Source organism: Sphingobium sp. 15-1 (genome assembly GCF_013375535.1).
Taxonomy (GTDB): domain Bacteria; phylum Pseudomonadota; class Alphaproteobacteria; order Sphingomonadales; family Sphingomonadaceae; genus Sphingobium; species Sphingobium aromaticivastans.
In genome coordinates, this window is sequence record NZ_JABXJG010000001.1 from 1,090,568 (window position 1) to 1,147,764 (window position 57,197).

At 64.0% G+C, this 57,197-nt stretch carries 51 protein-coding genes, 2 tRNA genes and 1 pseudogene (2 of these 54 running past the window's edge); 43 read left to right on the forward strand and 11 right to left on the reverse strand.

Annotation, left to right across the window (positions count from 1 at the left end; translation table 11 throughout):
* From HUK72_RS04995 to HUK72_RS05030, 8 genes are all read left to right on the forward strand, one after another.
* Window positions 1-179, forward strand: partial view of a 50S ribosomal protein L25/general stress protein Ctc gene (locus HUK72_RS04995; protein WP_176595800.1) — the final stretch only. It extends 436 nt beyond the left edge of the window; only the last 179 of its 615 coding nucleotides appear in the window; the start codon falls outside the window, past its left edge; it ends in the stop codon at window positions 177-179.
* A 90-nt stretch (window positions 180-269) separates the two neighbouring features.
* A complete protein-coding gene (gene pth / locus HUK72_RS05000) occupies window positions 270-839 on the forward strand; it encodes an aminoacyl-tRNA hydrolase (RefSeq protein ID WP_176595801.1) in 570 nt (189 codons plus the stop codon).
* Window positions 840-1,149: 310 nt separating this feature from the next.
* Entirely contained in the window at window positions 1,150-2,778 is a 1,629-nt protein-coding gene (locus HUK72_RS05005; protein WP_176595802.1) for an alpha-D-glucose phosphate-specific phosphoglucomutase, read from the forward strand.
* 279 nt (window positions 2,779-3,057) lie between these two features.
* Window positions 3,058-3,747: a DUF2490 domain-containing protein gene (locus tag HUK72_RS05010; RefSeq protein WP_176595803.1), complete on the forward strand. Its 690-nt coding sequence runs from the start codon at window positions 3,058-3,060 to the stop codon at window positions 3,745-3,747.
* A gap of 65 nt (window positions 3,748-3,812) precedes the next feature.
* Entirely contained in the window at window positions 3,813-4,913 is a 1,101-nt protein-coding gene (ychF, locus tag HUK72_RS05015; protein ID WP_176595804.1) for a redox-regulated ATPase YchF, read from the forward strand.
* A 6-nt stretch (window positions 4,914-4,919) separates the two neighbouring features.
* Entirely contained in the window at window positions 4,920-5,441 is a 522-nt protein-coding gene (locus HUK72_RS05020; protein ID WP_176595805.1) for a DNA-deoxyinosine glycosylase, read from the forward strand.
* Between the two features lie 41 nt (window positions 5,442-5,482).
* Window positions 5,483-6,757, forward strand: coding sequence for an ectonucleotide pyrophosphatase/phosphodiesterase (locus HUK72_RS05025; protein ID WP_176595806.1), 1,275 nt, complete (start codon window positions 5,483-5,485; stop codon window positions 6,755-6,757).
* A gap of 51 nt (window positions 6,758-6,808) precedes the next feature.
* Window positions 6,809-7,273, forward strand: coding sequence for a MaoC family dehydratase (locus tag HUK72_RS05030; RefSeq protein ID WP_176595807.1), 465 nt, complete (start codon window positions 6,809-6,811; stop codon window positions 7,271-7,273).
* 1 nt (window position 7,274) lies between these two features.
* On the opposite strand, the gene HUK72_RS05035 is transcribed toward HUK72_RS05030, so the two are convergent.
* Window positions 7,275-7,787 (reverse strand): hypothetical protein, encoded by a 513-nt coding sequence (locus tag HUK72_RS05035; RefSeq protein ID WP_176595808.1) that lies wholly within the window; start codon window positions 7,785-7,787, stop codon window positions 7,275-7,277.
* Window positions 7,788-8,184: 397 nt separating this feature from the next.
* Entirely contained in the window at window positions 8,185-9,957 is a 1,773-nt protein-coding gene (gene mutL / locus HUK72_RS05040; protein ID WP_176595809.1) for a DNA mismatch repair endonuclease MutL, read from the reverse strand.
* A gap of 159 nt (window positions 9,958-10,116) precedes the next feature.
* Here mutL and HUK72_RS05045 point away from each other — a divergent pair, with 159 nt between their 5' ends.
* The 7 genes and pseudogenes from HUK72_RS05045 to HUK72_RS05075 all read left to right on the forward strand — a co-directional run bounded on the left by HUK72_RS05045 (window position 10,117) and on the right by HUK72_RS05075 (window position 16,132).
* On the forward strand, window positions 10,117-11,163 hold the full coding sequence (locus tag HUK72_RS05045; protein ID WP_007685698.1) for a rod shape-determining protein: 1,047 nt from the start codon (window positions 10,117-10,119) through the stop codon (window positions 11,161-11,163).
* Between the two features lie 12 nt (window positions 11,164-11,175).
* The gene (mreC, locus tag HUK72_RS05050; protein ID WP_176595810.1) at window positions 11,176-12,105 is read left to right on the forward strand and encodes a rod shape-determining protein MreC; all 930 of its coding nucleotides are present in this window, start codon (window positions 11,176-11,178) and stop codon (window positions 12,103-12,105) included.
* Window positions 12,102-12,629, forward strand: coding sequence for a rod shape-determining protein MreD (locus tag HUK72_RS05055; protein ID WP_176595811.1), 528 nt, complete (start codon window positions 12,102-12,104; stop codon window positions 12,627-12,629). The genes mreC and HUK72_RS05055 overlap by 4 nt, the downstream gene beginning before the upstream one ends.
* Window positions 12,626-14,709 (forward strand): annotated as a pseudogene (gene mrdA, locus HUK72_RS05060) (penicillin-binding protein 2). Before HUK72_RS05055 ends, mrdA begins: the two are co-directional and overlap by 4 nt.
* Window positions 14,706-15,818, forward strand: a complete 1,113-nt coding sequence (rodA, locus tag HUK72_RS05065; RefSeq protein ID WP_176595812.1) for a rod shape-determining protein RodA — start codon at window positions 14,706-14,708, stop codon at window positions 15,816-15,818. The pseudogene mrdA and the gene rodA overlap by 4 nt, the downstream one beginning before the upstream one ends.
* Before the next feature lie 124 nt (window positions 15,819-15,942).
* Window positions 15,943-16,018, forward strand: a tRNA-Lys gene (locus HUK72_RS05070).
* A gap of 38 nt (window positions 16,019-16,056) precedes the next feature.
* Window positions 16,057-16,132 (forward strand) — tRNA-Lys (locus tag HUK72_RS05075).
* Window positions 16,133-16,209: 77 nt separating this feature from the next.
* On the opposite strand, the gene HUK72_RS05080 is transcribed toward HUK72_RS05075, so the two are convergent.
* Window positions 16,210-16,782, reverse strand: coding sequence for a restriction endonuclease (locus tag HUK72_RS05080; RefSeq protein WP_176595813.1), 573 nt, complete (start codon window positions 16,780-16,782; stop codon window positions 16,210-16,212).
* Window positions 16,779-16,889, reverse strand: a complete 111-nt coding sequence (locus tag HUK72_RS27170) for a hypothetical protein (protein WP_336950361.1) — start codon at window positions 16,887-16,889, stop codon at window positions 16,779-16,781. The genes HUK72_RS05080 and HUK72_RS27170 overlap by 4 nt, the downstream gene beginning before the upstream one ends.
* A 187-nt stretch (window positions 16,890-17,076) precedes the next feature.
* On the opposite strand from HUK72_RS27170, the gene HUK72_RS27175 reads away from it, so the two are divergent.
* Both HUK72_RS27175 and HUK72_RS05090 read left to right on the forward strand, forming a co-directional pair.
* Window positions 17,077-17,433, forward strand: a complete 357-nt coding sequence (locus HUK72_RS27175) for a DNA methyltransferase (protein WP_336950360.1) — start codon at window positions 17,077-17,079, stop codon at window positions 17,431-17,433.
* Entirely contained in the window at window positions 17,408-18,064 is a 657-nt protein-coding gene (locus HUK72_RS05090) for a site-specific DNA-methyltransferase (RefSeq protein ID WP_255325623.1), read from the forward strand. The genes HUK72_RS27175 and HUK72_RS05090 overlap by 26 nt, the downstream gene beginning before the upstream one ends.
* An 18-nt stretch (window positions 18,065-18,082) precedes the next feature.
* Here HUK72_RS05090 and HUK72_RS05095 read toward each other — a convergent pair whose 3' ends face one another.
* Window positions 18,083-18,580: an Lrp/AsnC family transcriptional regulator gene (locus HUK72_RS05095; protein ID WP_176595814.1), complete on the reverse strand. Its 498-nt coding sequence runs from the start codon at window positions 18,578-18,580 to the stop codon at window positions 18,083-18,085.
* A 123-nt stretch (window positions 18,581-18,703) separates the two neighbouring features.
* On the opposite strand from HUK72_RS05095, the gene HUK72_RS05100 reads away from it, so the two are divergent.
* The 17 genes from HUK72_RS05100 (at window position 18,704) to HUK72_RS05180 (ending at window position 36,576) form a co-directional block, all read left to right on the forward strand.
* Window positions 18,704-18,937, forward strand: coding sequence for a hypothetical protein (locus HUK72_RS05100; protein ID WP_176595815.1), 234 nt, complete (start codon window positions 18,704-18,706; stop codon window positions 18,935-18,937).
* A 282-nt stretch (window positions 18,938-19,219) separates the two neighbouring features.
* On the forward strand, window positions 19,220-20,611 hold the full coding sequence (locus HUK72_RS27590; RefSeq protein ID WP_304413927.1) for a sugar transferase: 1,392 nt from the start codon (window positions 19,220-19,222) through the stop codon (window positions 20,609-20,611).
* Between the two features lie 310 nt (window positions 20,612-20,921).
* Complete coding sequence (locus HUK72_RS05110; RefSeq protein WP_218036145.1) at window positions 20,922-21,140, forward strand: hypothetical protein; 219 nt, start codon at window positions 20,922-20,924, stop codon at window positions 21,138-21,140.
* Window positions 21,141-21,413: 273 nt separating this feature from the next.
* The gene (locus tag HUK72_RS05115; RefSeq protein WP_218035909.1) at window positions 21,414-22,616 is read left to right on the forward strand and encodes an outer membrane beta-barrel protein; all 1,203 of its coding nucleotides are present in this window, start codon (window positions 21,414-21,416) and stop codon (window positions 22,614-22,616) included.
* Between the two features lie 27 nt (window positions 22,617-22,643).
* Entirely contained in the window at window positions 22,644-23,468 is an 825-nt protein-coding gene (locus HUK72_RS05120) for a polysaccharide biosynthesis/export family protein (RefSeq protein WP_176595816.1), read from the forward strand.
* Window positions 23,465-24,892: an ATP-binding protein gene (locus HUK72_RS05125; RefSeq protein WP_176595817.1), complete on the forward strand. Its 1,428-nt coding sequence runs from the start codon at window positions 23,465-23,467 to the stop codon at window positions 24,890-24,892. The genes HUK72_RS05120 and HUK72_RS05125 overlap by 4 nt, the downstream gene beginning before the upstream one ends.
* A complete protein-coding gene (locus tag HUK72_RS05130) occupies window positions 24,889-26,247 on the forward strand; it encodes a GNVR domain-containing protein (RefSeq protein ID WP_176595818.1) in 1,359 nt (452 codons plus the stop codon). The genes HUK72_RS05125 and HUK72_RS05130 overlap by 4 nt, the downstream gene beginning before the upstream one ends.
* On the forward strand, window positions 26,244-27,149 hold the full coding sequence (locus HUK72_RS05135) for a capsular biosynthesis protein (RefSeq protein ID WP_176595819.1): 906 nt from the start codon (window positions 26,244-26,246) through the stop codon (window positions 27,147-27,149). The genes HUK72_RS05130 and HUK72_RS05135 overlap by 4 nt, the downstream gene beginning before the upstream one ends.
* The gene (locus tag HUK72_RS05140; RefSeq protein ID WP_176595820.1) at window positions 27,146-27,958 is read left to right on the forward strand and encodes a WecB/TagA/CpsF family glycosyltransferase; all 813 of its coding nucleotides are present in this window, start codon (window positions 27,146-27,148) and stop codon (window positions 27,956-27,958) included. The genes HUK72_RS05135 and HUK72_RS05140 overlap by 4 nt, the downstream gene beginning before the upstream one ends.
* A complete protein-coding gene (locus tag HUK72_RS05145; RefSeq protein ID WP_176595821.1) occupies window positions 27,951-29,243 on the forward strand; it encodes a polysaccharide biosynthesis protein in 1,293 nt (430 codons plus the stop codon). The genes HUK72_RS05140 and HUK72_RS05145 overlap by 8 nt, the downstream gene beginning before the upstream one ends.
* Window positions 29,213-30,613, forward strand: a complete 1,401-nt coding sequence (locus HUK72_RS05150) for an O-antigen ligase (RefSeq protein WP_176595822.1) — start codon at window positions 29,213-29,215, stop codon at window positions 30,611-30,613. The genes HUK72_RS05145 and HUK72_RS05150 overlap by 31 nt, the downstream gene beginning before the upstream one ends.
* The gene (locus HUK72_RS05155; RefSeq protein WP_176595823.1) at window positions 30,606-31,535 is read left to right on the forward strand and encodes a glycosyltransferase; all 930 of its coding nucleotides are present in this window, start codon (window positions 30,606-30,608) and stop codon (window positions 31,533-31,535) included. Before HUK72_RS05150 ends, HUK72_RS05155 begins: the two co-directional genes overlap by 8 nt.
* A complete protein-coding gene (locus tag HUK72_RS05160) occupies window positions 31,532-32,482 on the forward strand; it encodes a glycosyltransferase family 2 protein (RefSeq protein ID WP_176595824.1) in 951 nt (316 codons plus the stop codon). Before HUK72_RS05155 ends, HUK72_RS05160 begins: the two co-directional genes overlap by 4 nt.
* A complete protein-coding gene (locus HUK72_RS05165) occupies window positions 32,482-33,450 on the forward strand; it encodes a glycosyltransferase family 2 protein (RefSeq protein WP_176597752.1) in 969 nt (322 codons plus the stop codon). Before HUK72_RS05160 ends, HUK72_RS05165 begins: the two co-directional genes overlap by 1 nt.
* The gene (locus tag HUK72_RS05170) at window positions 33,447-34,574 is read left to right on the forward strand and encodes an endo-1,4-beta-xylanase (protein WP_176595825.1); all 1,128 of its coding nucleotides are present in this window, start codon (window positions 33,447-33,449) and stop codon (window positions 34,572-34,574) included. Before HUK72_RS05165 ends, HUK72_RS05170 begins: the two co-directional genes overlap by 4 nt.
* Window positions 34,571-35,656, forward strand: coding sequence for an acyltransferase (locus tag HUK72_RS05175; protein WP_176595826.1), 1,086 nt, complete (start codon window positions 34,571-34,573; stop codon window positions 35,654-35,656). The genes HUK72_RS05170 and HUK72_RS05175 overlap by 4 nt, the downstream gene beginning before the upstream one ends.
* Window positions 35,656-36,576 carry a glycosyltransferase family 2 protein gene (locus HUK72_RS05180; protein ID WP_176595827.1) on the forward strand — a complete coding sequence of 307 codons (921 nt, stop codon included), beginning with the start codon at window positions 35,656-35,658 and terminating at the stop codon, window positions 36,574-36,576. Before HUK72_RS05175 ends, HUK72_RS05180 begins: the two co-directional genes overlap by 1 nt.
* Here HUK72_RS05180 and HUK72_RS05185 read toward each other — a convergent pair.
* The 3 genes from HUK72_RS05185 to HUK72_RS05195 form a co-directional block, all read right to left on the reverse strand.
* On the reverse strand, window positions 36,561-37,706 hold the full coding sequence (locus tag HUK72_RS05185) for a family 16 glycosylhydrolase (RefSeq protein ID WP_255325772.1): 1,146 nt from the start codon (window positions 37,704-37,706) through the stop codon (window positions 36,561-36,563). The genes HUK72_RS05180 and HUK72_RS05185 overlap by 16 nt on opposite strands.
* Before the next feature lie 553 nt (window positions 37,707-38,259).
* Window positions 38,260-39,603 (reverse strand): UDP-glucose/GDP-mannose dehydrogenase family protein, encoded by a 1,344-nt coding sequence (locus tag HUK72_RS05190; RefSeq protein ID WP_176595829.1) that lies wholly within the window; start codon window positions 39,601-39,603, stop codon window positions 38,260-38,262.
* A 320-nt stretch (window positions 39,604-39,923) separates the two neighbouring features.
* Window positions 39,924-42,977, reverse strand: a complete 3,054-nt coding sequence (locus HUK72_RS05195) for a TonB-dependent receptor domain-containing protein (protein ID WP_176595830.1) — start codon at window positions 42,975-42,977, stop codon at window positions 39,924-39,926.
* A gap of 523 nt (window positions 42,978-43,500) precedes the next feature.
* Here HUK72_RS05195 and HUK72_RS05200 point away from each other — a divergent pair.
* Window positions 43,501-44,769, forward strand: coding sequence for an MFS transporter (locus HUK72_RS05200; RefSeq protein ID WP_176595831.1), 1,269 nt, complete (start codon window positions 43,501-43,503; stop codon window positions 44,767-44,769).
* A gap of 10 nt (window positions 44,770-44,779) precedes the next feature.
* Window positions 44,780-46,255, forward strand: a complete 1,476-nt coding sequence (locus HUK72_RS05205; RefSeq protein WP_176595832.1) for an aldehyde dehydrogenase — start codon at window positions 44,780-44,782, stop codon at window positions 46,253-46,255.
* A 193-nt stretch (window positions 46,256-46,448) separates the two neighbouring features.
* On the opposite strand, the gene HUK72_RS05210 is transcribed toward HUK72_RS05205, so the two are convergent.
* Genes HUK72_RS05210 through HUK72_RS05220 form a run of 3 tightly spaced genes read right to left on the reverse strand, consistent with a single transcriptional unit; the run spans window position 46,449 to window position 49,293 of the window.
* The gene (locus HUK72_RS05210; RefSeq protein ID WP_176597753.1) at window positions 46,449-47,840 is read right to left on the reverse strand and encodes a M20/M25/M40 family metallo-hydrolase; all 1,392 of its coding nucleotides are present in this window, start codon (window positions 47,838-47,840) and stop codon (window positions 46,449-46,451) included.
* A 17-nt stretch (window positions 47,841-47,857) separates the two neighbouring features.
* Window positions 47,858-48,049, reverse strand: a complete 192-nt coding sequence (locus HUK72_RS05215; protein WP_176595833.1) for a ferredoxin — start codon at window positions 48,047-48,049, stop codon at window positions 47,858-47,860.
* A 17-nt stretch (window positions 48,050-48,066) separates the two neighbouring features.
* On the reverse strand, window positions 48,067-49,293 hold the full coding sequence (locus HUK72_RS05220; protein ID WP_176595834.1) for a cytochrome P450: 1,227 nt from the start codon (window positions 49,291-49,293) through the stop codon (window positions 48,067-48,069).
* Between the two features lie 267 nt (window positions 49,294-49,560).
* Here HUK72_RS05220 and HUK72_RS05225 point away from each other — a divergent pair, with 267 nt between their 5' ends.
* The 7 genes in view from HUK72_RS05225 to HUK72_RS05255 are tightly spaced (at most 32 nt apart) and all read left to right on the forward strand, a layout consistent with a single transcriptional unit that may run on beyond the window.
* The gene (locus HUK72_RS05225) at window positions 49,561-50,742 is read left to right on the forward strand and encodes an acyl-CoA dehydrogenase family protein (protein ID WP_176595835.1); all 1,182 of its coding nucleotides are present in this window, start codon (window positions 49,561-49,563) and stop codon (window positions 50,740-50,742) included.
* Window positions 50,743-50,774: 32 nt separating this feature from the next.
* Entirely contained in the window at window positions 50,775-51,920 is a 1,146-nt protein-coding gene (locus HUK72_RS05230) for an acyl-CoA dehydrogenase family protein (protein ID WP_176595836.1), read from the forward strand.
* Between the two features lie 10 nt (window positions 51,921-51,930).
* Window positions 51,931-52,947 carry an NADP-dependent oxidoreductase gene (locus tag HUK72_RS05235; RefSeq protein WP_218036032.1) on the forward strand — a complete coding sequence of 339 codons (1,017 nt, stop codon included), beginning with the start codon at window positions 51,931-51,933 and terminating at the stop codon, window positions 52,945-52,947.
* Window positions 52,948-52,953: 6 nt separating this feature from the next.
* A complete protein-coding gene (locus tag HUK72_RS05240; RefSeq protein ID WP_176595838.1) occupies window positions 52,954-54,162 on the forward strand; it encodes a CoA transferase in 1,209 nt (402 codons plus the stop codon).
* Window positions 54,159-54,983: a MaoC family dehydratase N-terminal domain-containing protein gene (locus HUK72_RS05245; protein ID WP_176595839.1), complete on the forward strand. Its 825-nt coding sequence runs from the start codon at window positions 54,159-54,161 to the stop codon at window positions 54,981-54,983. The genes HUK72_RS05240 and HUK72_RS05245 overlap by 4 nt, the downstream gene beginning before the upstream one ends.
* Before the next feature lie 25 nt (window positions 54,984-55,008).
* Window positions 55,009-56,163 (forward strand): acyl-CoA dehydrogenase family protein, encoded by a 1,155-nt coding sequence (locus tag HUK72_RS05250; RefSeq protein WP_176595840.1) that lies wholly within the window; start codon window positions 55,009-55,011, stop codon window positions 56,161-56,163.
* Window positions 56,164-56,187: 24 nt separating this feature from the next.
* On the forward strand, window positions 56,188-57,197 hold the 5' portion of the coding sequence (locus HUK72_RS05255; protein ID WP_176595841.1) for an acetyl-CoA C-acetyltransferase. 187 nt of this gene lie beyond the right edge of the window; only the first 1,010 of its 1,197 coding nucleotides appear in the window; it begins with the start codon at window positions 56,188-56,190; its stop codon lies off the right edge, out of view.

Below are 57,197 nucleotides of genomic sequence, written 5' to 3' on the forward strand. Positions count from 1 at the left end.
TCGTGGTCGATCTGACCGGCCTGGACGTGGGCGAATCGATCCACATCAATGCCGTGAAGCTGCCCAGGGGCGCCAAGGCCGCGCATGACGAGACCGACTTCACCGTCGCGACCATCGTTGCGCCCTCGGCCCTGAAGAGCGCTGAAGGCGACAACGAAACCCCGGCCGAAGGCGAATAAGCCTTTTCCGGTCAGCCCTTTCCGGGCTGGAAATTCCGATCCCGCTCGCCTACCCGGCGGGCGGGATTTTTCTTTGCAAGGTGAGGCGCGATGCAGATCTGGGTGGGCCTTGGCAATCCGGGCACCCAATATGCGATGAACCGGCATAATGTCGGCTTCATGGCCGTGGACGTCATCGCGGACATGCACCGCTTCTCTCCGCCCAAGAAGCAGTTCCAGGGCTGGGTGCAGGAAGGCCGCATCGGGCCGGAGAAGATCATCCTGATCAAGCCCGCGACCTTCATGAACGAGAGCGGACGATCGGTCGGTGAAGCCATGCGCTTCTACAAGCTGGCGCCCGAGGATGTGACCGTCTTTCATGACGAGCTCGACCTTGCGCCGATGAAGGTGAAGGTGAAGCGCGGGGGCGGCAATGCGGGGCATAACGGCCTGCGCTCGACCGACGCGCATATCGGGGCGGATTTTCGCCGGATCAGGATCGGCATCGGGCATCCGGGGCATAAGGACCGGGTGCATGGCTATGTGCTTGGCAATTATCACAAGAGCGAGACCGACGCGCTGGCCGACATGCTGGGCGCGATTGGAGCCGAAGCGGAATGGCTGGCCAAGGGGGACGATGCGCGGTTCATGAATGAGGTGGCGCTGCGGCTGGCGGATTAGAGATATTGGGTTTTTGGCCAATAGCTGCCATTAGGCGCGCCGTGTTCCTGCGAAGGCAGGAACCCAGTTCAGACGATGCGATGATACACGGAAGGCGGAACTGGGCTCCTGCCTTCGCAGGAGCACGGTGTACTTCAAGGAAAGCTGGTGATCCGCCTCCCACATAAGACGCCGGCACCTCTGCACGACAGGCGAGAATGCGCGTTCGTCCGCCCTGCCCTCGCGGCGAAGCGGGTAAGGCGCATTGCGGACTGCCGCATTGCCGGGCCATAGAGTAGGTCTGACTTTCCATTTTCCCAAGGGGACACGGGTGATACAGACCGTCTCGACGAAGCCTTTCGATGACCAGAAGCCGGGCACGTCCGGCCTGCGCAAGAAGGTCCGCATCTTCCAGCAGCCCCATTATGCGGAAAATTTCGTCCAATCGGTGTTCGACAGCCTGGAGGGCTATGAAGGCCAGACCCTGGTGGTCGGCGGCGACGGACGTTATCTGAACCGCGAGGTCATCCAGATCGTGCTGAAGATGGCCGCGGCGAACGGCTTTGGCCGGGTGCTGGTGGGACAGGGCGGCATTCTTTCCACCCCGGCGGCTTCCCATCTGATCCGCTCTTCCGGGGCCTTTGGCGGGCTGGTGCTGTCGGCCAGCCATAATCCGGGCGGGCCGGATGAGGATTTCGGGATCAAGTACAACGTATCCAATGGCGGCCCCGCGCCGGAGAAGGTGACGGACGCCATATATGCGCGGACGCTGGCGATCGACAGCTACCGCATATTGGAAGCGGGGGATGTTGACATTGACACGCTCGGCGCCAGCGATCTGAGCGGCATGACCGTGGAGGTGGTCGATCCCGTCGCGGGCTATGCCGATCTGATGGAGAGCCTGTTCGATTTCGCCGCCATCCGGGCGATGATCGGGGACGGCTTCACCCTTTCCTTCGACAGCATGAGCGCCGTGACGGGCCCTTATGCGGTCGAGATTTTCGAAAAGCAGCTGGGTGCGCCCGCCGGCACGGTGCGCAACGCGACCCCCCTGCCCGATTTCGGCCATCATCATCCCGATCCCAATCTGGTTCACGCCAAGGAACTTTACGACCGGTTGATGGCGGCGGATGCCCCCGATTTCGGGGCGGCTTCGGATGGCGATGGCGACCGGAACCTGATCATCGGGCAGCATTGCTATGTGACGCCGTCGGATTCGCTGGCGGTGCTGGCCGCCAACGCGCATCTGGCGCCGGGCTATGCGCGCGGCCTCAAGGGCATTGCGCGGTCGATGCCGACGAGCGGCGCGGCAGACCGGGTGGCGGAGAAGCTGGGCATTCCGCTTTATGAGACGCCGACGGGGTGGAAATTCTTCGGCAATCTGCTGGATGCCGGAATGGCGACCATCTGCGGCGAGGAAAGCGCGGGTACCGGCTCCGACCATGTGCGGGAGAAGGACGGCATCTGGGCGGTGCTGCTGTGGCTTAACATCCTTGCCGTCCGGCGGCAGAGCGTGGCGCAGATCATGGCCGAACATTGGGCGACCTATGGCCGGAACTATTATGCGCGGCATGATTATGAAGGCATCGCCAAGGACAAGGCCGATGCGCTGATGGCGGCGCTGCGCGGGAAGCTGGAGGCGTTGCCGGGGACGGCGAACAGAGGCGGCACGGTGAAGAGCGCGGACGATTTCGCCTATAGCGATCCGACCGACCATTCCGTCAGCCGCAATCAGGGCGTGCGCGTGCTGTTCGAGGATGGGTCGCGGGTGGTGTTCCGGCTTTCGGGGACGGGCACCGAAGGCGCGACCTTGCGGGTCTATATCGAACGCTATGTCGGTACGGATCGCGATCTCGGGCTGGAAACCGGCGAGGCTTTGGCGCCGCTGGTGCAAGCGGCGCAGGAAGTGGCCGATATTTCGGGCTTTACTGGCATGGAGAAGCCGAGCGTCATTACCTGACGCCAGTCGCCAACGCTTACCTTTGGGAAATCGGAGGGAAATGATGGCGCGCTAAAGCAGTGCCTGATTGACGTTCCGGTGGAGTGCGGAGATCCCGTCTTCGTCACCCCGGACTTGATCCGGGGTCCCACTGATCTTCGCGCTTCTAGCATCAGGAAGCGGGACCCCGGGTCAAGCCCGGGGTGACGGGATCACAAATGTCCTTCCCTGCCCGATGGCAGTCAATCTTCCCACGCTCTGGAAGAAGGGCGGAATTTCGCTCTTTCCTTGAGGACCCTGATGCGCCGCCTGTTCCGTGCCCTCCTTCCCTTTGTCACCCTGATGGGCTTTGCCGGAAATGCCATGGCGCGCACCACCGAAGAAGAGCAGCTTTGGGTCAACCTGACCGCCATGGGCGCGGTATCGGGAAAGCTCGTCTATTTCGCGGAGGTACAGCCTCGGATGGGCGACGGCGTGTCCCGGCTCGATCAGTTGCTGCTGCGGGGCGCCGTCGGGTGGAAGTTGTCACCCAGCTTCACTGTCTATCAGGGCTATGCCCATGTCGTGCTGCCGGTCGACGGCGGCCGGGACGTGAATGAGGAGCGCAGTTTCCAGCAGCTCAATTGGGTCATGGGAAAGCCCTGGGGCGGCGAATTGTCTTCGCGGACCCGGCTGGAACAACGCTGGCGGTCGGACGGGAAGGATATGGGCTGGCGGCTGCGCGAGATGCTGCGGTACGAGAAGCCGCTGAAGCCCGGCAGCCATGCGGTGAACGCGCTGATCTATGGCGAGGGGTTCGTGGCGCTCAACGACACCGATTGGGGCGCGAAGGGCGGGTTCGATCAGTTGCGCAGCTTTGTCGGGGCGGAACTGGGGCTGGGCGGCGCTTCGACGGCGGAGATCGGTTATCTCAACCAGTGGATCAACCAGCGCGGCGGCAATGCCCGCGTCAACCATGTGGCTTCGGTGACGCTATTCTTCCGGCACTGAGGCTGGCCTTTGCGCGCGGAAAAGGCTATCGGCGCGGCCAATCATCTTGACGTGAAGGCGGGTACATGGGTTTTCGTTGCGGTATCGTCGGGCTTCCCAATGTGGGCAAGTCCACCTTGTTCAATGCGCTGACCGAGACGCAGGCGGCGCAGGCGGCGAACTATCCCTTCTGCACCATCGAGCCGAATGAGGGCCGCGTCGCCGTGCCTGACGACCGGCTGCAGACCATCGCGAAGATCGGCGGATCGGCCAAGATCATCGAGACGCAGCTCAGCTTCGTGGATATTGCCGGGTTGGTGCGCGGCGCTTCGAAGGGTGAAGGTCTGGGCAACCAGTTCCTGGCTAATATCCGCGAGACGGACGCCATCGTCCATGTGCTGCGCTGCTTCGAGGATGGCGACATCACCCATGTCGAGGGCAAGGTCGATCCCATCGCGGACGCAGAGACGGTCGAGACCGAGCTGATGCTGGCGGACCTGGAGAGCCTGGAGAAGCGCGTCCCCAATCTCGCCAAGAAGGCGGCGCAGGGGGACAAGGAGGCCAAGGCCGCAGCTTCGGTGCTGGGACAGGCGCTGGAGTTGCTCCGCGACGGCAAGCCTGCGCGGCTCACCGTGCCCAAGGATGTCGAGGAAGAACGGCTTTTCGGCCAGGCGCAGTTGCTGACGGCCAAGCCGGTGCTTTATGTCTGCAATGTCGAGGAAGAGAGCGCCGCCACCGGCAACGCCCACTCGGCGCGGGTGTTCGAGAAGGCCGCGGCGGAAAATGCCAAGGCGGTGATCGTCTCCGCCGCGATCGAGGCGGAACTCGTCACCATGCCGGTCGAGGAGCGCGCCGAATATCTGGAAGCGCTGGGGCTGACTGAGGCGGGGCTCGCTCGCATCATCCGGGCGGGTTATGAGCTGTTGGGGCTGATCACCTTCTTCACCGTGGGACCGAAGGAAGCCCGCGCCTGGACCGTGACCAAGGGGTCGAAGGCGCCCCAGGCGGCAGGCGCGATCCATACGGATTTCGAGAAGGGCTTCATCCGGGCCGAAACCATGGCCTATGCCGACTATGTCCAGTATAACGGCGAGACCGGGGCCAAGGAAGCGGGCAAGTGGCGCTCCGAAGGCAAGGATTATGTGACGCAGGATGGCGACATCATGCTGTTCCGGTTCAACGTTTAAATCCCGATGCTGCGGCCGGGACAGGTGCCCGCCCGGCGCAAGGCGGCCTTTCCGCCCAGCGTCGATGAAGGGACGCGGCTGCTGATCCTGGGCAGCCTGCCCGGCGACGTTTCGATCAAGCAGGGCGAATATTATGCGCATCGCGGCAATGCCTTCTGGGCGTTGATGGGCGATGTTCTGGGGGAGGACTTGCGCGGTCAGCCCTATGCGCTGCGTCTGAAGCGGCTGAAGGCCCGGCGCGTGGGGCTGTGGGACGTGATCGAGAGCGCGGACCGGGAGGGAAGCCTCGACAGCGCGATCCGGGGCGCGGAACTGCGCGATCTTGGGGCTTTCGTTGATCGGCTTCCGGCGCTGGAGGCGGTGGCGTTCAACGGCAAGACGGCAGCGCTGCATGGGCGAAGGCAGATCGGGGAACGACCAGGACTGGCGCTGATCGACCTGCCCTCCTCCAGCGGCGCCTTTGCCAGCATGTCGCGGGAGGCCAAGCGGGAGGCCTGGATGGTCATCGCGCCTTATATCGGGGCATAGCGTCACTTTACCGTCATGGGCGGGCTGCTAAGAAATGCGCCATGCTTCTCCGTCGCTTTCCCTTCGTCTGCCTGTTCCTGCTCGCCACGCTCGGTGCTTGCGCGCCGGTCGGGCAGCGGCCGGTTTCCACTGCTGCTTCTGTCGAAGAGAGGCAGCCCGTCACGATCCTGGTGTCCATAGACGGCTTTCGGCCGGACTATCTGAAACGCGGGGTGACGCCGCATCTCTCTGCGCTGGCGGCTGATGGAGTGGAGGCGCCGATGCGGCCCTCCTTTCCGACCAAGACCTTTCCCAATCACTGGGCGATCGTGACCGGCGAGCGCCCGGACCATAGCGGCATCGTCGCCAACAAGATGGAAGATGCGTCGCGGCCGGACGAAACATTCACCATGGCCAGCGACGATCCCTATTGGTGGAAGGAAGCCGAGCCGATCTGGGTGACGGCGGAAAAGGCGGGCGTGCGGACGGGGACTTTGTTCTGGCCCGGCTCCAATGTCGCCTGGGGGGCAAGCAAGGCTTCGTCCTGGCCCTATCAGCGGACCGGCGGCACGCGGCCCAGCGACTGGGCACAGTTCAACCAGGAGATTTCCGGGGTTCAGCGGGTGAATAGCGTGCTGGATCTGCTGCGCCGGCCCGCTGCGATACGGCCGCGCTTCCTGACGCTTTATTTCGATGCGGTGGACACGGCCGGGCACGCCAACGGGCCGGACGCGGCGGAAACAGCCAGCGCCGTGCAGGAGGTCGACGGGCAGGTCGGCATGCTGGTCGATGGGCTGAAGGCGCTGGGGCAGCCGGCCAACCTCATCATCCTGTCCGACCATGGCATGGCGCAGAAATCCAGCGAGCGGGTGGTGGCGATGGACAAGGTCGCGAACCCGGCGGACTATCGGATCGTGGAGAGCGGCCCTTATGCCAGCCTGGCGGCCCAGCCGGGGCATGAGGCGGCGCTGGAGGCGGCCCTGCTGAAGCCGCAGCCGCATATGCAATGCTGGCGCAAGAGCGATATTCCAGCGCGCTTCCATTATGGGACGCACCGGCGCATCCCGCCCTATTTCTGCCTGGGGGAGACTGGCTGGGTCATTCAGCCGACCGCGCCCGCCAAGCCCTTTACCGGCGGCGATCATGGCTGGGACGACCGGGCGCCGGAGATGCAGGCGCTGTTCATCGCAAATGGGCCGTCGTTCAACGTGCGGTTTCAGCCCTCGGCGGACTTTGCCAATGTCGATGTCTACCCGTTGCTGGCGCGGCTGCTGGGGATCGCGCCCTTGCCGGGGGACGGCGATCCGGCGGTTCTGGCGGGCATTCTCAGACGTTGACGTTTTCGTTAACGGAAACTACTTCTCCGCTCGTTGCAGAAGGAAACGGGTATGAGCGAGATCGTCTATTTCGAAGATGTGATGGTGGGCGACAGGAACGAGTTCGGTCCGCTGACCATCAGCCGGGAGGAGATCGTCGCCTTCGCCCAACAATTCGATCCGCAGCCCTTCCACCTGTCGGACGAGGCGGCGGCTGAGACTCATTTCGGCAGCCTTGCCTCCAGCGGCTGGCATACGACGGCGCTGTCGATGAAGATGATGGTGGCGCAATGGCAACGCAATCCGGGCATGCAGGCAGCGAGCCTGGGGGCTTTGGGCGTCGACGAGCTCCGCTGGCTGCAGCCGGTGCGGCCAGGGGACACGCTACGCGGGACGTCGGAAGTGATCGAGACGAAGGCCTCCCGAAGCCGTCCGGAAATGGGGATCGTCAAAACGCATATCACGCTGTTCAACCAGCGCGACGAGCCGGTGCTGTCTATGAAGCCGATCGCGATGTTCCGGACGCGGCCGGCCTGATTCAGCGCGGCTGCGGCTGGTTGGCGCGGGCGTCGGCGGCCATGATCCGGATGGTGGGTTTCGGCGCGCTGGCGATCTGGATCGTATGAAGGCCGGGCGGCAGGTCGAACCAGACGATCTTGCGGATGCCGGAACAGTCCGGGCCGTGGCCATGATCCACCGATGGGAGCGCGGTCGCGCCGGTGGCGGCGTCGATCCAGGCGGCATCGGACAGGGCTATGCCGACGCGGGCTTGGTCCTTGACGGCGAGCGTGAAAAGGCCGGCATAGCTTTTGGGGAGGGTCTTTCCGGGCGGGACCGCGAACTGGACCTGCGGGCCGGGACGGAGCGTCGCCGTCAGCGGCTTGCCGAGGATAAGGCGGGGCGCAGTGGAGGCCGTGGCTCCGGCGGTAGCGGCGCCGCTTTGGGGCCAGCTCGTCCAGGGTTCGGCCAGCGGCGGCGGACTGGCGCAGGGGTCGGGCGCAGCCTGGGCGCTCAGTGGGGCGAGCGCGAAGAGGAAGAAAAGCCGCTTCATTCGTGGGTGCCTTTGAATGGGTCTGGGGTTAGGTTTGCGCATATGGCGGGTGGAGGCAAGCCATGTCATTTCAGTCGAGGATTGGACATCATTCCCGGCTGAACGGCTTTCGATGCCGCCATGGTGCAACTGGGCCGAGGCCTGCGTACAACACGGCATCACCGCCAAGTCCGATTTGAGTGGAAGACGGACCGTCTGCTTGCGCTGCTTTCCTTTAAGTACACCGTGCTCCTGCGTAGGCAGGAGCCCAGTCCTGCCCTCAATATGTCATCCTAACGCCTGAACTGGGCTCCTGCCTGCGCAGGAGCACGGTATGCGTAATGGCGGCGCTGGCCGAACTCAGTCACTCTTAGCCACGATCCTCCGCCTTCCGAACAATATCCGGCAAGAACCCATCCTATTTCCTGCCAAAAAGCTTCTCAATATCGCCATGACCAAGCTTCACCCAGGTCGGGCGGCCGTGATTGCATTGGCCACTGCGGGGGGTGATCTCCATCTCGCGGAGCAGCGCGTTCATTTCCGCGACGCTCAATATCCGGCCTGCGCGGACGGAACCGTGGCAGGCCATGGTGGCGGCGACCAGATCCAGGCGCTCCTTCAGGGACAGGGCGCTGTCATAGGCGGCCAGGTCGTCGGCCAGGTCGGACACCAGCCCCTGTACGTCGCCCTGCCCCAGCATGGCCGGGGTCGCGCGGACGAGCATGGCGGCAGGACCGAAGCGCTCCAGTTCCAGGCCGAAATCCTTGAGTTCCGCAATGCGCGCTTCAAGGCGGTCGCAGGCGGGCTCGTCCAGTTCGACCACTTCGGGCAGGAGCAGCGTCTGGGCGGCGACGCCCTGCCCCTCCATGGCCCGGCGCATGCGTTCCAGCGTCAGGCGCTCATGGGCAGCGTGCTGGTCGACGATGACGAGACCGTCCTCCGCTTCCGCGACGATATAGGTGCGGGCGACCTGGCCCCTAGCGACGCCCAGGGGGAAGCTGGTTCCTTCCAGCGCTGGCGCGGCGGCGGGTTCGGCGCGGGCCTGCGGCGGGGGCGTGAGGAAAGTCGGGCGGCGTTCGGCCACCGAGTAGCTCGGAACGGGTGCGCCCGCGGCTTCGAAGATCGGCATCGCGCCGATCGGCGTGGGGGAAATGGGTTCGGCCTTCCATGCAGAGAGCCCGGCGGGATCGGCATGCTGGACGGCGCGGAAACCCTCTGCATCGAGGGCACGGCGCAGGCCGGAGACGATCATGCCCCGGATCAGCGCCGGATCGCGGAAGCGGACTTCGGTCTTGGCGGGGTGGACGTTGACGTCGACCTCCAGCGGCGGAACGTCGAGGAACAGCGCCACGACCGGATGCCGGTCCCGCGCCAGCATGTCGGCATAGGCGCCGCGCACTGCGCCGACGAGCAGCCGGTCGCGCACCGGGCGGCCGTTCACGAACAGGAACTGATGATCGCCCACGCCGCGATTATAGGTGGGGAGCGAGGCCACGCCCGACAGGCGTACCCCTTCCCGCTCCAGCGCGACGATCACATGATTGTCCGCCAGCGCCCGGTCGGTGAGCGCGGCGACGCGATCCTCCCGCGCTTCATCGGCCTGCACCCCCATCACCCGGCGACCGTCATGCTCCATGCTGAAGGCGATGGCGGGATGCGCCATGGCCAGGCGGCGGATGACGTCAAGGCAGGCGGCATATTCCGCCTTGGCCGAGCGCAGGAATTTGCGGCGGGCGGGAACCCTGCCAAACAATTGCTCGACCGTGACCCGCGTGCCGGGCGGGAGGGCGGCAGGGCCTTCACTCACCACCACCCCATTGTCGACCGTGCGATTCCACCCGTCCTGCCCCTGTGGCCGGCTGTCGATGGAGAGGCGCGCGACGCTGGCGATGGAGGGCAAGGCTTCCCCCCGGAAACCCAGGGTGGCGACATTTTCGATGGCGTCGTCGGGCAGTTTCGAAGTGGCGTGGCGTTCCAGCGCCAGCGCGATCTCCCCTGAGTCCATGCCGCAGCCGTCGTCGCTCACTTCGATCCGGTCGAGCCCGCCGTTCGAAATGCGGATGGCAATCCGGCGCGATCCCGCATCCACTGCATTTTCAACGATTTCCTTGAGCGCGCTGGCGGGTCTTTCGACCACTTCGCCCGCGGCGATGCGATTGACCAGATGTTCGGGCAGACGGCGTATTGACATTGATTAGTGACTAGCCCAAGCGAGCGCTTTCCGCGAGACGCATGCCCATAAAAAATTGGTGACCGTTATCTGGTTATCTGGGGGGCAGGTGAATTGCGGGGCGAACTTTCCGACTGTCCCGGTTCGCTTCGCCGGGGGGTGGGCTGAACAGGAACAGGCATGTCGATCTTCTCGCGTCTCTTCAAACTCTCCTCTCAGGACATGGCCATCGACCTCGGCACGGCGAACACCGTGGTCTATGTGCGCGGGCGCGGCATCGTGCTCAACGAACCGTCGGTGGTGGCGGTCGAGACGCTGAACGGCGTGAAGCGGGTGAAGGCGGTCGGTGACGACGCCAAGCTGATGATGGGCAAGACCCCCGATTCGATCGAAGCCATCCGGCCGCTGCGAGACGGCGTGATCGCGGACATCGATGTCGCGGAGCAGATGATCAAGCATTTCATCACCAAGGTGCATGGCGGCAAGTCGCGCCCCTGGCGCTTCCCGGAGATCGTGATCTGCGTGCCGTCGGGTTCCACCAGCGTGGAGCGCCGCGCGATTCGCGACGCCGCGAGCAATGCCGGTGCGAGCCAGGTCTTCCTGATCGAAGAACCCATGGCCGCCGCGATCGGCGCCGACATGCCGGTGACCGAGCCGATCGGCTCCATGGTGGTCGACATTGGCGGCGGCACGACCGAAGTCGCGGTACTCTCGCTGCGGGGCCTGGCCTATACCACCTCCGTGCGCGTCGGCGGCGACAAGATGGACGAGGCCATCGTCTCCTTCGTGCGCCGCCATCACAATCTGCTCATCGGTGAAGCGACCGCCGAGCGGATCAAGAAGCAGTTCGGCGTCGCCCAGCCGCCGGAGGATGGCGTGGGCGAGACGATCCACATCAAGGGCCGCGACCTGGTAAACGGAGTTCCCAAGGAAATCTCCATCAATCAGGGCCAGATTGCCGACGCGCTGGCCGAACCGATCAGCACCATCGTCGAGGGCGTGCGCATCGCGCTGGAGAACACCGCGCCGGAACTGGCGGCGGACATCGTCGATCAGGGCATCGTGCTCACGGGCGGCGGCGCGCTGCTCAAGGGATTGGACGACGAGCTGCGCGACGAGACCGGCCTGCCCGTCACCATCGCTGAAGATCCGCTGACCTGCGTCGCGATCGGCACTGGCCGCGCGATGGAAGATCCGATCTTCCGGGGCGTCCTCCAAACCGCTTAAGGGAGCGAGTGGATGGCGCGGCCACCCAGCCGACGCCCCGGGCACAACCGGAAGGCGCAATATAGCCTCTTCGCCTCTTATGTCGTGGCGATGACCGGCGCCGCCGTCGGCCTGCTTCTGGTCGTCGTCGCCATTTTCGATCCGACCGGCTTCGCCGCAATCCGCATTGCGACGGCGGAGGTGACGCGTCCGGGGTCCGTCACACTCAAGAATATGGTGAGCGGCGTCGCCTCCATCGATGAGGTGCTGGCCAGCTATTGGCAGGCGGGATCGCAAAATGTCGCGCTGCGCCGGCAGGTGGAGGCCGACCGCAACCGGATCATCGAGGCGAAGGCCGTGGCGCAGGAGAATCTGCGTCTCAAGAAGCTGCTGAAGCTGGTCGAGGATGACGGCAGCGAAGTGCTGACGGCGCGGCTGATCGCTTCTTCTTCCTCCAGCACCCGACGGTTCGCGCGGCTGAACGCCGGGCGCTGGCAGGGTGTGCGGCCGGGCATGCCGGTGCGTGCGCCTGAGGGACTGATCGGGCGCATCCATATCACCACGCCCAACACCGCCGAGGTGCTGCTGCTCACCGACACCAGCAATATCGTGCCGGTGCGGCGGGCGAATGACAGCGTGCCCGCTATATCCACCGGGCTTGGCGACGGGACGCTGGAGATCAGGGCGCTGGCGGCGGGGCGCAATCCCTTCAGGCCCGGCGACCTGCTGGTGACGTCGGGCATTGGCGGGGTCTATCAGCCCAATATCCCGGTCGCCGTGATCGTGCGGATCGAGGGCGAGATCGCCTATGGCGTGCCGCTCGCCAACCCATCGAAGGTCGACGCGGTGGTGGTGGAGCGCTCCTTCGAGGAGGCCGTCACGCGTCCAGAGGGCAATGGGCAGGTCGCGCCAGTGGAGCCGGAAGCTGCGGCCAACGCAACCATGGCCCCGGGTCCGCCATGATCGATCCGCATCTGCAGCATGTTCCGCGTCTTGGCCGGCATCCGTCCCATTTCCGGCTGGCCGGGACGCCGGTGATCACGGTGATGCTGGGATCGCTGGTGACAGCGCTGCCGGTGATCGCGCAGTCGCCCGTCATGCCGCCCTTCGGCCTGCTGCTGCTGCTGTCCTGGCGGTTGCTGCGGCCGGATTTGTGGCGCACCTGGATCGGCGTGCCGCTCGGCCTGTTCGATGACATTGCGAGCGGCCAGCCCATCGGGTCGGCCATGTGCCTGTGGACGATCACCCTGATCGGCATCGACGCGATCGAACATCGCATGGTCTGGCGCAGCTATCGGCAGGACTGGTTAATCGCGGCGGCCGCGATTATCTTCTGCATCGCCGGCGGCGTCTTCTTCGCGCGGATCACCGGCGGAGGAAGTATCAAACTCTTGCTGGTCGCGCCGCAAATGCTCTGGACGGTCCTGCTCTTTCCCTTTGTCGTCCGGCAATGCGCCCGGATCGACCGCTGGCGCGTGATGGCATGAAGCTGCCCCTGCTCAAGAAAAAGACCGTCACCGAAGCATCCCTGTCCTTCACCTTCACGCGCCGGGCGATGGTCGTGGGGGATTGCAGGGCACGATCGGCGCGATGCTGGTCGCCCGTATGGGTTGGATCAGCGTGGCGGAGAATGAGAAATATAATCTGCTGTCGGAAAGCAACCGGGTCAACCTGACGCTGATCCCGCCGCGGCGAGGGTGGATCATTGACCGCAACGGGCGGCCGCTGGCGAACAACCGGACCGATTTCCGCGTCGACCTGATCCCGGAGCGCGCGACCGATGCGGAAAATACCATCCGCAGCCTGGCCCATCTGCTGGCGCTGAGCGATGACGAGGTGGAGCGGATCAAGGAGGAGCTGGACAAGTCGGCAGGTTTCCGGCCGGTGCAGGTGGCGGAGAAGCTGACCTACGACCAGTTCGCCGCCGTCAGCGTGCGCCTGCCCGATCTGCCGGGGGTGTCGCCCAGCCAGGGCTTTTCGCGCAACTATCCGGCGGGCGCCACCGTCGGGCATCTGCTGGGCTATGTCGGCGCGGCGTCGGCCAAGGAATTTGAGGAGCGCAAGAACCCGCTGCTGATCACGCCGGGCTTCAAGGTCGGCAAGGACGGGCTGGAGCGATCCTTCGACAAGGAACTCACCGGCAAGCCCGGCGCCAAGCGGGTGGAGGTGACGGCGCGGGGCAAGATCGTGCGGGAACTGACCACGCGGCCCGATACGCCCGGCAATCCGATCAAGCTCACCATCGATGCAGGCCTGCAGGAATATGCCGGACGGCGGCTGGCGACGCAGAGCGGGTCGGTGGTGGTGATCGACTGCCATAATGGCGACGTGCTGGCCATGGCGTCGATGCCCAGTTTCGATCCCAACAGCTTTTCCGACGGCATCAGCCATCTGGAATGGGACATGCTGTCGAAGGACGACCATGTCCCGCTGCGCAACAAGACGTTGCAGGGCCTCTACCCGCCGGGATCGACGGTGAAGCCGATGGTGGCGCTGGCGCTGCTGGAAGCGGGGATTTCGCCCATGGACACGGTGAATTGCGCCGGCGCGATCCGGGTCGGCAACACGCTGTTCCACTGCCACAAGCGGCGCGGTCATGGTTCGCTCAACATGCGCGGCGCGATCGCGCAGAGCTGCGACATTTATTTCTACACCATGGCGCAGCGGATCGGCATGGACCGGATCGCCAGCATGGCCCGGCGCGTGGGCATGGGGCAGAAATTCGCCCTGCCCTTCCCCAGCCAGAGCTTCGGCACGGTACCGGACCCGGCGTGGAAGCTGAAGAAATACAACCAGAAATGGCAGGTCTACGACACGGTCAACGCGACTATCGGTCAGGGCTATATGCTGATCAACCCGCTGCAGATGGCGGTGATGGCGTCGCGGCTGGCGACGGGCAGGCAATTGATGCCGAACTTCATCTTCGGCGCGCAGCGGCCCGCTCCCGCGCCGGTCGGGGTGAATGAGGAGCATTTGGTGACCATCCGCGACGCGATGAGCGCGGTGGTGAATGGCGGCGGCACCGGCGGCGCGGCGCGCATTCCCCTGCCCGGCGTGATGATGGCGGGCAAGACCGGGACGGCGCAGGTCCGACGGATCACCATGGCGGAGCGCGGTGGCGGCGTGCGCAGCAACGCCTCCCTGCCCTTCAAGCTGCGCGACCATGCGCTGTTCCAGGGCTTCGCGCCGTTCGACAATCCGCGCTACGCCATTGCCTGCATCATCGAGCATGGCGGGCACGTCAACCGGATCGAGGACGCGCCGATGATCGCGGCCGACACCATGACCTATTTGTTCGATCAGGCGAAGGCGATGGAGAAGCTGGAGACGATCGAAAAGGATTGGGGCGGCCCCCCCGCCGAGCGAATGGCGCGGCAGATGGCAGCCTACCGGCTGGCCAAGGCGATCGAAAAGGGGGAGGTTCCGCCGCCCGCCGCGGCCAATGCGATGAATGCGGCGGAAGGAAGCAACGCTGCGGCGGCTGGGGCCACGCCGCAATCCCCCGCTCCTGCGACAGCCCCCGCTGATGCCGACGATGCGCCCCCGCCTGCGGACACGGCGCGATGAGCATCGTTCCAGAACCCTTGACCGAATTTCCCTGGCGTGTGCTGGGCATATTGCTCGCCATTGCAGGGTTCGGAACGCTGGTGTTGTACAGCGCCGCAGGGGGCAGCATCACCCCCTGGGCGATCAACCAGGGGGTGCGCTTCGTCGTCTTTGCCGGCATGGCGCTGGTGCTGAGCCGCATTCCGCTGCAGACCTTCGCCCGCTTCGCCTTTCCCGCTTATGGCATCGTGCTGGGTTCCCTGTTTCTGGTCGAGCTGATCGGCGGCGTCGCCGGGGGAAGCCAGCGATGGATCAACCTGGGCTTCATGCAATTGCAGCCTTCCGAATTCATGAAACCCGTCATCGTGCTGGCGGTCGCGCGTTTCTATGCCCTGCTGCCGGTGGGAGAGATAAGGCGCTGGAACGCCATTTGGCCAGCGCTGGTGCTGATCGGCGTGCCCTTCATGCTGGTGCTGGTGCAGCCCGACCTCGGCACCGCGACGATGATCGCGGCGGGCGGGGTGACGGTGATGTTCCTGGCGGGATTGCCGCTGCGGCTGTTCGTCGGATCGGGGCTGGCCTTCGCCGCCATCGTCCCCATCGCCTTCAGCTTCCTGCATGATTATCAGAAGAACCGCGTGCTGATCTTCATGGACCCCGAAAGCGATCCGCTGGGCGCGGGCTATCATATCAGCCAGTCGAAGATCGCCATCGGATCGGGAGGGATATTCGGCAAAGGCTTCCTGCAGGGCACGCAGAGCCATCTCGATTATCTGCCGGAGGGGCATACCGACTTCGTCTTCGCCACCATGGCGGAGGAATGGGGGCTGATGGGCGGCGTGCTGCTGATCGGCGCCTTCATGCTGCTGTTCCGCTGGGGGATCGGCGTGTCGATGCGAACGCAGGACAAATATGCGCGGCTGGTGGCGGCGGGGCTGACGACGACGATCTTCTTCTATGTCGCCATCAATCTGATGATGGTCATGGGCCTGGCGCCGGTGGTGGGCATTCCCCTGCCCTTCATGTCCTATGGCGGATCGTCGATGCTGACGGTCATGCTCTGCGTCGGCATCATCATGGCGATCGAACGGTCGGGGCGGCGGCGCCGGCGGCCGGGAAGTTGGGGCTGAAACGGGCCTGTTCGCAAAAATTTGCGCAGGGGAGCGATTTCCTGTTTGCAAAGTCCGACACGACTGCTACCAGCCCGCCCACGCCAAGGCGACGGCCCATCCGGGACTAGCCGAAAGCGGGTGTGGACGCATAGCTCAGTTGGTAGAGCAGCTGACTCTTAATCAGCGGGTCCTAGGTTCGAGCCCTAGTGCGTCCACCACATTTCCGCAGACCAAGGCATAGGCCGAAAGCGGGCGTGGACGCATAGCTCAGTTGGTAGAGCAGCTGACTCTTAATCAGCGGGTCCTAGGTTCGAGCCCTAGTGCGTCCACCATATATTCCGATAAAGCGAGAACTTGCCCTGCATGACGGGTTGGTCGGTTACGCCGCGTCATCTTGAGCCCCGTTTGCCTAACCCACTGCCTTTTCGTCGTCGGCCTTGAACGGGTCGAGTTGGGGCCGTACCGGGACCATGCCGCTGGGACGAAATTTCACCTCCGGATCGCAGCCCGCAAGCAGTTCGCCATGCTCCAGCACATAGCCCACCGGAATCTTGGGATTGTTGATGTCCTTGCCGCCGTCCGCGTGCCTCTTCGCCTCCTGCTTGGCGAACCAAGGCTCAAGCTGCCAGGGCTTCAGGAGGTGGACGCAGACCAGTTCGATGCCGCGATACATTGCGAATACCCAGTCGACCTGACGATATTTGGCAAGGATGACGGGGTTGAGATGATGATGCGTCGAAAAATTCCTGGTCAGGTCGAGATCCACTGACTTCAGTTCATATTCCAGACCCTGTTCGTCCACCGCATCATTGCCCTCCCGGCCAGGCAGAACGGTCAATCCCAAAGTGAGGATGACCTGCAACAGCTTTCCGCCATTGTCCTGGAATATGTCATTGATGCCATGCTGATTCGCCAGCGCCTGATATTCCCGGATCGCGGGCATCAACGCATCCATCCGGGCCTTGTCGGGATGTTCCTTCATTCCTCGCCCCCGGCGAGCAAAAGCGCGGCCGGAACCGCGAGGGCGGTAGCCAGCTTCCCGATATTGTCGAGCGAAATATTGCGTTCGCACCGCTCGACCGCACCCACGAACGTCCTGTGGAGACCCGCCCTATCCGCCAGCGCTTCCTGGCTAAGGCCTTGTCCTTTCGCAGCCTCCGTAGATTGTCTGCTAGGGTAGCGCGTAGAAGCGAATCGTCACTGTCCATGCTTGCGATGGACGGGAAATGATGCATTTACGTCTACAGCATATACGTAGCATATTGAAGGATCACCTGTGCCGCCATCGCTTGCCTATCGGACTGTTCACGGAGAAGCATGGTGCGGCGATTCACTCGATCTGCTGGAACGACTGGACGACGACAGCGTCAATCTGGTGATGACGAGCCCGCCCTTCGCCCTGCTCAGGAAGAAGGAATATGGGAATGCGGATCAGCATGACTATATCGATTGGCTCGTGCAGTTCGCGGCGCTGGTGCATCGCAAGCTGACACCCGACGGGAGCTTCGTCCTCGATCTCGGCGGCGCCTATCAGAAGGGCGTCCCGACCCGCAGCCTATACAATTTTCGCATCCCGATCCGCTTCTGCGACGATCTGGGCTTCTATCTTGCCCGAGGATTTCTACTGGTATAATCCCGCAAAGCTGCCCAGCCCGATCGAGTGGGTGAACAAGCGCAAGATCAGGGTCAAGGATGCCGTCAACACGGTCTGGTGGTTCAGCAAGACCGAATGGCCCAAAGCGGATGTCACCAAGGTTCTGGCGCCCTATAGCAACCGCATGAAGAAATTGCTGGCGGACCCGGAAGCCTTCTACAAGGCGAAGGATCGTCCGAGCGGGCATGACATCAGCATGGGCTTTGGCAAGGATAATGGCGGGGCCATCCCTTCCAATCTGTTGCAGATACCGAACACCGACAGCAACGGCGGATACCTTCGGGGTTGCAAGACTGTAGGTGCCAAAGGCCATCCCGCCCGCTTCCCTGCCAAGCTTCCGGAATTCTTCATCAAGATGCTGACCGAGCCGGGCGATCTGGTGGTCGATATTTTCGCCGGCTCCAATACCACCGGGCAGGTGGCCGAGTCACTCGGGCGTCGCTGGCAGGCTCATGAAGTCAGCCGGGAGTATCTCGCCGCATCGGCGTTTCGCTTTCTCGATTCTGCGGCGAGCAATGAAGAATTGAAGTCGATCCATACCGCCATCTGTGGCGGCGAGGAGGTTGACCTGCGCGGTCAGTTCGGGATTCTCGCGGCGGCGGCGGAGTAGAGCCGGGCGCGGACATGCCTATACCGGCAGGGCGGTGGTGAATTTCGTCATGGATAGCGCGAAGTGGGAGGCGGCGCCCGCGACCGATGGGTGTCCGAGCAGGGTCATCATCAGGAAGCGGTTATAATCCGCGACATCAGCCACCACGACGCGCAGCAGATAGTCCCATTCCCCCGACATCGAAAAGCATTCGACGATTTCCGGCCGGCCATCGACAAATTGTTCGAAGGCGCGGCGCGATTCCTGGGCGTGGCTGCGCATGCGGATGTTGCAAAGGACGTTGACGCCGCGCCCGACCTTCTCCGGATCGACCAGCCGAACCGTGCCGGCAAGGATGCCCGCGGTCTCCAGCGCCTTGATCCGGCGCCAGCAGGAGGCGCTGGACGCCCCCACCCGTTCGGCCAGATCGGCATGGCTGAGGGTGGCGTCTTCCTGCAAGGCCGCGACGATCTTCCGGTCTATGGCGTCCATCTGTCGATCCTGTTTCATGATCGGCAGGATAGTCGCCGTCTCCATTTCATCCAAGCGTCGATTCGAATGATCCAGCGTGGATGCTTTTATACCCCAAATCCGCTTTTCCTTTCCGGCCAGTCGAGCTATTCTGTCGGCAGGTCGCATCTTGAGGATTGGGCTGCCTATATGATCGACCTTTCTCCTCAACCGCAAGACAAGGGCAACGGCGCGAAGGCGGCGTCCGCCACGCCGCAACACGACCCGGTGCTTCACGATGCGGCGGAAAAGGAAAGCGGTCGGTCCTGGCGGCGGTTTCCGCAGGAGGACATGGAGGCTGCGATCCAGCTTCTGTCGCGTTGGGCAGGGCCTTTTGCGTTGATCGCCACACTAGTTTTGCTGGGCTGGTGGATAATTCACTGATCCTGCTCATGATTCGGAGCGGAAGGCGCCCGACAGGCTGACAGAGCCATCAAATGGAATGGCGGCGCATTTCAAGTCGTCGCGATTATGGGGCAGAGCGTCCTTTGAGACGAACGGATCATCGGAAAAGCGGGTCCGCGCACCCCAAGCGCGATTGTAAGCTCCCGCCATTTATGCCCTGCTGCTGCGCAACATAAATCAAAAAGCTGCGGATGTCTGATGGTTAACGCATTGCCGCCTGGCGGTGCTCAGTTTGACGTCAAGACATAAAAAGGGTTGCAGATGTCGAAAATTGATCTGGCGATCGAAGGTGTCCCCAGTCGCCAGCCCGCTACTGCCGCTGGGCAGCGGAATGCACGGCTATGGCTATGTCTGCTGCTGCTGGTCGCAGACATGGTGGCGCTCGCCACGGGCTTTGCTTTAGGGTTGCGCGCCGCCGGCCTGCCATGGCTGACGGATGGACAATGGCAGCCGCTGGCGGGCGGCATGATCGTTTATGCGGTCCTGGCTTTTCATAATCAGGCCTATAATCCCCATTGCCTGACGCGCATGACCCAGTCTTGCCGCAGCGCGACCATGGCCTTTGCAGGGACATTGCTGATCTTCCTGCTTGTCGTATTCTCGCTGAAGGCGACGGGACAATTGTCACGCCTGGGGATTTCGGCCGGAATCCTGTGCAGCGGGACTTTGCTCGTGCTGCAACGGCTGATGATCGTGCAGACGGTTCGCCGGAACTTTGCCGATGGACTGTTCGCGCAATTGCTGATCATCGACGACGGCATCATTCCTGACGACGTCAGCGGCATGGTGATCGTGGATGCGGGCGCGATCGGGCTTCGGGCCGACCTCGACGATCCCTACATGCTGCACCGGCTGGGGACGCTGCTGCGCGATTACGATCGCGCCGTGATCTCCTGCCCCGCCGATCGCAAGGCCGACTGGGCGCAGATGCTGAAGGGCGGCAATATATTGGGCGAGATCATCGTGCCGGAACTGGACCCGATGGCGCCGCTGGCCGTGCAGGCCTACCGCGGGACGCCGACCCTGGTGGTGTCGCGTGGGCCGCTCAACCTTGCCAATCGGGCGAAGAAGCGGTTGCTGGACATTGTTTTGACCGTGCCGGTGCTGATCGCGCTCGCGCCGCTGATGGCGGTCGTGGCGATCCTGATCAAGCTGGACTCGCCGGGGCCGATCTTCTTCAGGCAGGAACGGATCGGACGCGGCAACATGCTGTTCCATATCCTGAAATTCCGCAGCATGAAGGTGGAGCAGTGCGACAGCGCCGGCGCCACCTCGACGCAGCGGGACGATAACCGGATCACCCGGGTCGGCGCCTTCATCCGCAAGACCAGCATCGATGAACTGCCGCAGCTCATCAACGTGCTGCTGGGCGAGATGAGCCTGGTGGGGCCGCGTCCCCATGCGCTGGGCTCGACGGCGGAGGAGCAGCTCTTCTGGCAGGTGGACCGCCAATATTGGCATCGCCATGCGCTGAAGCCGGGGATTACCGGCCTGGCGCAGATCCGCGGGTTCCGCGGCGCGACAGAGACGCGGCGCGACATATTGAACCGCGTCGAGGCGGATCTGGAATATCTGCACGGCTGGAGCCTGATGCGCGATATTGCGATCCTGTTCGGGACGCTGAATGTGCTGGTGCATAAGAACGCTTATTGAGGCGTCGGGCGGGAGGTCGCGCATTTCCCCTCCACCGCCTGCGGCGGCCCCCCTCCCCACGCTTCGCGCAGGGAGGATTTCGAAGGAAGCGACTCGGGGAAGCGGCCAAGACGCGCGAGGGAGAAAAAGGTTCCGCGGGAAAATTGAAAATTGCGGCGAATTGTTGCCTCGAACATTTCGTCGCAGAAAATCTTATCCTGGATTAAGAGTCCGGCGCTAAGTGCCTGTCATATGCGACGAATCGATGTCAGCGCCCCCACCTTCCCAACTATTTGTTAACCGCAAAATCGGATATGACCGTCATCACCAAATGGGCGGCGGGAATATCGACGTGACGGAAGATTTTGCAGCGGTTGCAGTGGCACCTTCTCTGATCGAAACGGCAGAGGTTCGCCGGGATATTCCGGTGCGCGTCGATAGCGCCATTTTTGCCGATCGGGCGGAACAGGGCGTGCGGCTCTTGTCGCGCTGGGCCGGGATCATCGCCTTTGCCGGCACGGTGGCGGCGATCGTCTGGCTGGTCGTCTGAGCGGAATCGCTCAAGCCTCAAGCTTTCTCCCAGATTAACAGCTTCAGGGCGCGGCGGGATGGTCCCGACGCGCCCTCTTTTGCGATGAACTGAGCCGTTGTTTTGCCACGATAAGCTGCTTCTCAGGCGGTGGCGTTACGGTGAAATCCCTCTAGCATGCCCGGATTGCTGCAATGCAATAAGGGTCGAATATTGATAATATGCAATAAACCGCATTTGCGGCGCGTCTTTTCTGCGCCTTGCAAAAATGAATCCCAATGGACGCGCGCCTGGATGGTCGCTGCGTTAAGTGGTGCGTCAATTGTCGCGTCCGTTCCTACCGTTCTTCTCGCACAGGATGACGATGGAACGACTGTACAGAAACGCGTCCAGAATCCCGAAGAGGAAAAGCGGCTCAGGCAATATGGCCTGCACCTGACCGCCGGGCTCGATCTGCTGTATGACGACAATATCTATCGCGTGGACGACCGGGTAGAGAAGCCGACCGACGATCTGATCGTGACGCCCTCCCTGGAGGCGACCTATGGCCGGCCGATTGGGCGGCACGACATATTGCTGCGCGGCAAGATCGGCTATGACCGCTTCATTTCCGAAGGCCAGCGCAGCAAGCTGCGGCTGGATACGGAGGCGAAGGCAAATATCCGCTTCGGCGCCACCTGCCTGATCACGCCGCGCGCGGCCTATCGCCAGCAGCGGGCGGATTATGGCGACATCAACTCAGCGACGGAAAATCTCCAGAAATTCTCGACCATCGGCGCGGATTTCACCTGCGAGCGGCCCGGACTGTTCCCGGTGGCGAGCTATGAGCACGACACCACGCGCAACGCCGATCAGTTCGACTATGCCGACCAGACCAGCGACACGTTCATGGGTGGCGTCGGCTATGCCATGCCCAGCCTGGGCACGCTGACCGCTTATTATGAGCGGGTGAACAGCAAGCGCGACACGCTGGGGATAGAGAACCGGATCAACAGCTATGGCGTGCGATTCCAGCGCGCCGTGACGCCGATCACCCAGATCGACGCGGATGTCCGCTGGCTGGACGTCAACAGCGACAGCGCGGCGGTGGGCGGCTATAACGGGCTGGGCTGGAAAGTCAGCCTTTCCACCCAGGCCATTCCGCGCCTGAAGCTGACCGCCACGACCGAGCGGGCGATCATCAACGACAGCCTGATCGCCAGCGGCTTCGCCATCGACACCAGCTATCGCCTGCAAGGCGAATTCTCGATCTCCGAACTGACGTCGGCGGGGCTTTATGCCGAGTGGGACCGGCGCAAGTTCCGGCAGGATGCGGCGCTTCGTCCCTATTCGATCACGGCCGATCGCAATCGTCGATTCGGCGCCATGTTGACGAGGAAACTTTCGGACCGTTTCGATCTTACGCTCGATGCCCAACATTATATCCGCAGAACCGACACCAGCATATCCAATTATAGCGGCACGCAAGTGACGTTGGGTGCAGCTCTGCATTTCTAGATCCTCAACATATTGGGAGCTTGCGCTGTGAAAGCCGATACTCTCCTGAAATCCATGTCCGCCCTGATGATGATTGCAGGACCCCTCTCCGCGACTGCGCAAACCGTGGCCGGAACCGCCGCGACGACTGCGGTCGCCTCCCCCGCCCCGCAGGCGGGGAGCGCCGGCTATCAACTCGGCCCGAACGATGAGCTGAAGATCTCCGTCTTCGGTCAGCCCGACCTGTCGACCACCACCCGCATCAAGGAGGACGGCACCGTCGTGCTGGCGCTGGTCGGGCCGCTGACGGCAAGGGGCAAGACGACGTCGCAGCTCGCTCAGGACATAGCGTCGGGCTATGCCAGCGGCGGCTATCTCACCAAGCCGTCGGTCAGCGTCGAGGTCAGCAATTATGTCAGCCGTTTCGTCACGGTCCTGGGCAATGTGCCGCAGGCGGGCAATTATCCGCTCGACCGCGACTATACGGTGGCGTCCATGCTCGCCAAGGCGGGCGGGTCGACCAAGGATGGCGCCAACGCCGTCATCCTGACCCCCGCCGACGGCAGCGGTCCGGTGCGCATTTCGCTGGCCGACATGGCGGCGGGCGCGATGCGGCCATTGAAGGCGGGCGACACGCTGTTCGTGCCGCCGGCGGAGAAAGTCTATGTCTACGGCCAGGTCCAGCAGCCCGGCGCCTTTTCCTATGTGCCGGGACAAAGCTTCCGGCAGGCATTGGCGCTGGCTGGGGGACCGACGCTGGCGGGTTCGACCAAACGCATAAAAGTGCGCCGGGAGGGGAAGGAAATACAGGCCAATCTGGACGATCCAGTGAAGCCTGAAGATGTCCTCATCATCCGGGAGAAGCTGTTTTGACGACACTCGATCAAGGCTTCACGCACCAACGATCCGGCCAGAAATCCGGTATTTTCGACCGGTTCCTGTCCCTCACCCGCAGCGGCGAGAAGCGCAATGAGCGCATCATTCCCGACGACGTGCCGCTGCATCTGGACGTGCCGGCCCTGCCCGGCTTCCGGCAGGAGGCATTGGAGGCGGCGGCGGAAGGCTCCTCTCACCGTCCGCTGTCGATGAGCGCCATGGCCGCGCCGATCAAGCCGATCAGCCTGCGCCGCGACAGCATCTATGCCGCGTTCAACACCGCCATGCCGGTGACGGACCGCCATGGGCTGGCGGGACGCAACAGCGAGCTGGAAAAGCTGGTCGAGGCGATCGTCGTGCAGCGCAAGCATGCGGTGATCTTCGGCACGCGGGGGTCGGGCAAGACTTCGCTTGCCCGCGTCTTCGGTGATCTGGCGGACGAGGCGGGCTGCGTTGCGCTTTACGCCTCCGCCAATGGGGAGGCGGATTTCGATTCCCTCTTCCGCCCCTTCCTGACCGAATTGCCGATGAGCAACGCGGGTCAGGAGCGGGCGCGCAAGATGATGAGCGAACCGCTGGACGTGTCCCGCCTCTCCGCCTTGCTGGTGGAGGAAGTGCGGGAACGCTCGATCCTCATCATCGACGAATATGACCGGGTGCAGTCCGACACGGCGAAGCAGGAAGTGGCGACGCTGCTGAAGCTGCTGACCGACATTCATTCGCCGGTGCAGGTCGTGCTGGTCGGTATCGCCAGCGACATTGACGGGCTGATTTCGGCCCATCCTTCGCTGCGCCGTCACCTCGCGCCGCAGCGGGTCGCGCCCATTCCCAAGGCGGGACTGGAACGCCTGCTGATCGCCTGCGCCAATAATGCGCGGCTGGCGATCGATGAGGACGCGCTGGACATGCTGGCGGGCGCGGCGATGGGGTCACCCTATCATGCGCGGCTGTTCGGCATGTCGGCGGCGCTGGTGACCGAAGCGGCGGCGCGCGACCGAATGCTGCTTTCTGATGTCGAGCAGGGACTGGTGTCGGCGTTGGAAGATTGGGAGGAGATGAGCGGCCAGACCCATGCGCTGTTCCGCCGCATCCTCTGGGAAGCGGGATCGGCGCGCCGCATGATCGCGCTGGCCGCCGTGGCGGCATCGCAGATGTCGGCCATTTCCTATGAGCGGCTGGTGAAGCTTGGCCATGAAGTGCTGGGCGGCGGATCGGTCAATGAGGGCCAGGCGCGGGATGCCATGGCGCGGCTGCAACCCGCTCTGGTCGCGACGCCCAATGGCGAGCTTTGGATGTTCGAGGACACGCTGGCGCCGCAATTCCTGTTGCTGATGGCGAAGCAGCCGGCGCAGAGCGCGCCGCCTGTCCAGACGCCCGCCGAGGAAATGCGGGCGCTGCTCAAGGGAGTGGACGGGCTATGACCATGAACCCGATGGATTTGCTGGCCGCGCTGCAGGCGCGCTGGCGCACGGCGGCGATGATCGGGGGCATATTGTTCCTGGCCATCGCGATCGCCGCCTTTCTTCAGCCGCGGCAATATATGGGCACGGCATCGCTGCTGCTCGACCTGTCGCAGACGGACCCGACCGACACCAATATGGCGCAGGGACCGAAGCCGGACACGGATTCCATCCTAGGCACCCAGACGGACATCATCCGCAGCGGCAAGGTGATGAACGCCGTCGCCAAGGAGGCGGGCTTCGTCGACGCCATGCCGACCGACATGCCCGCCGACGCAAGGCTGCAATCGGCGGCCGCGCTGGTGTCCAAGAACATGACCGTGACGACCGGGCGGCAGAGCAATGTGCTTCAGATCCAATATCTGGACGCCGATCCGCAGGTCGCGGCCAAGGTCGCGAACCTGATCGCCAAAATCTACATGCGCGAGCAGGTCGAACTGCGCGCCTCCCCCGCGCGCGGCTCCGCCAAATGGTTCGACGAGCAGACGCAGGAAGTGCGCCGCCGTTATGAAATCGCCCAGAAGAAGCTTTCCGACTTCCAGCGGGCGCACGACATCATCGGCATCAACCGCATGGACCTGGAGGCCGAAAAGCTGAAGAACATGTCCTATCAGCTTACCCAGGCGCAGGCGGAAGCGGCGGCGGCCCGGTCGAAGGCCGGGGCGGGTTCGGTGTCCGACATCGAAGGGTCGCTGATCGTCCAGAATTTGCAGGAACAGGTCGCTGGGCAATCCGCCAAGGTGTCCGAACTGCAAAAGACGCTTGGGCCGAACCACCCGACCATGGCGGCCGCCAATGCGCAACTGTCGGAGCTGCAATCGAAGCTGGCGGCGGCACGCTCCAGCCAGGCGGGCGCGGTCAACGCCAACAGCGTGGCGGCCAGCCGGCGGGAGGGTGACCTCAAGTCCAACATGGCGGGCCAGGAGGATCGCATGATCCGCATGTCCGACGTGCAGGATCAGTTGATGGTGCTTCAGCGCGACGTCGACGCGGCGCGGCAGACCTATGACACGGTGCGTCAGCGCTTCAACGAGGCGGCGCTGAAGAGCCAGATTTCGCAACCCAATGCCAGCCCGCTGGACGAGGCAACCATGCCCCTGCTGCCCGCCAAGCCCAATATCATGCTGTGGCTGATCGGCGGGATCGCCCTGGGCCTGGTCGGCGGGATCACGGCCGTCATCCTCATGGAAATCGTTCATCCGCGCGTTCGCTCGGCCGCTGGCGTGGCCCGCGCGACCGAAGTGGATGTCATCACCGAACTGATGCCGGTCCCCGTCCGCGGCGGCTGGTTCTTCAACCAGCAGGAGGCCGCATGAGACTGCGTTCCACGGCAGGCGCCCCGCCTCAACTCACGCCCGGCAGCACGAGCAATCTGCGCCCGCGTGCCCGCGACAGCCACAACTTCGCCCGCCTCGCGGTGGAGCATGGCTTTCTGGCCGAAGACGATGTGCACAAGGTCGAGGCCCATGCCCGGTCCCAGGGTTTGGCGCTGCATGATGCGGCGGTCGATCTGGGACTGCTGAACCCGGAGGATGCGGGGATACTCGCGGCGTTGCAGGGCGGCTTCGCCCTGCTGCCGGAGGGGGACCAGCGGCTCGATCCGCTGGTGGTCGCCGCCTTCGACCCCGCCAGTCCCTATGCGGCCAAGGTGCGGACGATCCGGGCCAAGATGCGCGCCGCGGCCAAGGACGGCGATCCCTCCTCGCTGCGGCTGGCGGTGCTGGCGATCGAGGCGGGCGATGAAGCGGCGATCATGGCGGCCAATCTGGCGGTCGTGCTGGCGCAGATGGACGGGCAGACGATGCTGATTGACGTCGACATGGGGCGGCCTTCGCTCGACCGGCTGTTCCGCATCGCCAACAAGGCGGGGCTTGCCGAGCAGTTGATGGGCAGCGCGGCGTTGCTGCCCGCCGCCAGGACGGCGGTGGAAGGGCTTTGGCTGATGACGGCCGGCCGGGCATCCGGCAGCGCGACCAGCCTCATCACCCGTGGGCCGCTGGCGGACACAGCCAATGGCTGGGGGCTTCGCGACACGTCGATGCTTTTCTATCTGGCCGAGCGCAAGGGCGACCAGACGCCCTATGGCAGCATATTGGCGGGCTTCGACGCTGTGGTCATCGTCGCGCGGCGCGGGGATACGGCCATTGCCGACATGCGGCGCGTGATCGACGATCTTGACCGCCATGGCGTGCCGATCGCCGGGACGGTGATTGCATGAGCGCCGAACAAGCGCTGGCGCGTCACCAGCCTCTTCCGTCACCCGGCATCGGGCAGGACGCGCCTGTAGCCCATGTCGGCGGCCTGCCGGTGTCGACCCTGTCGCTGGACGCGCTGATCGCCAAGATGCTGATCGAAGCGCCCTTGCGGCGGAGCCTGGACCAGCCCCCCCTGCTCGTGTTCGACGCCAATGGGCAGGGCCTGTCGATGAATGCCAGCGATCCGGATTTCCGGACCAATCTGGCGCAGGCGGACCTGATCCATGCCGACGGGCAGATCATCGTCGCAGCGTCCCGCTGGTTCGCTGGCTCTCCTATAGCGGACCGGTCCAGCACCACCGACATGTTCATCGACAGCCTGAAACCAGCGGCGGAAGCGGGCGTCAGCTATTATCTGCTCGGCGCCGAGGAGAAAGTGAATAGCGCTTGCGCTACCGAAATTCTGCGGCTGGCTCCGGGGCTGCAACTGGCGGGACGGCGCAACGGCTTCTGGAAGCCCGAGGAAGAGGATGCGGTGATCCACGCGATCAATGCGGCGGCCCCCGATGTCCTCTGGGTCGGCACAGGCAAGCCGCGGGAGCAGGCATTCTGCGTACGCAACCGGGAACGGATCAAGGCGGGTTGGATCGTCACCTGCGGCGGGCTGTTCAATTATATCACCGGCGATTATCCGCGCGCGCCGCTGTGGATGCAGAAGTCCGGCTTCGAATGGCTGCACCGCATGGCGACGCGGCCCAGGGAGCTGGCCTGGCGCTATATCACGACCAATCCGCATGCGCTCTGGCTCATCTGGAAGCATCGCCATGGCTGACGCCCAGGCGGTCGACAACCCGCCACTGACGGGCCGCGTCCAGCGCCTTGGCAGCCTGTTCGGCCGCTTCGGGCTGGCCAGCCTGTCTTCGGCCATCGTCTCGGCCAGCCATTTGCTGGTCCAGCTCTTTTCGATCCACCATCTGGGCACGGCGGCCATCGGCACGCTGGCCTTCCTGCTGGTGATCATCCAGTTCGGCTACAGCCTGTCCAATGCGCTGGTGTCGACGCCCTATACCATCGCGGTGAACCAGGGCGACGACAAGGAGGCGCGGAGCTTCGACTTCTTCTTTCCGGTCAATCTGCTGCTGGCGGCCAGCCAGGGGCTGATCTGCGCGGCCATCGCCTGGGTGACGGCTTCACCGATGGCGGCCTTGCTGTTCGGGTTGGCTGGAACCCTGTCGCTGATCCGCTGGTTCGGCCGGTCCAACGCCTATGCGCATCACGCCCCCGCGCGGGCTGCGCGATCGGACATGGCCTATGCCGGGACGATCCTGGCCGGGCTGCTGATCGCGATGCGGACGGGAGCGGACATGCCCGCCATAGGCGGCATGCTGGTGGCGGCCAGTCTGGTGGGCCTGCTACCCTTCGGCCTCGCCTATCTGCGGCGGCATTTCGCCATGGGCCCGGGCCGGGCGCTTGGCGCTTATCGCCCGGTGTGGAAGGAGCAATCGGCCTGGACGCTGGTCGGCGTGCTGTCGACCGAGGCGACATCCAACTCGCACAGCTATATCGTGACGCTGCTCGCCGGTCCGACCGCTTTCGCGCCGATCGCGGTGGGGATGCTGTTCTTCCGCCCGGTCAATGTCTGCATCACCGCCCTGACCCAGTTGGAACGCCCCCCCATGACCCGCGCCGTCGCGCGCGGCGATCATGGCGCGGCGATCAAGTCCGAGCGGGTCTTCATGGCGGCGCTGGTCATGCTGTGGCTGGGCACCTGCGCGGTGGCCGCGATCGCGCTTTACGCCTTTCCCGGACTGATCCTGAAGCCCACGCTGGACCACCGGCTGGTGATGATCGCGGTCGGTCTTTGCGCCCTCCTCTCCCTCGTCCAATGCGTGCAGACGCCGATGAGCGTCATGACCCAGGCCCGCAAAGCCTTCCGTCCCCTCGCCGCGCAGAGCATGCGCAGTTGCGGCGTCGGCCTTGTCGCGGTGACGCTGCTGGTGTGGGGCGCCGCGCCGGTCTTTTCCATCGGCGGCGTGGTGCTGTCGCAGCTCGTCATGATGCTCGGCATCTGGCAGCTCGACCGCAAATGGCGGCGCGACCAGCGGGGAGCCGTCTGACCATGACGACCAACTGGCAGCGCGGCGGCATCGCCGCTCCTCCCACCCCCCGGACCGGCGGCGGCGAGAGCATGCGCATGGTCTGGATCACCCAGATCTTCTATTTCGTCTTCCTGATGATGGTCTTCATCGGCCAGCAGCCCTTCGCATCCCGCACGCAGGACGAGCTGGTGGCGATGGCGCAGGAAAATGACGGGTCGGACCTGTTCAAGCAGATGCTGTTCATTGGTTTCGCCCTGTTGCTGACCGGCGTGCAAATCATCCGCAAGCATCCGCTGCAATATAAATTCACCTTCTGGCCGCTGGCGATCATGCTGGTTTGGTTCTTCATCTCCTGCACCTGGGGCGTCGATCCTTTCGTGTCCTTCAAGCGGGCGATGCAGCAGTTGATCGTGATCTACATCACCTTCTGCGCGCTCTCGCTGATGGGACCGCAAAGATTGTTCGACGCCTTGCGCGCGGCGCTGATCGTGTCGCTGATCATCTGCTGGGTATCCTTGCCGCTGACGCCCGCCGCCGTGCATCCGCCGACCGAAAGCGACAAGGCGTTGATCGGCGCATGGCGCGGTTTCTTCTTCCACAAGAACATTGCAGGCGCCGTCATGGCGTTGACCTTCATCGTCTGCGGCAATGCATGGATCGACCGGCGCAAATGGTATTACGCCCTGTTCGCAGTCATGGCCTTCGTCTTCGTGATCGGAACCAAGAGCAAGACTTCGCTGGCGTTGTGCGTCGGCATGCTGGCGATCAGCAACATCTATCGGGCATTGAGCGATAACACGCAGAAGCGCGCGATCCTGCTGCTGATGCTGGGGTTCGGCATGGTCGGCTTCCTGGCGCTCTACATCGCCTATCAGCCGACCATCGAGCGGCTGTTCGCTGACCCGACCAGTTTCACCGGGCGCGTGTCGATCTGGCGGGTGGTGTTCGACTATCTCGCGGATCACCCCTATCTGGGCGCGGGTTTCGGCGGCTTCTGGCAGGTGGGCGTCAACAGTCCGGCGCATGACTATCTGAACCAGCAATTCCAGATGCTGACCGCCCATTCCCATGACGGCTATCTGGAGATCTGGGTGACGACGGGGCCGCTGGGGCTGATCATGCTGCTGATCAGCTTCCTGGCCCTGCCCGCCTACTGGTTCCTGACTGGATCGACCAAGGAGAACCAGTCGCTGATGGTCCCCGCCTTCGCGATCTGGGTCTTCGTCATGTACCAGAATCTGCTGGAAACCAGCTTTTTCGACAAGGATCGCCAGGTCTGGGTGATCTTCCTCGCGGCGGTCGCGACCGCGCACGCCACCTTCAAGGCCAAGCCGCGCCCGCAATGGTCGCGGCGGCATCGTCTCCCGCAGGAGAGCGTCAATGGCTAATATCATCGTCTGTATTGCGACCTGCAACCGGCCGCAGGGACTGCGCCGCACGTTGGACTCTCTCGCTGCGCAACAAACACAGCACAGTCTGGAAGTGCTGGTGGCCGACAATGACGCCGCCCGGCAGGATGGGCTAGCCGTGGTCGAGCAGCTTGCTTCGCAGGGCTATCGCTGGCCGATCGAGGCTCTGCTGGTGGCGGAGCGCGGCATTCCGCTGGTGCGCAACGCGCTCGTCGCCGCCGCGCTGGCACGGCCCGGCGCGACCCATGTTGCCATGCTGGACGATGACGAGGCTGCCTCCCCCGGCTGGATCGATGCTATGACGGATACGGCGCAGCGCTGGGACGCGGACGTGGTCGGCGGCGCGGTGCTGCGGGAGATGGATAGCGCCATCGCGCCCTGGGCCGTCCGCCATCCCCTGCTCGCACCCAAGCAACGCGGTCAGTCCGGCCCGGTCGCGCTGGTGGACAGCACAGCCAATGTGCTAATGGCCGCCACCGCCCTGCGCGCCATGGGCGAGCGGCCGTTCGATGAACGCATGGCGCTGACCGGCGGGTCGGACAAGCAGCTTTTCACCCGCATGCAGCGCAAGGGTTTTCGCTTCGCCTGGTCGGAGGAGGCGGTCGTCACCGAACTCATCCCAGCCAGCCGTGTCACCGCCAAATGGCTGCTGATGCGCGGCTATCGCGTGGGCATGACCGACATGATGGTGGAGCGCTTCCACAAGGGCCGCTTGCGCACATTGCTGGGCGAAGCGCCGCGCATCGTCGCGGGTTTCCTGATCGGCTCGCTGGGCGCGGTCGCGACGCTCGACCAAGGCAAGCGGGTCGAGCGCCTCGGCAAGCTTTATCGCGCCGCGGGCAAGATCGCCGGCCTCGCCGGATTTCATTATGAAGAATATCGAAAGGTGCATGGCGCATGACCAATGCAGCCCCCCAACCCTTTTTCTCCGTCGTCATCCCTCTCTACAACCGGGCGGAGATCGTCGGTGACACGATCCGGTCCGTGCTGGCGCAGGACTGGCAGGATTTCGAGATCGTCGTGATCGACGACGGATCACACGACAATCCCGGCCGGGTGATCGACGCCATTGGCGACCCCCGCGTCCGCTATATCCGGCAGGACAATGCGGGCGGCGGCGCGGCGCGCAACCGGGGCATCATGGCGTCGGACGGGCGCTATATCGCCTTTCTCGATTCCGACGACCTGTTTCTGCCGGGCAAGCTTTCCATCATGGCGCAGGCGCTTGCGGGAGACGATGGGCGCGCCGTCCTCTATTCGCGGATGAAGGTGGACCGGGGCGTCGACCGCTACTGGATCAGGCCCGATCGCGGCATTCGCGAGGGGGAGGATGTGGGCGAATATCTGTTCTGCGCCAACCAGTTCATGCAGACCAGCACCATGGTCGTGCCGACGCGAATGGCGCAGGAAGTGCTGTTCGACCCGGCGCTCAAGAAGGGACAGGATCTCGACTTCTGCGTTCGGTTGCAGGGTGCGGGAGCGCGGTTCCGGATGATCGATCAGGCGTTGACGGTCTGGCTCGACGCGACCGAGGCGGGCCGGACATCCTATGTGAAGGGCTATGAGACGTCCCTCGACTGGCTCGATCGCTGCGGCCATATGCTGACCAACCGGGCGCGGCGGGGTTATCGGGCGACGGTGCTCGCCTATCATATGGCGCCGATCAAGCCTGTCGTCGCGATCAAGGATCTGGCCATCGGCATGGTCGCGGGCGGCGTTCCGCCCCGCGTGATCGCCCGGCAGGTGCTGCGTTCCTATCTGCCCAAGCCGCTTTACCGGTCACTGGTCAACGGCTTCGTGCTGCGGTTCGGCAAGGCCGGGGCAGCCGCAAGTGGAGCCAGTTCGTGATGACCGCATGGCAACCTCCGTCCACTCTGAAAGCGGCAGCCGCCGCGCCGCTCTTTTCGATCATAATCCCGACCTATCAGCGGCGCGATGCGGTGGTCGCCGCCGTCATGTCCGCGCTCGAACAGACCATCGCGATCATAGAGGTCATCGTCGTGATCGACGGATCGACCGATGGGACGGAGGTGGCGCTGGGCGCGATCAACGATCCGCGCCTCAAGGTCATCGTGCAGGAAAATCGCGGCGCCGCGGCGGCGCGGAACAAGGGCATCGATCATGCCCGCGGGCGCTATATCGCTTTCCTGGATTGCGACGACCGCTTCCTGCCGCATCATCTGGCCGACCTGTTGCCGCTGGTGCAGGAGAGCGAGGATGTCGTCGCCTATGGCCAGGTGCTGGCGGATCGCGGCGAAGGACGCAATTTCCTGAAGCCCCCCCGCGCCATCGCCAGCGGCGAGACGATGGACCGTTATCTGATGTGCGATCGCGGTTTCATCCAGACCAGCAGCATGGCGCTCAGCCGGATACTGGCGGGGAAAGTCCGCTACCGCGAGGATGTGAAATTCGGTGACGATACCGATTTCGCGCTGCGCCTGTCGCTGGCCGGGGCGCGTTTCCTGATGACGGAGCGGCCCGGCACCATCTGGGCCGACCGGCATGCCGACGACCGGCTGTCGGCCGTGCGCGGCAGCATCGGCAGCTTGATGTGGCTCAGGGATCTGCGCCCCCATATCAGCCCCCGCGCCTTTTCCGCCTATATGGGCTGGCATGCGGCGAAGAGCATCTGGCCGACCAGCCGGCGGCAGGCGATGCGCTATTATCTGGGCGCGGTCTGCCGGGGCGCCTTCGGGCCGAGGCTGGCGGCGACGGTGCTGTTGCAGATCGTGATGCCCGACCCTGTCTATCGCCGCATTTCCGACCGATGGATCGACTTTTCCCACATGCTTGCAGGCAGAGGACAGCGACTATGAGGCGGCGCGAATTCCTGGCCGGAGCGGCGGCGCTCACCGCCTGTTCGCCCATTCCGCCAAGCGCGGCGCAGGTCGGCGGGACGGCGGGCCTTGCCGCCCATGCCCGCAAGTCGGGCCGCTATTTCGGCGCCGCGATCAAATCGCGCCAGTTGCGCGAAGACCCGGATTTCACGGCCGCCATCGCCCGCGAATGCGACATGGTGGTGCAGGAATATGAGCTGAAACGCGGCACGACCGAACCCAAGCCCGGCAAATATGATTTCAGCGGCGCCGACCAGATCATCGCTTTCGCGCAGGAGCATGGAATGCGCGCGCGGGGCCATGCGCTGGTCTGGTACGCCGCGCAGCCGCCCTGGCTGGAGCCGGCGCTAAAACGTGCGGACAAGGCGGGGCGGGAGGAGCTGATGACCAGCTATATCGACACCGCCATGCGCCGCTATGCTGGCAAGATCCGCGAATGGGACGTCGTCAACGAAGCGATTGAGCCCAATGACGGCCGCGCCGATGGCATGCGCGCGAAAAGCATGTGGCTGGACGCGCTGGGCGAGGAATATATCGACATCGCCTTCCACCGCGCCCGCGAGGTCGATCCCAGACCCATGCGGTTCCTGACCGATTTCGGGCTGGAACATGACTCGCCCCGTTGCGAGCGGCGACGCACCGCGCTGTTGAAGCTGCTCGACCGACTGATGGCGCGCAACGTGCCGGTCGATGCGGTCGGCATACAGGGGCATTTGAAGCCCTATAGGGAAGGCTTCAACCAGGCAGTGTTCGCGCGCTTCCTGGAGCGGCTCAACGGATATGGGCTGGCGCTGTCGGTGACCGAATTCGACATTGCCGACCGGGGCGGGCCGCCCAATCCGGACAAGCGGGACCGCGAAGTCGCCTCGGTGGCGAAAGCCTTTCTGGACGTGGCGCTGGACAATCCGGCAATGCGCTCGGTGCTCTGCTGGGGGCTGTCGGACCGCTATAGCTGGCTGTCCAATTTCAAGGATTATAAATGGCCCGACGGCCAGCTTTCGCGTGGCCTGCCGCTGGACGGGCAGATGCGCCGCAAGCCGCTGTGGAACGCCATGGCCGCCGCCTTCGACGCGGCCCCCGCGATAAGGAGCGCTGGCGCATGAGAATTTCCTCGCTGACGGGCCTGCGCGGCGTGGCGGCGGTATCGGTGCTGCTGTACCATATCCCGCATAATCCGACGTTCGAGGCGTTTCGCCTGCCCCTCTTCTCCCGGGCCTATCTGGCGGTCGACCTGTTCTTCATCCTGAGCGGCTTCGTGATTTCCTTCGGCTATCACGACCGGGTGGTGAACCATCTCGGCCGCGCCAGCTATGTCGATTTCCTGATCAACCGCATGGCACGGGTGTGGCCGCTGCATCTGATCGTCACGCTGGTGTTCATGGCCCGTATCCTGCTCAATATATCGGGCAATCAGGCGATCGACCTCAATGCCGCCAATGTGATCAGCAATATCTTCATGGTGCAGAGCTGGGGCTGGGGTACGGAACCGATCGCGGGCAATAGCTGGTCGGTCAGCACGGAGGTGGCGGCTTATCTCATCTATCCGCTGATCGCGATCATCGCTTTTTCGCGATGGTCGTGGGTGCAGGGGTTGCTGTGCGTCGGCTTATTGGCGCTGGTGGCGATGTCCGGCCGGGGATCGAGCGGCCCCTTGGACGTCAATGACAGCGATACGGTGCTGACGCTGCTGCGCTGCCTTGCTGGTTTTTCGCTGGGCGTGCTCAGCTATCGCTGCGCGGAAAAAGCGTGGTGCAAGCGGCTGATCGACCGGACGGGCGGCTTCGCCATGATCTGCGGGCTGATCGCGCTGGCGTTGCTGCTGCCCGGAAAGGCCGATCTGCTGGTGGTGTGCCTGATGCCGGCGCTGGTGCTGAGCTGCTATTATAACGGCGCGGCGGCGCGGGCGGTCATGGCCAATCCGGTCAGCTTCCATCTGGGCCTGATCAGCTATTCCATCTACCTCTGGCATCCGCTGGTGCGCGACGTGTTCGCGCGCGGCATGGGGGTTGCGCACAAGCATGGGATCACCGGCTTCGACGGACTGATCGTCACCGCCATGCTGGTCGCGACATGGCTGCTCTGCTGGGCAAGCTATGCGCTGGTTGAGGTGCGCGGACATCAGTTCATCAAATGGTTCCAGCGCGGCGGGCGCAGCCGCAAGCCCGCCGTGGAGGCCGCCGCCTGATGCCTGCGGTCTGGATCGCCATCCCCACCTTCCGCCGCCCGGAGCAGCTTCGCCATCTGCTGGAGACGTTACCGGGCATGGCCGGCCGCCATGACGTGATGGTGCTGGTGGCCGACAATGATCCCGAACGGCAGGAGGGCGCCGCTGTCGTGCGCGCCCTGCTGGCGGAGGGTTATCACCTGCCGGTGACGCTGCTGACCGTGGCGCAGCCGGGGCTTTGCGCGGTGCGCAATGCGATCGCCAACGCCGCGCTCGACGATCCGGCGATGCGTTTCCTGGCCATGATCGACGATGATGAATGGCCCCAGCCCGGCTGGCTCGACGCGCTGCTGATCTGTCAGGCGCAGGTGGGCGCGGATGTCGTGGCCGGACCGGTGGATAGCTGTTTCGTTGGCCAGCCACCACGCTGGGCGCGGGAAACATTGGTCTTCCGTGCAGAAGAACGGCCATGGGGCGCGACCGGCATGCTTTGGGCGAGCAACAACCTGCTGGTCAGCCGCCGCGCCTTCGCGATGATCGCCGCGCCCTATTTCGATCCGCGCTTCAACCGCAGCGGCGGCGAGGATTTGGATTTCCTCGCCCGGCTGCATGATGCCGGGGCGCGCTTCGGCTGGTCGCCCGATGCGCGGGTCAGCGAATGGGTGCCGGTAGAGCGGGCGCGCCTTTCATGGGTGCTGAAACGCATGTGGCGCATCGGCTGCACCGAAACCATGGCGCGGCGCAAGGCCTTGCCCGGCCGGATCGGTACGGCAAAGCTGCTGGCCCGGTCGATCGCGATATTGGGATTGCGGACGGCCGGGCTGGCGGCCCTGCTGCTGCCCGGCGCGCGCCGCGTCGACATCGCCGGACAATGGGTCAAGAGCTGGGGGCGCCTCTATGCCCTGGCAGGAGGCGCCCAGTCCTATTATGGCGCGCTGTAGATCTTGAAGCTCTTGACGATCATGTCGCCCGATCCATCGTCATAGGCGCTGTTGGTCTTCACCGCGACGTCCATGATCGGATAGAAGCGGAAGCCCTGGAAGGGATTGACCGACTGGTATGTTTCCACCCCGTCCACGAACCAGGTGATATAGTCGCGCTGGATGTCCACGGCGAAGCGATGGAAACCCTGACTATAGCCGCTGAGGCCATAGGCCTGCTGCGTCTGGATCGTGACGCCCCGCGCATCGTAGCGGGTGCTGTTGGCGCCGACATGGATGGTGTGCGCGACGTGGCGGTCAAAATCCCAAAAGCTCTGATAGCCAAAGCCCTCATAGATATCGATTTCCGGCGGCCAGCCGCTGGTCGACACCAGCCAGAAGGCAGGCCATGAGCCGCGCCGGCTGGGCATTTTCGCTTCCCATTCATATTGGCCATAGCCGATCTGCGTGGCCAGGAAGTTGCGCCCGTCCAGCACTGTCGAACCATAATACCAGGTCTGGCCGCCATAGCTGATCGGCGTCTTCAACTTCTGGCTGTGCAACACCAGCCCGCTCGTTCCCCAATAGACCGGCCCTTCGACGCCAGGGAAAAGGGTGGAATCGAGGTAGAGACCGGTTTCGCCATTGCCAGGTTGCGTCCGACCATTGGCGAGCGACGTCGCCCAGCGATCCCAGCCGCCGTCGGGAGAACGCTTGTGCGTGTCCTTGAGCAGCTCGAACTGAAGCGTTCCGCTGGCCGCGAATGTGCGCGGCTCGCGGAAGGTGCCGGTCGCCTTCAGCGTTGCTTCCACCAGGCTGCTGGCGGTAATCGTCGCGGTGTATTGCCCCTGAAGGCCGCCCCAGGGCACCTCCCGCAGCTTCACCTGGAACTGTTGCCCTTCCGTGGCGGCGATGATCGGCACCGCGACGGTCTGGATCAGCGGATCGCCGGGCCGGAAGATCACCACCGTATCGACCGTCTGGTAATTATAGCCCGACAGCGCGCGCAGCGTGCCCGATCCGTTGACGGTGGTGATCCGCGCGATCACCGTATTGGGCGTCGGCCGATCCAGCGTCACCGGGACATAGGCGATGCTGCTGCCCGGCCGGAAGCTGGCATTGCCAAGCGACAACGTCGCCTTTTCCGGCAGCTTCGTCCCATTGGCGAAGTCGAAATCGGAAAAATCCGATGTCGTGCCGATTGTTACGGAACCACTTGTCGTCGATGTCGTTAGTGTCGAGCTCGCGGTCGTATAAGACGGCGAAATGGTGGCTGTCGTCGACGTCCTATTCGATGTCGACCCTGAAGTCATAATCGTGGCAGCTCCCGCCGCGACGATAGAAAATATGGCTATTCCGGCTCCAAAAATGGAGCCAGTCATTTTGACAGGCATGTTTACGACCCCCGAAGTTATCCCCTGTAGGGTCTCCTATGAAGGTTAACAAAAACTTCCGGTCAATAACGACTCGTCGCAATCAGGCAGGAATTGCGATGAACTGATGAATAGCCCATTAAAGAATGGCGAAAACCGGCGCTTCTTTCAGAACCGGTATGATTGGAACAAAAATCAATTTGAAGAGTAGCGCGTCCATTCCGCTCCCAAGGGCGAAAGAAGATGCGCGCCATGGCGGCAACCACCCGCCGATAGAATAGAAAACCCCCTCCCGCCGGCGCGAGAGGGGGGGGGTAATTCGGGCGGCGGCTTATTCCGCTGCCTGGACCAGTTCCTCGAACTCCGGCGTAGCGCCACGACCGACGCTGACATAGGTGAAGCCCGCGGCCTCCGCGACCTCCGGCCGGTAGATGTTGCGCAGGTCGACCAACCCGTCGCCACTCATGATATTCTTCAGGCGCGGCAGATCGAGTGCCCGCAACGCATCCCATTCGGTGACGATGACGACCGCCGCAGCCCCTTCGGCGGCGCTATAGGGGTTCTGGCAGAACTCCACATTCGACAACATCGCCTTCGCCGCATCCATCCCCTCCGGATCATAGGCCCGCACCTGCGCGCCACCATCCTGCAAGGCCTGGATGATCGAGAGCGACGGCGCATCGCGCATGTCGTCGGTATTGGGCTTGAAGGTCAGGCCGAGCACCGCGATCGTCTTGCCGCGCACCGAACCGTTGCATACCGCCACCACCTTGCGCGCCATGGCTCGCTTGCGGCTTTCGTTGATCGCCACAGTGGTTTCGATGAGGCGGATGGGCGCGCCCGCATCTTCCGCCGTCTTGACCAGCGCCAGCGTATCCTTGGGGAAGCAGGAGCCGCCATAGCCCGGCCCGGCATGCAGGAATTTTGAACCGATCCGGTTATCCAGACCGATGCCCCGTGCCACCTGCTGCACGTCCGCGCCGACATTTTCGCACAGGTCGGCCATCTCGTTGATATAGGTGATCTTCATCGCCAGGAATGCGTTGGCGGCATATTTGATCAGCTCGCTGGTCCGGCGCCCAGTGAACTGGATCGGCGCCTGATTGAGATAAAGCGGCCGATAGACCTCCTCCATCACTGGGCGGGCGCGTTCGTCCTCGATGCCGACGACGATGCGGTCGGGGCGCTTGAAATCCTGGATTGCCGCGCCTTCGCGCAGGAATTCGGGATTGGAGGCGACGGCGAACTGCGCATCCGGATTGGTCTCGCGGATGATCCGGTCGACCTCATCGCCCGTACCGACCGGAACGGTGGACTTGGTGACGATGACGGTGAAGCCGCTCAGATTGGATGCGATTTCCTGCGCGGCGGCATAGACGTAGCTGAGGTCGGCATGGCCATCACCCCGGCGGGCGGGCGTGCCCACGGCGATGAACACAACATCGGCCTGACTAACCGATCCGGCGAGATCGGTGGTGAAGGTCAACCGCCCCGCCTTGACGTTGCGGGCGATCAGATCGGCTAGGCCGGGCTCATAAATCGGCACGCCGCCGCCCTGAAGCAACTCGATCTTGCGCGCATCCTTGTCCACGCAGATGACATCATGGCCGAAATCCGCGAAACACGCGCCGGAGACCAGGCCGACATAGCCTGATCCGGTCATAACGATCCGCATCTCTATTCTCCTTCTTCAAACGGCTTCTCGACCGGCGGTCCACCGATGATAGATGGACGCACGAATCCGTTCCGGAAAACCCGGATGCACGGACCCTCATCCCTCATCATGGGTTGGACGCCAGGCGAGCGAGCCTGATGTCCCTTTATGCCGGAACCAGCCGGCTGTTGACGCAGCGCAGCATACCGCCTGGCGCAGCATGGATGCAACGCAGCCCGCCGCTCCCAGAACACATATGGGCGCGGATCAGGGGCTTAAGCCAAGAAAAAGGGCGGAAGCATCGCTGCTTCCGCCCTTTCGTCCTCGCCCCGAAGAGCCGATCAGAATTTGACGCGCACACCCGCCGTGAAGGCGCGGCCGACAATGTCGTACACCGCGATGTTGGTCGGCGGATTGACGCCCGGAACGGTGCCGGGGATCAGCGGCGGGTCCTTGTCGAACAGGTTGTTGACCGTCGTGAAGAACTCGAAATTGCCGCCGTCGCCATGCGGAATGGTGTAGCGCAGCGTCAGGTCGGTGTACCAGACCGGCTTGACCTTCGGATCGACGAACTGGATCGGCGTCGTGCCACCCGGAATGTCCAGCCGCATCTTGCCGATATATTGTTCGCCAATCGTGATGCCGAACGGCCCGTTGGTGTAATCGACCGTCAGATTGCCGCGCCAGCGCGGGAAGCCCTGCGGGTTGCTGGTGACGACGCTGACGCCCGCATAATGAGCGATCGGCGCGGCTGCATATTGCTGGGCGTCGAACTTGTCGAGATAGTTGAGGTAGAGACGAACGCCCAGGCCGCCATCACCCACGGCGGTCCGATAGGTGAAGTCGAAATCGATGCCCGCCGTCTTCAGGAAGGCGATGTTCTGCGGCACCAGATGGACGAGCGTCGGGAAAGTCGTTGGCGACGCGCGGTCGATCTGGGTGCACTCCACAACGCCCGACCCGCCAGCATTCAGGCAGTTGGTCAGCAATTGCTGCGCCGACAGGGAGTCGATCAACTTGTCGACCTTGATATGATAATAGTCGATCGAGGCCGAGAAACCGCGCAGGAATTCAGGCGTGAACACCGTGCCGAAGGTGTAGGTGTTGGCGACTTCAGGCTTCAGATTGGGATTACCGACCGTAAGCGTATTGGCGTTGACGTTCTGGCCGCTGCCATAAGTCCCAGCCGCGTTCCTGACGTCGTTCACGATTCCGATGCCGCTCTGCGGACCTGCATAAAGTTCGTAGAGATTAGGTGCGCGGATGTCATGCGAATAGGTGCCGCGCAGCAACAAGCTGTCGACCGGCTTCCAGGTTGCGCCCGCCTTCCACGTCTTCACCGTGCCCGATGTCGAATAGTCGGTCACGCGGATCGCGCCGTTGACGCTCAGTTCCTGGAAGAAGGGCGTATCCTTGAGGATCGGCACCGCGATTTCGGCATAGGCTTCCTTGACGTTCAGCTTGCCGTGGCTGCCACCGACATTGGTCAGCCAGTAGGCCAACGTGTTGATCGGGCCGGTCGGATAGGGAAGCAGGGCGGTTTCCACCCGTGGAATCCCCCGTAGCCCAGCGAAATAGGCTTCCTTCTGCGCATCGGTCAGCAGCAGCGCCGGATCGGCATTGCTGGTCAGATTCAGCGTCTGGCGACGATATTCGACGCCGACGGCGATATCGACCGGGCCGGCAGGCAGTTCGAACAGGCTGCCGCTGATATTGGCCGCGAATGCATCCTGCTTGAAGCGCGCGCGATAGCTCGACGTGCCGGTAGCGTATGCATAGCCCGCCGGAGTCGATTTGGACGGATCGCCATGCATCACGTCGAGCGGCTGGCAGCCCGCAAATTGCGAGGCATAGGCCGGATTGAGCAGCACGCGGCAGGTAATCTGGCCATTAGCCGGGTTACGAACGGCATCCAACGCCGCATACAGCTTCTGATTGTTGTACAGCCCGACATTGTCCATCGAGTGCTTGGAGTCGCCATGATTATAGGTGACCTGCCAGTTGAAGTCCGCGAACTTGCCGGTCAGGCCCGCTGTCGCGGTCCAGTAATCGGTCTTTTCATAGGCGATCGGCTTGGGCTGGCCAGCATCCTGCTGCCCCACGACATAATAGTCGTTCGCGCCAGTGAGAGCCGAATCCAAAGCCGTTGAGAGATAAGGATTGCCCTTGTAGATGCGCGCCGATTCCGTCGCCGGGATCAGCGAATTGCCCTGGGTGAAATAATGATATTTGCTGCGGGCATAGACGCCCTGGACGAAGGCCGTGATATTGTCGGTCAGTTCATAGCTGACCCGGCCGAAGCCGTTATAATTGGTGAGCGGCGCGATCGCATTGGTGTCGTTCGGGATCTTGTAGCCGTCGCCGCCCTGCTGGAAGCCGGTGGTGCCCACCGCCGTGCCCAGACTGAAGGCGCGGGTCGTGCCATCATTGTTGATGACCCGGCCCACGAACGGATTGCCCGTCACGCTTGAGCCCACGATACGGCCATTGGCCGCCAGCGCGGAAATGCGGACGTCGGAGGCGATGGTATAGGGATTGGCGGCGGTGCCCGGCGCGGCAGTGCAAGTACGCTGCTGGCCGTTTGCCGAAGGACCGCAGCTCGTCGTCACGCTGCCGACGAAATTATAGCCCTGCGTCGAAAAGCTGCGATCCTGCCGCAACATGCCTTCGCTATTGGAATATTCCGCGCTCAGCAGCACATGGCCCCGGCCCCCGGCGAAATCCGATCCGAAGGCGGCGCCCAGACGCTGATTGCCGTTATTGCCGCGCTGGTCGACGCCGGCCTGGGCCAGCCCCTTGAAGCCGGTGAACTTCTTGTCGAGGATGAAGTTGACGACACCTGCGACCGCATCCGACCCCCATTGCGCCGAAGCGCCACCCGTCACCACGTCGACGCGCTGCATCAGCAATTGCGGTAGGACGTTGGTGTCGATCGTGCCGACATATTCGGTGGGCGACACGCGCATGCCGTCGAACAGCACCAGCGTGCGCAGCGGCCCCTTCGGGTTGTTGCTGGGCGTACCCAAGCCGCGCAGGTTCAGGACATTGCCGTGGATCGGCAGGTTCGAGAAGTTGTTGGCCGATTTGGACGGACTGAGCGAGTTGTTGAACTGCGGCAGCTTGTTGAGCGCGTCGGCCACGCCGGACGGCGTCGTCTTGGCCAGTTCCTCTGTCGATGCGACCGTCACCGGAGTCGGCGCGGTATAGCCGTCACGCACGATGCGCGAACCCGTAACGACGATGTCGGCGTTGCTCGCGGGCCCGGCCGCCTGAGGCGCCGTCCCTTCCTGAGCGGGGGCCGCGGCGGCCGTTTCCTGCGCCAAGGCGGGCACGGCCATTGCGATGATGCTGGCGCTGACGGCCAGCGACGAGATGAACAGATTGTTCTTCGTCATCTTTCCTTTTCCTCTCCCTGCACGATCTTGACCGGGCAATGTCACCCGGCTTGATCATTATTATCCCCGTGTGCACTTTTATAGTTATCCCACCGAGCGCCGATGTCAACAAATTTTGCACCAGTGGGAAAAGTTTATTGGAAAGACCCGGCCCCTCCTTCCTCCCTGAATTCTTCAGCGAAATTCCCGCGCGCGGCGACGGCGGCGCGACGCATCCAATGCCCGCGTCACGAACATATATTGACCCACTGTGCAAAAATGTGCGTTATAACGCGTGAACGGCGACGCGCCGGCGGATCGCCGCCGGACGGAACAGGGCCGGAAGATATGGCCAGAAGCTATGGAGAGTGTCCTTGCCGCATGATCGTCAGCCAGCGCGCGCCATCGTCGATGGGGTCGCGCAACCATGACACGGATTTCCGCGACGATGGCGCCATCGTCTGGCTCAGGTAGCACGCACGGAGATGCTGAAGCCAACATCGCGCCCCCTCTCCCTGAACAGGCCGCCTATCCGTCGCCTCCGATGGGCTGGTTGACCGTGGCGATCCTGTTTCTGCTCTACATCCTATCACTGACCGACCGAAATATCATGGCCTTAATGGTCGGACCGATCAAAAAAGACCTTGGCCTGTCGGACCTGCAGATCAGCCTGTTGCAAGGACCGGCCTTCGCCATCCTCTTCTGCCTGTGCGCCATTCCGCTGGGCATGGCGCTGGACCGGTTCAGCCGCCGAGTCGTGCTTTATCTGTCGGTGACGGTGTGGAGCATCGCGGCGGCGAGTTGCGGCCTCGCCGGAAGCTTCGCGGCGCTCGCCATGGCGCGCGCGGGGGTCGGCGCGGGCGAGTCGGGCTTCGGCACCGGCAGCTATTCGGTGGTCGGGGACAGCTTCCCGCCGCACAAGGTTTCGCTCGCCATGTCCGTCTTCATCATGGGCGGCGTGATGGGCGCGGGCATCGTGTTCCTGTTCGGCGGACCGATCGTCGCCGCCGCGATGAAGGCCGGACCCGCCGTCTGGCCAGTCTTCGGCCTGTTGCAGCCCTGGCAGCAGGTCTTCATCATGACCGGCGCGCCGGGCATGCTGCTGGCCTTCCTGGTCTTCGTCTTCCGCGAGCCGCCCCGGCGCAAGGCGATCAGCGCGGGCGCTGGCTATGGCGAGGCCTGGGCGTTCATGCGCCAATATAAGGCGCTCTATCTGGCCACCTTCGTCGGTTTCGGCCTAGCCTATGCCGCAACCATCGGCTTCCAGCTCTGGACTCCGGTCTATCTGGCGCGGGTCCATGGCTGGGAGCCGGGACGTATCGGGCCGGTGATCGGCCTGGCCCAGATCGGGGCGGCGGCGATGATCCCCATCCATGGCTGGACCGTCGACCGGCTCTATCGCCGGGGGAAGCGCGACGCGCATCTCTTCTGGTGCCTGTTTACGGTGCTGGCCGCCGCCCCCTTCGGCATCGCCGCCTTTCTGGTGAGCAGCCCTTGGGCCACCGTCGCCTGCTATTGGTGCTTCATGGCGCTCATCCTTTCGACCTCCAGCATGGGACCGGCGACGGTGCAGGTGGTGACGCCGCAATATCTGCGCGGGCGCGTGTCGGCGCTCTATGTGCTGGCGTCGGGCCTGATCGCCATGGCGGGCGGACCTGCATTCATCGGCCTGGTCACCGACAAGCTGCTGGGCGACGAGATGAAGGTCGGCCTGTCGCTCGTCATCAGCGTGTTCTGCGTGCTGCTGCCCGCCGCGTTTCTCTTTGCCTTCGGTCGCGCCTCGATGCGGCGCGCCCATGAAGCTTCTGTTTGAGGATGATCCTATGATCGAGACCCGCCGCCCCGCCTTCATCGACGGCAAGCCCAAAAAGCTGCTGATCGACGGCAAGCCAGTCGACGCCCTGTCGGGTGAAACGTTCCAGAGCTTCAGCCCATCGACCGGCGAACTGGTGGCCGAACTGGCGCTGGCGGGCGCGGAAGATGTGGACCGCGCCGTCCGCGCCGCCCGCGCCGCCTTTGAGGGGCCATGGAGCCGTTTCAAACCGGCCGAACGTCAGGCGGTGCTGCTGAAGCTGGCCGATCTGGTCGACGCGGAGTTCGATGACCTCGCTCTGCTCGACTGCATCGAAATGGGCCGCCCGATCACGGCGGCTCGTGGGTTGCGGGGTATGCTGCAACGTTCGCTGCGCCATTTTGCCGGCGCGGCGACGGCGATCCATGGGGAGACTTTGTCCAACAGCTTCCCGGTCGACTTGCTATCCTACACGCTGCGCGAGCCGGTGGGCGTGGTGGGCGCGATCATCCCCTGGAACGGTCCGCTGTTCAGCGCCGCGTGGAAGGTCGGGCCGGTACTGGCGACCGGCTGCACCATCGTCCTGAAACCCGCCGAGGATGCCTCGCTCAGTCCACTGCGCTTCGGGGAATTGTGCCTGGAGGCGGGCGTACCGCCGGGCGTCGTCAATGTCGTGACCGGCGCGGGCGGAACCGGAGGGGCGCTGTCGGCGCATCCCGATGTCGACAAGATCGCCTTCACCGGTTCCTGCGAGACCGGTCAGCGGATCATCGCCGCCTCCGCCGGGACGGTGAAGAAGGTGACGATGGAACTGGGCGGCAAGTCGCCCAATATCATCTTTGCCGACGCCGATCTCGACATGGCGACGCCAGCGGCGGCGATGGGGGTGTTCAACAATTCGGGGCAGGTCTGCGCGGCGGGCACAAGGCTGTTCGTGGAGCGGCCCGTCTATGAGGAAATGGTCCAGCGCATCGCCGCCTTCGCGAAGGCGTTGAAGGTTGGTCCCAGCCTGGACCCCGACACGCAGATCGGCCCGCTGGTGTCGGCCAAGCAATATGCTCGAGTCTCCTCCTATCTCGACCTTGGCCCGCAGGAAGGCGCGCGGCTGGTGACGGGCGGCAGCCGCGTCACTGGCGGCGATCTGGACAAGGGCCATTGGGTCGCGCCCACCATCTTTGCCGATGTGAAGGATGAGATGCGGATCGCGCGGGAGGAGATTTTCGGCCCCGTCTCCTGCATCATGCCCTTCGACGATTTCGACGAGGTGATCGCCCGCGCCAATGCGACGCGCTTCGGCCTGGCGGGTGGCGTGTGGACGAAGGACATCGGCAAGGCCATGACCGCCGTGAGGCGCATCCGGGCCGGATCGATCTGGGTCAATCATTATTTCGCAATGGACCCGGCCGTCCCCTTTGGCGGCTACAAGATGAGCGGCTTCGGGCGCGAAGGCGGCGCGGAGCATATCGACGCCTATTTGCAGACCAAAGGGGTGTGGATCAGGACTTAGGCGGGATGGAACGAAGGGATGGGGGTTTTGGCGACGATTGGCCAGTTTAGGACATAACTGCCCTTAATTTCATTCGTCATGTTGAACTTGTTTCAGCATCCATTTCTCCCCACATTCCGCCGTCCGTGGGGCACGATGGATGCTGAAACAAGTTCAGCATGACGGCTATAGTGAGGGCAACTTCCCACCCCATTCACCGTCCCGCATAACGTTTGATCAGCGCGTAGAGATAATCCCGTCCCTCATAGACACTCTTCACCCGGATGCGCTCATTGACGCCATGCGCGCCATTGCCATCGGGATCGAGAAATATGCCCGGCACGCCATAGGTCGGAATACCAACCGCACTCAGATAGCGCCCGTCCGTCCCCGCCGTCAGCAGATTGGGCACGACCGGAATGCCGGGAAATTGCTTGCGCGCCACCTCCTCCGCCGGGCCGACGATGGCCGGATCAAGCGGCGGCGGGACGGCGACCGCTTCTCCCTTGCCACCATCCCGGCTTAGGGCAATGGCCGGATTGCCGATCGCCTTACGCAACTGCGCCTCGACACCCTCGACCTTCTCGCCGGGGAAGAGGCGGCATTGGATCGTCGCCTTCGCCCGTTGCGGCAAGGCATTGATCGCATGCCCTGCCTCCACCATCGTCGCGACGCATGTCGTGCGCAGCATGGCATTATAGGTGACATCGCTCGTCACCTTCGCCACCACGGCGCCATCGGTCGAGCCCTTGCCCAGAGCCGCCATCGCCTGCCCCATATCCCCGCCGACGATGGGCGCCATTCGGGTAAAATAGCCCCGGTTGGTGGCGTTGAGCCGGATCGGAAAGCTGAACCGGCGGATCGCGGTCAGCGCGTCGGCCAGATCGTAGATCGCATTGTCCGGGCGGGGCCTGCTGCTGTGGCCGCCGGGATTGCGCGCTTCGATGGTGAAGCTCTGCGAATGCTTCTCCCCCACGGCCAAATAGAGCGCGACTGGCTTGCCGTTCGCGTCCGTGATGCCATAGCCGCCCTCGTTGAGTGCGAAACCCGCCTCCACCGCGTCGCGCCGATGCTGGAGCAGCCAGTCGACGCCATTCACCGCCTCCCCGCTTTCCTCGCCGCAGGTCAGCGCCACCTTGATCGTGCGCTTGGGCCAAAAGCCCTCCTTCTTCATCCGGATCAGGCTGTCGATCCAGATAGCCGAAAGCGCCTTGTCATCAATCACCCCGCGCCCGATGAAATAGCCATTTTCCTCGACCAGCCTGAAGGGATCGCGCGGCCAATCCTCCCGCCGCGCTGCAACCACATCGATATGGTCGACCAGCAGCATGGCCTTGGCGCTGGGATCGCTGCCGTCGATGCGGGCGATCAGGCCGCCTTCCTTCGGCCGCCCCTCAGGCACGAAGACCTCCGCCTGACTAGCGCCGAAGCCTGCCCCCTTCAGCCGCGCCAGCATCCGCTCGGCGGCCAGCGTGCAGCTTCCGGCCGGCGCGCTGGTGTCCGTCTCCACCAGTTCCCGGTAGATGTCGCGAAAAGCCGCCTGATCGACGCGCAACGGCACTGCGGCCGCGCCCTGCCCCGTAACCAGGACAAGCGCCGCCGCCAGCGCCCTATGAACGCCCTTCACTTCTGGATTTCAAGCGCACGTTCCGGGCAGGATTTCGCTCCCTTCCAGGCAAGCTTCTCATCCGCCTCCGCCACGTCGATGTCGCCGGGCTTGATATAGCCCTCATCATCCAGTTCGAAGATATGGGGCGCCATCGCCCAGCAACGCGCATGGCCCTGGCATTTGTCATTGTGCACGATGATTTTCATGGGAACGTCCCTCCTCCTCAGGACCAGTCGAGGACCAGATTTTCGATGCCGAACACATGCCCGCCGAAAGTGACGGGCGCGGTCCCTTCCTTGATGCGGAAAGCGGGAATGCGCTTCAGCCATTCCTCCAACCCCACCACAATCTCCCGCCGTGCAAGGTGCGATCCCAGACAGCGGTGCGGGCCATAGGCGAAGGCGGTGTGGCGATTATCCTCCCGCGCCAGGTCGATCTTCTCCGGATGCGGGAATTCCAGCGGATCGCGATTGGCGATCATCGTCGCGCAGGACACATAGTCGCCCTTGCGGATCGGCGCGCCTTCGAAATCGATGTCCCGGGTCGCCACGCGGATCATCTGAACGGTCGGATAGGCGCGCAGCAATTCCTCCGCCGCCAGCACGATGCGCGAGGGATCGCTGCGCAGCAATTGCTGGTCGTCCATATGCCGCGCCAGATAGTTGAGGTCGAAGCCGATGGCGGCCGCCACCGTGTCCAGTCCCGCGATGAACAGCAGCACCCCGGTCCCGCGAATTTCCATATCGGTCAGCGGCCGGTCATCGATCTTCGACTGCACCAGGAAGGACATGAAATCGTCGACCGGCCGCTTGCGCCGTTCGGCGGACAGTTCGTCGATAAAGGCGATGATGGTGCGCGCCGCGGCAGGACGCTGGACATTGTCGCCATGCAGCAGTTCATTCGCCCAGGTCACGAATTCGTCCAGCCGGTCGTCCGACAGGCCCAGGAAGCGCAGGAAGATATTCACGGCGAAGGGAAAGGCGAAATCCTCCATCACATGGCAACTGGTGCCGGCCGCCGCGATCCTGTCGATCAGGAAGACCGCCCGCTCCCGCACCGCGCTTTCCAGCGCCATCACCCGCTTGGGCGACAGCAGCGGATTGAGCAGCGAGCGGAACTTGCCATGCTCCGGCGGGTCCAGTTCCAGCGGGATCATCGGCCAGCTCTCGCCCAGCGCCGAGGCGAAGATGCTTCGATGGCTGGAGAAGGTTTCAGGATCCTGCAACACTTTCCGCTGATCCTGCGCGCGGGTGATGACCCAGGTGCCGCGCCCGTCGCGGGTGTTGACCGGGGAATAGAAGATGCGCGGCCCCTGATGCACCACGGCGGCCGCCGCCTGCGGATCGCCATTGGGCGTCGGCTGCATGCCGGGCGAGGAAAACAGGCTGAAATCCCCCACCATGGCCGGCGGAACATGGGCCGGAATCGGTTGGGTCGCAAAGGTTTCCATATGCGCGCTCTCCTATGCGGACCACACCCCCGCGAATCGCCCACGGCGGCGGCAGCCCTTGTCAATTTTGCATTTGAGTATAGTTTATGCCGCTATACGGGCCTGTCAACCATCGCAGCCATGATGAAGGCGGATTGGCACCAATTTTATCCTATGGTGCAATTTATACCTAGCCAGCGGTGCAGAATTGGCATAAGGATTCGGTCATGGAAGCGGGATGCCTCCATCGTGGGCCAATGGCCTTCGCGCAAAACAGGGACGGGATGCATGGCCGAGTTGGAGGGAATGGAAGCGCAGTTATTCCGGGAGGAAGCGCGCGCATGGCTGAGGGCGAATTTCCCGCCTTCGCTGACCAATGCCCCATCCATCCATTTCGTCAGCGACCGGCATGCGGCGGAATCCAATGCCGACTGGTGCCTGTGGCGCGAACGCATGGCGGAAAAGCGCTGGGGCGTGCCCACCTGGGAAGCGCGCTATGGCGGCGCGGGGCTTACCGAGGCGCATGGCAAGATCATCGGTCAGGAACTGGCGGCGATCGGCGGTTTCAACCCGATCCGCAGCTATGGCACGATGATGCTTGGCCCGACTTTGCTAGAATATGGCACAGAGGAACAGAAGCTGGAGCATCTGCCCTTTATCGCCACCAATGAACGGCGCTGGTGCCAGGGTTTTTCGGAGCCGGGCGCTGGGTCGGACCTCGCCTCGCTCCAGACCAAATGCATCGACATGGCCGACCATTGGCAGGTCAGCGGGCAGAAGATCTGGACATCGGGCGCCGATCAGGCCGACTGGTGCTTCGCCCTCGTCCGCACCGACACGAGCCGCAAGCAGGGCGGCATCAGCTTCCTGCTGGTCGACATGAAATCCGAAGGGATCGAAACCCGCCCCATCGTCCTCATCAGCGGATCGACTCATTTCTGCGAGGTCTTCTTCAATGACGTGAAGGTGCCCAAGGGCAATCTGGTGGGCGAGGTCAATCAGGGCTGGGCCATCGCCAAGCGCCTGCTCCAGTTCGAACGCAACAGCCTGTCGGACGTGAAGGCGGAAATCACGCCGCTGGCCCCGCTGGCTCATGAATATTGCGGCACGGACGTGCTGGGGCGGGTGGACAATCCGGACCTGAGGGCGCGCATGGTGCGCAACGCCATGCGGCACGAAGCCTATCTGGCGACGGTCGCGCGCCTGACGCGGGAAGCGAAAAGCGGCGGCCCCAGCAACGGCGTCTCGGCTCTCAAGAATCTCTGGTCGGGGATCATCCAGGAGCGGGCGGAACTGCTGATCGAGCTGATGGGCGCGAACGGCCTCGGCTGGTCGGGCGATGCCTACGCCGACGCCGAACAGGAAGCGACACGCGCCTGGCTGCACAGCAAGGCCTTCTCCATCTACGGCGGCAGCTACGAAGTCCAGAACAACATCACGGCGAAGCGCACGCTGGAACTGCCGGCCTGACAAAAGAGACGAATAAGGATGGGATCGGGAGGATGCTGAACGAAGAACAGCAGATGCTGAAGGACATGGCGGCGGAATGGGTGCGCGATCGCCAGCCCGTGACGGCGCTGCGGTCGCTCTATGGCCATGACGGCGGCGGACGGCCGGATGCGGAGGGCTATGACCCGGTGGCCTGGGCCGAAATGGCGCAGATGGGCTGGACCGGCATTTTGGTGCCGGAGGCGCATGGCGGGTCCAATTTCGGCTATCGCAGCATGGGATTGGTGCTGGAGGAACTGGGCCGGACATTGAGCGCTTCGCCGCTGCTGAGTTCGGCGCTGGTCGCGGCCTCCGCACTGCGGCTGGGCGGCACGGACGCGCAGCAGGCGCGCTGGCTGCCGGGCATTGCCGACGGATCGGCCATCGGCACGCTGGCGGCGGAGGAAGGCGCGCAGCATGGGCGCGAGAAGATCGCGCTGGCGGCCACGGCCGCGGCTGACGGTTGGACACTGAACGGCGTCAAGCGGCCGGTGCAGGACGGCATGGCCGCGACCTTCGCCATCGTCGCCGCCCGCACGGGTGGCGCGCCGGGCGACCGGGACGGCATCACCTTGTTCCTGTTGGAAATCGGCGCATCCGGCCTCTCGCGGGAAGCGCTGGATCAGATCGATGCGCGGCGGCCCGCCCTCTTCAGGTTCGACAATGTAACGGTGAGCGCTGACGCCGTGCTGGGCGAAGTGGGCAAGGGCGCCGACTTGCTCGACAGCTTGTTCGACCGGGCGGCCATCGGCCTTGCGGCGGAGATGCTGGGCAATGCGTGCCAGGCGTTCGACACCACGCTCGATTATCTCAAGACCCGCGTGCAGTTCGGGGCGATCATCGGCTCCTTCCAGGCCTTGCAGCATCGCGCGGCGGAAATGTTCGGGGAATTGCAGCTTGCCCGCTCGGCGGTGGAGGCCGCGCTCGACGCCATAGACGCCAATGATCCAAACCTCCCCGCTCTTGCCTCGCTGGCCAAGGCGACCGTGGGGGAAACGCTGCACGGCATCTCATCCCAGATGGTCCAGCTTCATGGCGGCATCGGCATGACCCATGAGCATGATGCGGGCCTTTATCTGAAGCGCGCCAGGGTGGCGGCGCAATGCTATGGCTCGACCGCCTGGCATCGCGAGCGCTGGGCGCGGCTCAATGGCTATTGAGGCGGGCATGATGCAATCGCGTGAAATCCAATTGAAGCGCCGCCCGGTCGGCACGCCCGTGGCGGAAGATTTCGCGACCGTCACGGTCGGCATAGCGCCTCCCGGTCCGGGAGAAGTGCAGGTCCGCAACCTCTGGATGGCGGTCGATCCCGCCATGCGCGGGCGGATGAGCGACGCCAAAAGCTATGTCCCGCCCTTCGCGCTCGATGCGCCGATGGAGGGACCAGCCATCGGAGAGGTCATCGCTTCCAACGATCCGGCCTTCGCGCCGGGCGATCTCGTCTTTTCGCGGTTGGGCTGGAGGGAGGTCTTCAACGCCCCCGCCAGCGCGCTCCAGCAGCGGGATAAAAGCGCCCTGCCCGCCCAGGCCTGGCTCTGTTTCGCCGGGATGCCGGGGCTGACCGCCTATGCCGGACTGATGCGGATCGCGCAGTTGAAGCCCGAGGATGTGGTGTTCGTCTCGGCCGCCTCCGGCGCGGTCGGCTCCATCGCCTGCCAGATTGCGCGCAATATCGGCTGCAAGGTGATCGGATCGGCAGGCGGCCCGGAAAAGACCGCCTTTCTGCGCGACGTGCTGAAGGTCGATGCCGCCATCGATTACAAGGCCGAAGCCAATCTCACCAAGGCGCTCGCCCGCGAAGTGAAGGCCATCGGCGCGACCGGCATCGACGTTTATTTCGAGAATGTCGGCGGCGATCATTTGCAGGCGGCGCTGTCGCTGGCGAATAATTTCGCGCGCTTCGCGGTGTGCGGGATGATCTCGCAATATAATGTCACCGACGCGCCGGTCGTCCCGCGCAACCTGACCATGATCATGACCAAGCGCATCCGCATGGAGGGCTATATCGCGCTCGACCATATGGACCTTGAAGCCGAAATGGTGGAACGGATGACGGGTTGGAACGCCGCCGGGCAAATGGCTTCGGCGGAGACGGTCTATGAAGGGGTCGACAAGGCGCTGGACGCCTTTTGGGGCTTGTTCACCGGCGCGAATATCGGCCGGACGCTGGTCAGATTTTGCGGGTGAAGCCTTATGTATGAACTGCTGAAAGGCCTGCGCGTCGTGGAAGGCGCCGCCTTCATCGCCGGGCCGTCCTGCGGCCTGCATCTCGCTCAGATGGGCGCGGAGGTGATCCGCTTCGACGCCATCGGCGGAGGGCCGGACTATCGCCGCTGGCCGGTCGCACCCAGCGGCGACAGCCTCTATTGGGAGGGGTTGAACAAGGGCAAGAAAAGCGTCGCCATCGACCTTGGCCGTCCCGAAGGCCGCGAACTGGCCGTGGCGCTGGCGACCGCGCCGGGGGAGAATGCTGGGCTGTTCCTCACCAACTATCCGGTGAAGGGGTTCCTCAGCCACGAAGCGCTGGCGGCGAAACGCGCCGACATCATCACTGTCCGGGTGATGGGCTGGGCGGATGGATCGCCAGCGGTCGATTATACGATCAACGCAGCGGTAGGGGTGCCGCAGATGACCGGTCCCGCCGATGACGAGCGCCCAGTCAACCATGTGCTGCCTGCGTGGGATTTGCTGGGCGGAGCCTATGCCGCCTTCGCCATGACATCGGCGCTGCTTCGCCGCAGGATTAGCGGCAAAGGCGCGGAAATCCGCGTTCCGCTGTCCGATCTGGCGGCGTCCAGCCTGTCGCATCTGGGTTCGGTGGCGGAAGTGCTGTCGGCGGGCGACCGTCCCCGCATGGGCAATGACCTGTTCGGCGCCTTCGGACGCGATTTCGTCACGGCGGACGGCAAGCGGCTGATCGTCGTCGCCATCACGCCGCGCCAGTGGAGCGGCCTGCTCAAGACGCTGGACCTCAGCGATGCGGTCAGCGCCATCGAAACGGAACTGAGCATCAGCTTCGCCAAGGATGAAGGTACCCGCTTCACCCACCGCGCCCGCCTCTTCCCGCTGTTCGAGGCGGCCTTTGCGACCCGCACGGCCGAAGCGCTAAAACCCGCCTTCGACGCGGGCGGCGTCACCTGGGGCGAATATCAGACGCTGCATCAGGCGGTGACCACCGATGCGCGCCTGTTCACCGCCAATCCGCTGTTCGAGACCCTCACCCATCCGAGCGGTCTCAGCTATCCCACCTCCGGTCCAGCCGGAACGCTGGCGAACGAAGTGCGTGGTTCTGTCGCCGCCGCGCCGAAACTCGGGCAACATACCGACGAAGTGCTCGCCGCCGTGCTGGGCCTCGACAGCGGCGCCATCGGACGGCTGCATGATGAGGGACTGGTGGCATGACCGTGACCGAAGCCGACATCGCCCATTGGCGCACCTGGATCGGCAGGACCGAGAGCCGTACTGAAATATTGGATGCCCAGGCGCTCACCCGCTTCGCCGCCGCCCTCGGTGAACCGCTGAATGTCGAGGAAGCCCAACCTTCTCTCGCCCATTGGGCCTTCTTCCTGCCCGTCGCCGCCGCCGACCAGATCGGCCCGGACGGCCATCCCAAGCGCGGCGGCTTCCTGCCCCCGGTCAGCCTGCCCCGCCGCATGTTCGCGGCATCCGACATGGCGTTCAGCGACCCCTTGTCGCTCGACCGGGAAGCGACCCGCATTTCCACCGTGCAGGATGTCGCGCATAAATCCGGCCGCAGCGGCGAGCTGATCCTGCTGACGGTCGATCATCGCATCGTCCAAGGAGACAGTGAACGCGTTCGGGAAACGCAGACCATCGTCTATCGCGACGCCGGCGCGCCGACGCCCGCCATCGCCCCCGCCGCTTTTCCGGCCGAGGCAAAGGACGCGCTTTGGACGCCGTCCACGGTCGACCTGTTCCGCTTTTCCGCCGTGACCTTCAACAGCCACCGCATCCATTACGACCTGCCCTACGCGACCGGCGAAGAAGGCTATCCCGGCCTGGTCATCCACGGCCCCTTCACCGCCGCCAAGCTGTTCGGCCACGCCCGCGGCGGGGGACGCGCACCCAGCCGCTTTGCCTTCCGCGCCGTCGCGCCGGTCTTTCAGGGGCAAAGCGTGCTGCTACGCGAGGATGAAGGCGGCCGCTGCCGCGCCATTCGCTGCGATGGGATGGACGCCATGGTGGCGGACGTCGCTTACTGAAGTTCTGAGAGAGGAGTTTTTCGAGATGGACGCCGAGACGTTCGACCTGTTCCGCACCACCGTCCAACGCTTCGTCGCGGAAAAGCTGATCCCCGCCGAGGATGAAGTCGAGGAAGCCGACGCTGTCCCCGAACGCATCATCCAGCAGATGCGCGAGATGGGCCTGTTTGGCCTTTCCGTGCCGGAGGAATTTGGCGGCCTGGGCTGCACCATGGCGGAGGAAGCGGCGATCATCCGGGAAATCACCCGCGCTTCGGTCGTGTTCCGTTCCGTCATCGGCACCACCGTCGGCATCGGCAGCCAGGGCATCGTCATGGACGGCACCGAGGAGCAGAAGCGCGAATGGCTGCCCAAATTCGCCACCGGAGAAGCCATCGCCAGCTTCGGCCTGACCGAACCGGAGGCAGGCTCCGACGCCGGTTCGCTGCGCACGGTGGCGATCAAGGACGGCGACAATTACCGCATCACCGGCACCAAGCGCTTCATCACCAACGCCCCACGCGCCAGCGTCTTCACGCTGATGGCGCGCACCGAACCCGATGTGAAGGGCGCGGCGGGCATTTCCGCCTTCATCCTGCCCGCCAACACTCCCGGCATCAGCTTCGGCAAGCCCGACAAGAAAATGGGGCAGAAAGGGTCGATCACCACCGACGTCATCCTGGACGATGTGGTGGTTCCTGCGAAGAACATCATCGGCGGCGTGCCGGGACGCGGCTTCAAGACCGCGATGAAGGTGCTGGATCGCGGGCGCATCCATATCGCGGCCGTCTCGCTCGGCATGTGCCAGCGGCTGATCGACATGGCGCTCTCCTACGCGCTGGAGCGCAAGCAGTTCGGCCAGCGCATTGCCGACTTCCAACTCGTCCAGGGCATGCTGGCCGATATGAAGGTCGACATGCTGACCGCCGAAGCGCTGATGCAATCGGTCGCAGCGAAGTTCGACGCGGGCGAACCCGTCAGCCTCGAATGCGCGGCGCTCAAATATCATGCATCTGAAGCTGTCGGCCGCATCGCGGACCGCGCCGTGCAAATCTATGGCGGCGCCGGCTATATGGCCGAATATAAGGTCGAGCGCTTCTATCGCGATGTCCGGCTGCTGCGCATCTATGAAGGCACCAGCCAGATCCAGCAGACCATCATCGCCAAGCAGATGATCCGCCAGGCCGAAGCCGCCCGTTGATTTCCATCCAAAGGACTTAATGCCATGCGCAGAGCCGCCATCGTCGCCCCCATCCGCACCGCCGTCGGCAAATATGGCGGCTCGCTCAAAGGCTTTTCGGCGGGCGATTTGGGCGCCGTCATCATCAAGGCGCTGATGGAGCGCACGAAGATCGACCCCGAGCGGATCGACGATGTCGTGTTCTCCCAGGGCTATGGCAATGGCGAAGCGCCCTGCATCGGCCGCTGGTCGGCGCTGGCGGCAGGCCTGCCCGAATCCATCCCCGGCGTGCAGCTCGACCGCCGCTGCGGTTCCGGGCTTCAGGCGGTGATCGACGCCGCCATGCGTATCCAGACCGGCGCGGCGGACATCGTGATCGCGGGCGGCGTGGAGAGCATGTCGAACGTCGAATATTATTCGATGGACCATCGCTGGGGCGCGCGTTCGGGCTCGACCCAGTTCCACGATCGCCTAACGCGGGGCCGCGTCATGTCGCAGCCGATCGAGCGCTACGGCATCATCAGCGGCATGATCGAGACGGCGAACAACCTCGCCAAAGATTACGACATCTCCCGCGAAGCCTGCGACGAATATGCCGCGATGAGCCATCAGCGCGCCACCGCCGCCTGGGAAGCGGGCAAGTTCGACAACGAACTGGTTCCCGTCGCCGTGCCGCAGCGCAAGGGCGAGCCCGTGATGTTCGCCAGGGACGAAGGCATACGCGCCGACGCGACGCCGGAATCGCTGGCGCTGCTGAAACCTATCGAGAAGGGCGGCGTCGTCACTGCCGGCAATGCCAGCCAGCAGAATGACGCGGCGGCGGCCTGCCTCGTGGTGGCGGAAGACAAGCTCAGCGAACTCGGCCTGGAGCCGATGGGCTATCTGCATAGCTGGTCGGCGGCGGGCTGCGACCCGTCGCGCATGGGCATCGGTCCGGTTCCGGCGGTGGAGCGGCTGTTTGCGCGGAATGGGCTTGGGTGGAACGACATCGATCTGGTCGAACTCAACGAAGCCTTCGCGCCGCAGGTGCTAGCCTGCCTCAAGGGCTGGAACTG

What these genes read in the sequence shown, in the direction of transcription:
- pth (WP_176595801.1), top strand. Translation starts at nt 270, where the DNA reads ATGCAGATCTGGGTGGGCCTTGGCAATCCGGGCACCCAATATGCGATG.
- HUK72_RS05010 (WP_176595803.1), top strand. Translation starts at nt 3,058, where the DNA reads ATGCGCCGCCTGTTCCGTGCCCTCCTTCCCTTTGTCACCCTGATGGGC.
- ychF (WP_176595804.1), top strand. Translation starts at nt 3,813, where the DNA reads ATGGGTTTTCGTTGCGGTATCGTCGGGCTTCCCAATGTGGGCAAGTCC.
- HUK72_RS05020 (WP_176595805.1), top strand. Translation starts at nt 4,920, where the DNA reads ATGCTGCGGCCGGGACAGGTGCCCGCCCGGCGCAAGGCGGCCTTTCCG.
- HUK72_RS05025 (WP_176595806.1), top strand. Translation starts at nt 5,483, where the DNA reads ATGCTTCTCCGTCGCTTTCCCTTCGTCTGCCTGTTCCTGCTCGCCACG.
- HUK72_RS05030 (WP_176595807.1), top strand. Translation starts at nt 6,809, where the DNA reads ATGAGCGAGATCGTCTATTTCGAAGATGTGATGGTGGGCGACAGGAAC.
- HUK72_RS05035 (WP_176595808.1), bottom strand. Translation starts at nt 7,787, where the DNA reads ATGAAGCGGCTTTTCTTCCTCTTCGCGCTCGCCCCACTGAGCGCCCAG.
- mutL (WP_176595809.1), bottom strand. Translation starts at nt 9,957, where the DNA reads ATGTCAATACGCCGTCTGCCCGAACATCTGGTCAATCGCATCGCCGCG.
- HUK72_RS05045 (WP_007685698.1), top strand. Translation starts at nt 10,117, where the DNA reads ATGTCGATCTTCTCGCGTCTCTTCAAACTCTCCTCTCAGGACATGGCC.
- mreC (WP_176595810.1), top strand. Translation starts at nt 11,176, where the DNA reads ATGGCGCGGCCACCCAGCCGACGCCCCGGGCACAACCGGAAGGCGCAA.
- HUK72_RS05055 (WP_176595811.1), top strand. Translation starts at nt 12,102, where the DNA reads ATGATCGATCCGCATCTGCAGCATGTTCCGCGTCTTGGCCGGCATCCG.
- rodA (WP_176595812.1), top strand. Translation starts at nt 14,706, where the DNA reads ATGAGCATCGTTCCAGAACCCTTGACCGAATTTCCCTGGCGTGTGCTG.
- HUK72_RS05080 (WP_176595813.1), bottom strand. Translation starts at nt 16,782, where the DNA reads ATGAAGGAACATCCCGACAAGGCCCGGATGGATGCGTTGATGCCCGCG.
- HUK72_RS05095 (WP_176595814.1), bottom strand. Translation starts at nt 18,580, where the DNA reads ATGGAGACGGCGACTATCCTGCCGATCATGAAACAGGATCGACAGATG.
- HUK72_RS05100 (WP_176595815.1), top strand. Translation starts at nt 18,704, where the DNA reads ATGATCGACCTTTCTCCTCAACCGCAAGACAAGGGCAACGGCGCGAAG.
- HUK72_RS27590 (WP_304413927.1), top strand. Translation starts at nt 19,220, where the DNA reads ATGTCGAAAATTGATCTGGCGATCGAAGGTGTCCCCAGTCGCCAGCCC.
- HUK72_RS05110 (WP_218036145.1), top strand. Translation starts at nt 20,922, where the DNA reads ATGGGCGGCGGGAATATCGACGTGACGGAAGATTTTGCAGCGGTTGCA.
- HUK72_RS05115 (WP_218035909.1), top strand. Translation starts at nt 21,414, where the DNA reads ATGGTCGCTGCGTTAAGTGGTGCGTCAATTGTCGCGTCCGTTCCTACC.
- HUK72_RS05130 (WP_176595818.1), top strand. Translation starts at nt 24,889, where the DNA reads ATGACCATGAACCCGATGGATTTGCTGGCCGCGCTGCAGGCGCGCTGG.
- HUK72_RS05135 (WP_176595819.1), top strand. Translation starts at nt 26,244, where the DNA reads ATGAGACTGCGTTCCACGGCAGGCGCCCCGCCTCAACTCACGCCCGGC.
- HUK72_RS05140 (WP_176595820.1), top strand. Translation starts at nt 27,146, where the DNA reads ATGAGCGCCGAACAAGCGCTGGCGCGTCACCAGCCTCTTCCGTCACCC.
- HUK72_RS05145 (WP_176595821.1), top strand. Translation starts at nt 27,951, where the DNA reads ATGGCTGACGCCCAGGCGGTCGACAACCCGCCACTGACGGGCCGCGTC.
- HUK72_RS05150 (WP_176595822.1), top strand. Translation starts at nt 29,213, where the DNA reads ATGGCGGCGCGACCAGCGGGGAGCCGTCTGACCATGACGACCAACTGG.
- HUK72_RS05155 (WP_176595823.1), top strand. Translation starts at nt 30,606, where the DNA reads ATGGCTAATATCATCGTCTGTATTGCGACCTGCAACCGGCCGCAGGGA.
- HUK72_RS05160 (WP_176595824.1), top strand. Translation starts at nt 31,532, where the DNA reads ATGACCAATGCAGCCCCCCAACCCTTTTTCTCCGTCGTCATCCCTCTC.
- HUK72_RS05165 (WP_176597752.1), top strand. Translation starts at nt 32,482, where the DNA reads ATGACCGCATGGCAACCTCCGTCCACTCTGAAAGCGGCAGCCGCCGCG.
- HUK72_RS05170 (WP_176595825.1), top strand. Translation starts at nt 33,447, where the DNA reads ATGAGGCGGCGCGAATTCCTGGCCGGAGCGGCGGCGCTCACCGCCTGT.
- HUK72_RS05175 (WP_176595826.1), top strand. Translation starts at nt 34,571, where the DNA reads ATGAGAATTTCCTCGCTGACGGGCCTGCGCGGCGTGGCGGCGGTATCG.
- HUK72_RS05180 (WP_176595827.1), top strand. Translation starts at nt 35,656, where the DNA reads ATGCCTGCGGTCTGGATCGCCATCCCCACCTTCCGCCGCCCGGAGCAG.
- HUK72_RS05190 (WP_176595829.1), bottom strand. Translation starts at nt 39,603, where the DNA reads ATGCGGATCGTTATGACCGGATCAGGCTATGTCGGCCTGGTCTCCGGC.
- HUK72_RS05195 (WP_176595830.1), bottom strand. Translation starts at nt 42,977, where the DNA reads ATGACGAAGAACAATCTGTTCATCTCGTCGCTGGCCGTCAGCGCCAGC.
- HUK72_RS05200 (WP_176595831.1), top strand. Translation starts at nt 43,501, where the DNA reads ATGGGCTGGTTGACCGTGGCGATCCTGTTTCTGCTCTACATCCTATCA.
- HUK72_RS05205 (WP_176595832.1), top strand. Translation starts at nt 44,780, where the DNA reads ATGATCGAGACCCGCCGCCCCGCCTTCATCGACGGCAAGCCCAAAAAG.
- HUK72_RS05215 (WP_176595833.1), bottom strand. Translation starts at nt 48,049, where the DNA reads ATGAAAATCATCGTGCACAATGACAAATGCCAGGGCCATGCGCGTTGC.
- HUK72_RS05220 (WP_176595834.1), bottom strand. Translation starts at nt 49,293, where the DNA reads ATGGAAACCTTTGCGACCCAACCGATTCCGGCCCATGTTCCGCCGGCC.
- HUK72_RS05225 (WP_176595835.1), top strand. Translation starts at nt 49,561, where the DNA reads ATGGCCGAGTTGGAGGGAATGGAAGCGCAGTTATTCCGGGAGGAAGCG.
- HUK72_RS05230 (WP_176595836.1), top strand. Translation starts at nt 50,775, where the DNA reads ATGCTGAACGAAGAACAGCAGATGCTGAAGGACATGGCGGCGGAATGG.
- HUK72_RS05235 (WP_218036032.1), top strand. Translation starts at nt 51,931, where the DNA reads ATGCAATCGCGTGAAATCCAATTGAAGCGCCGCCCGGTCGGCACGCCC.
- HUK72_RS05240 (WP_176595838.1), top strand. Translation starts at nt 52,954, where the DNA reads ATGTATGAACTGCTGAAAGGCCTGCGCGTCGTGGAAGGCGCCGCCTTC.
- HUK72_RS05245 (WP_176595839.1), top strand. Translation starts at nt 54,159, where the DNA reads ATGACCGTGACCGAAGCCGACATCGCCCATTGGCGCACCTGGATCGGC.
- HUK72_RS05250 (WP_176595840.1), top strand. Translation starts at nt 55,009, where the DNA reads ATGGACGCCGAGACGTTCGACCTGTTCCGCACCACCGTCCAACGCTTC.